The sequence below is a fragment of the Chitinophaga lutea genome (genome assembly GCF_003813775.1).
Classification (GTDB): Bacteria; Bacteroidota; Bacteroidia; order Chitinophagales; family Chitinophagaceae; genus Chitinophaga; species Chitinophaga lutea.
The window spans coordinates 1903160-1959916 of sequence record NZ_RPDH01000002.1; the positions used below are offsets into that span (position 1 = coordinate 1903160).

General features: G+C 52.0%; 53 protein-coding genes and 2 tRNA genes (2 of these 55 only partly in view). 24 read left to right on the plus strand and 31 right to left on the minus strand.

All coding sequences use genetic code 11. The features are described 5' to 3' along the window. The 4 genes from EGT74_RS19885 to EGT74_RS19900 form a co-directional block, all read left to right on the plus strand. On the plus strand, positions 1 to 430 hold the end of the coding sequence (locus tag EGT74_RS19885) for a phytanoyl-CoA dioxygenase family protein (protein WP_123848310.1). 431 nt of this gene lie to the left of the window's left edge; the window shows 430 of its 861 coding nt (coding positions 432–861); its start codon lies off the left edge, out of view; it ends in the stop codon at positions 428 to 430. A gap of 61 nt (positions 431 to 491) precedes the next feature. Next, positions 492 to 1310 (plus strand): SDR family NAD(P)-dependent oxidoreductase, encoded by an 819-nt coding sequence (locus EGT74_RS19890; protein ID WP_158618233.1) that lies wholly within the window; start codon positions 492 to 494, stop codon positions 1308 to 1310. A gap of 85 nt (positions 1311 to 1395) precedes the next feature. After that, positions 1396 to 1590, plus strand: coding sequence for a hypothetical protein (locus tag EGT74_RS19895; RefSeq protein ID WP_123848312.1), 195 nt, complete (start codon positions 1396 to 1398; stop codon positions 1588 to 1590). A gap of 293 nt (positions 1591 to 1883) precedes the next feature. Continuing rightward, positions 1884 to 2849, plus strand: coding sequence for a GlxA family transcriptional regulator (locus EGT74_RS19900; protein ID WP_123848313.1), 966 nt, complete (start codon positions 1884 to 1886; stop codon positions 2847 to 2849). Between the two features lie 197 nt (positions 2850 to 3046). Here EGT74_RS19900 and EGT74_RS19905 read toward each other — a convergent pair whose 3' ends face one another. Continuing rightward, on the minus strand, positions 3047 to 3934 hold the full coding sequence (locus tag EGT74_RS19905; protein ID WP_123848314.1) for a 3-hydroxyacyl-CoA dehydrogenase family protein: 888 nt from the start codon (positions 3932 to 3934) through the stop codon (positions 3047 to 3049). A 73-nt stretch (positions 3935 to 4007) separates the two neighbouring features. Then, positions 4008 to 4646: a carboxypeptidase-like regulatory domain-containing protein gene (locus EGT74_RS19910; RefSeq protein ID WP_123848315.1), complete on the minus strand. Its 639-nt coding sequence runs from the start codon at positions 4644 to 4646 to the stop codon at positions 4008 to 4010. A 109-nt stretch (positions 4647 to 4755) separates the two neighbouring features. Here EGT74_RS19910 and EGT74_RS19915 point away from each other — a divergent pair, with 109 nt between their 5' ends. Together EGT74_RS19915 and EGT74_RS19920 are read left to right on the plus strand one after the other, a co-directional pair. Further along, positions 4756 to 5853, plus strand: coding sequence for an Mrp/NBP35 family ATP-binding protein (locus EGT74_RS19915; RefSeq protein ID WP_123848316.1), 1098 nt, complete (start codon positions 4756 to 4758; stop codon positions 5851 to 5853). Positions 5854 to 5906: 53 nt separating this feature from the next. Beyond that, complete coding sequence (locus EGT74_RS19920) at positions 5907 to 6530, plus strand: FMN-binding negative transcriptional regulator (protein WP_123848317.1); 624 nt, start codon at positions 5907 to 5909, stop codon at positions 6528 to 6530. A gap of 348 nt (positions 6531 to 6878) precedes the next feature. On the opposite strand, the gene EGT74_RS19925 is transcribed toward EGT74_RS19920, so the two are convergent. Continuing rightward, the gene (locus tag EGT74_RS19925) at positions 6879 to 8249 is read right to left on the minus strand and encodes a Gfo/Idh/MocA family protein (protein WP_123848318.1); all 1371 of its coding nucleotides are present in this window, start codon (positions 8247 to 8249) and stop codon (positions 6879 to 6881) included. Between the two features lie 31 nt (positions 8250 to 8280). Continuing rightward, positions 8281 to 9147, minus strand: coding sequence for a sugar phosphate isomerase/epimerase family protein (locus EGT74_RS19930; protein WP_123848319.1), 867 nt, complete (start codon positions 9145 to 9147; stop codon positions 8281 to 8283). 117 nt (positions 9148 to 9264) lie between these two features. Here EGT74_RS19930 and pyrF point away from each other — a divergent pair, with 117 nt between their 5' ends. Further along, positions 9265 to 10068, plus strand: a complete 804-nt coding sequence (gene pyrF, locus EGT74_RS19935; RefSeq protein WP_123848320.1) for an orotidine-5'-phosphate decarboxylase — start codon at positions 9265 to 9267, stop codon at positions 10066 to 10068. A 377-nt stretch (positions 10069 to 10445) separates the two neighbouring features. Here pyrF and EGT74_RS19940 read toward each other — a convergent pair whose 3' ends face one another. Continuing rightward, positions 10446 to 10874: a YciI family protein gene (locus EGT74_RS19940; RefSeq protein ID WP_123848321.1), complete on the minus strand. Its 429-nt coding sequence runs from the start codon at positions 10872 to 10874 to the stop codon at positions 10446 to 10448. Between the two features lie 75 nt (positions 10875 to 10949). Here EGT74_RS19940 and EGT74_RS19945 point away from each other — a divergent pair, with 75 nt between their 5' ends. Both EGT74_RS19945 and EGT74_RS19950 read left to right on the plus strand, forming a co-directional pair. Beyond that, complete coding sequence (locus EGT74_RS19945) at positions 10950 to 12128, plus strand: acyl-CoA dehydrogenase family protein (RefSeq protein WP_123848322.1); 1179 nt, start codon at positions 10950 to 10952, stop codon at positions 12126 to 12128. A 21-nt stretch (positions 12129 to 12149) separates the two neighbouring features. Further along, on the plus strand, positions 12150 to 13139 hold the full coding sequence (locus tag EGT74_RS19950; RefSeq protein WP_123848323.1) for an FAD:protein FMN transferase: 990 nt from the start codon (positions 12150 to 12152) through the stop codon (positions 13137 to 13139). 59 nt (positions 13140 to 13198) lie between these two features. Here the strand turns inward: EGT74_RS19950 and EGT74_RS19955 are convergent, their stop codons facing one another. The 4 genes from EGT74_RS19955 to EGT74_RS19970 all read right to left on the minus strand — a co-directional run bounded on the left by EGT74_RS19955 (position 13199) and on the right by EGT74_RS19970 (position 16850). Further along, positions 13199 to 13822: an outer membrane beta-barrel protein gene (locus EGT74_RS19955; protein WP_123848324.1), complete on the minus strand. Its 624-nt coding sequence runs from the start codon at positions 13820 to 13822 to the stop codon at positions 13199 to 13201. Positions 13823 to 13851: 29 nt separating this feature from the next. Next, on the minus strand, positions 13852 to 14493 hold the full coding sequence (locus tag EGT74_RS19960; RefSeq protein WP_158618234.1) for a DUF4136 domain-containing protein: 642 nt from the start codon (positions 14491 to 14493) through the stop codon (positions 13852 to 13854). A 382-nt stretch (positions 14494 to 14875) separates the two neighbouring features. Further along, entirely contained in the window at positions 14876 to 15496 is a 621-nt protein-coding gene (locus EGT74_RS19965; RefSeq protein ID WP_246008260.1) for an HAD family hydrolase, read from the minus strand. A gap of 58 nt (positions 15497 to 15554) precedes the next feature. Beyond that, the gene (locus EGT74_RS19970) at positions 15555 to 16850 is read right to left on the minus strand and encodes a DUF2130 domain-containing protein (protein ID WP_123848326.1); all 1296 of its coding nucleotides are present in this window, start codon (positions 16848 to 16850) and stop codon (positions 15555 to 15557) included. A gap of 537 nt (positions 16851 to 17387) precedes the next feature. Between EGT74_RS19970 and EGT74_RS19975 the strand changes: the two genes are divergently transcribed. Further along, positions 17388 to 17705, plus strand: a complete 318-nt coding sequence (locus EGT74_RS19975) for a type II toxin-antitoxin system HigB family toxin (protein WP_123848327.1) — start codon at positions 17388 to 17390, stop codon at positions 17703 to 17705. Continuing rightward, the gene (locus EGT74_RS19980; protein ID WP_123848328.1) at positions 17683 to 18042 is read left to right on the plus strand and encodes a helix-turn-helix domain-containing protein; all 360 of its coding nucleotides are present in this window, start codon (positions 17683 to 17685) and stop codon (positions 18040 to 18042) included. Before EGT74_RS19975 ends, EGT74_RS19980 begins: the two co-directional genes overlap by 23 nt. A 62-nt stretch (positions 18043 to 18104) precedes the next feature. On the opposite strand, the gene EGT74_RS19985 is transcribed toward EGT74_RS19980, so the two are convergent. Together EGT74_RS19985 and EGT74_RS19990 are read right to left on the minus strand one after the other, a co-directional pair. Further along, positions 18105 to 18695 carry a hypothetical protein gene (locus tag EGT74_RS19985; protein WP_220392913.1) on the minus strand — a complete coding sequence of 197 codons (591 nt, stop codon included), beginning with the start codon at positions 18693 to 18695 and terminating at the stop codon, positions 18105 to 18107. Positions 18696 to 18780: 85 nt separating this feature from the next. Then, a complete protein-coding gene (locus EGT74_RS19990; protein ID WP_158618235.1) occupies positions 18781 to 19326 on the minus strand; it encodes a DUF4352 domain-containing protein in 546 nt (181 codons plus the stop codon). A 171-nt stretch (positions 19327 to 19497) separates the two neighbouring features. Here EGT74_RS19990 and EGT74_RS19995 point away from each other — a divergent pair, with 171 nt between their 5' ends. Further along, positions 19498 to 20286 (plus strand): DUF3050 domain-containing protein, encoded by a 789-nt coding sequence (locus EGT74_RS19995; RefSeq protein ID WP_123848330.1) that lies wholly within the window; start codon positions 19498 to 19500, stop codon positions 20284 to 20286. Positions 20287 to 20703: 417 nt separating this feature from the next. Here the strand turns inward: EGT74_RS19995 and EGT74_RS20000 are convergent, their stop codons facing one another. The 6 genes from EGT74_RS20000 to EGT74_RS20025 all read right to left on the minus strand — a co-directional run bounded on the left by EGT74_RS20000 (position 20704) and on the right by EGT74_RS20025 (position 27419). Further along, on the minus strand, positions 20704 to 22296 hold the full coding sequence (locus tag EGT74_RS20000; protein WP_123848331.1) for a hypothetical protein: 1593 nt from the start codon (positions 22294 to 22296) through the stop codon (positions 20704 to 20706). A 41-nt stretch (positions 22297 to 22337) separates the two neighbouring features. Continuing rightward, positions 22338 to 23888 carry an O-antigen ligase family protein gene (locus tag EGT74_RS20005; RefSeq protein WP_158618236.1) on the minus strand — a complete coding sequence of 517 codons (1551 nt, stop codon included), beginning with the start codon at positions 23886 to 23888 and terminating at the stop codon, positions 22338 to 22340. Positions 23889 to 23925: 37 nt separating this feature from the next. Continuing rightward, on the minus strand, positions 23926 to 24522 hold the full coding sequence (locus EGT74_RS20010) for a hypothetical protein (protein ID WP_123848333.1): 597 nt from the start codon (positions 24520 to 24522) through the stop codon (positions 23926 to 23928). A 73-nt stretch (positions 24523 to 24595) separates the two neighbouring features. Beyond that, entirely contained in the window at positions 24596 to 25699 is a 1104-nt protein-coding gene (locus tag EGT74_RS20015) for a hypothetical protein (protein WP_123848334.1), read from the minus strand. Positions 25700 to 26141: 442 nt separating this feature from the next. Further along, a tRNA-Leu gene (locus tag EGT74_RS20020) sits at positions 26142 to 26225 on the minus strand. Positions 26226 to 26276: 51 nt separating this feature from the next. Continuing rightward, positions 26277 to 27419, minus strand: a complete 1143-nt coding sequence (locus EGT74_RS20025) for a sensor histidine kinase (RefSeq protein ID WP_123848335.1) — start codon at positions 27417 to 27419, stop codon at positions 26277 to 26279. Between the two features lie 129 nt (positions 27420 to 27548). Here EGT74_RS20025 and EGT74_RS20030 point away from each other — a divergent pair, with 129 nt between their 5' ends. Then, a complete protein-coding gene (locus EGT74_RS20030; RefSeq protein ID WP_123848336.1) occupies positions 27549 to 28589 on the plus strand; it encodes a glycosyltransferase family 2 protein in 1041 nt (346 codons plus the stop codon). Positions 28590 to 29429: 840 nt separating this feature from the next. Here the strand turns inward: EGT74_RS20030 and EGT74_RS20040 are convergent. After that, a complete protein-coding gene (locus EGT74_RS20040; RefSeq protein WP_123848338.1) occupies positions 29430 to 30935 on the minus strand; it encodes a PepSY-associated TM helix domain-containing protein in 1506 nt (501 codons plus the stop codon). A 473-nt stretch (positions 30936 to 31408) separates the two neighbouring features. Further along, positions 31409 to 31481, minus strand: a tRNA-Gly gene (locus EGT74_RS20045). A 174-nt stretch (positions 31482 to 31655) separates the two neighbouring features. On the opposite strand from EGT74_RS20045, the gene EGT74_RS20050 reads away from it, so the two are divergent. Further along, positions 31656 to 32912, plus strand: coding sequence for a DUF6786 family protein (locus EGT74_RS20050; protein ID WP_123848339.1), 1257 nt, complete (start codon positions 31656 to 31658; stop codon positions 32910 to 32912). A 123-nt stretch (positions 32913 to 33035) separates the two neighbouring features. Here the strand turns inward: EGT74_RS20050 and EGT74_RS20055 are convergent, their stop codons facing one another. Both EGT74_RS20055 and ribD read right to left on the minus strand, forming a co-directional pair. Further along, positions 33036 to 33632, minus strand: coding sequence for an IMPACT family protein (locus EGT74_RS20055; protein WP_123848340.1), 597 nt, complete (start codon positions 33630 to 33632; stop codon positions 33036 to 33038). A gap of 3 nt (positions 33633 to 33635) precedes the next feature. Beyond that, a complete protein-coding gene (ribD, locus tag EGT74_RS20060) occupies positions 33636 to 34679 on the minus strand; it encodes a bifunctional diaminohydroxyphosphoribosylaminopyrimidine deaminase/5-amino-6-(5-phosphoribosylamino)uracil reductase RibD (protein WP_123848341.1) in 1044 nt (347 codons plus the stop codon). A gap of 73 nt (positions 34680 to 34752) precedes the next feature. Here ribD and prmC point away from each other — a divergent pair, with 73 nt between their 5' ends. After that, on the plus strand, positions 34753 to 35607 hold the full coding sequence (prmC, locus tag EGT74_RS20065) for a peptide chain release factor N(5)-glutamine methyltransferase (RefSeq protein ID WP_158618237.1): 855 nt from the start codon (positions 34753 to 34755) through the stop codon (positions 35605 to 35607). 50 nt (positions 35608 to 35657) lie between these two features. On the opposite strand, the gene EGT74_RS20070 is transcribed toward prmC, so the two are convergent. The 4 genes from EGT74_RS20070 to EGT74_RS20085 form a co-directional block, all read right to left on the minus strand. Further along, positions 35658 to 36047, minus strand: coding sequence for an ExbD/TolR family protein (locus EGT74_RS20070; RefSeq protein ID WP_246008261.1), 390 nt, complete (start codon positions 36045 to 36047; stop codon positions 35658 to 35660). A 60-nt stretch (positions 36048 to 36107) separates the two neighbouring features. Further along, positions 36108 to 36830, minus strand: a complete 723-nt coding sequence (locus EGT74_RS20075; protein ID WP_123848344.1) for a MotA/TolQ/ExbB proton channel family protein — start codon at positions 36828 to 36830, stop codon at positions 36108 to 36110. A 78-nt stretch (positions 36831 to 36908) separates the two neighbouring features. After that, positions 36909 to 38144: a peptidase T gene (gene pepT / locus EGT74_RS20080; RefSeq protein WP_123848345.1), complete on the minus strand. Its 1236-nt coding sequence runs from the start codon at positions 38142 to 38144 to the stop codon at positions 36909 to 36911. 74 nt (positions 38145 to 38218) lie between these two features. After that, positions 38219 to 38647: an FKBP-type peptidyl-prolyl cis-trans isomerase gene (locus EGT74_RS20085; RefSeq protein WP_123848346.1), complete on the minus strand. Its 429-nt coding sequence runs from the start codon at positions 38645 to 38647 to the stop codon at positions 38219 to 38221. 91 nt (positions 38648 to 38738) lie between these two features. On the opposite strand from EGT74_RS20085, the gene EGT74_RS20090 reads away from it, so the two are divergent. The 4 genes from EGT74_RS20090 (at position 38739) to EGT74_RS20105 (ending at position 44954) form a co-directional block, all read left to right on the plus strand. After that, entirely contained in the window at positions 38739 to 39899 is a 1161-nt protein-coding gene (locus EGT74_RS20090; protein ID WP_123848347.1) for an exo-beta-N-acetylmuramidase NamZ family protein, read from the plus strand. A gap of 38 nt (positions 39900 to 39937) precedes the next feature. Then, positions 39938 to 40189 carry a hypothetical protein gene (locus EGT74_RS20095; protein WP_123848348.1) on the plus strand — a complete coding sequence of 84 codons (252 nt, stop codon included), beginning with the start codon at positions 39938 to 39940 and terminating at the stop codon, positions 40187 to 40189. 111 nt (positions 40190 to 40300) lie between these two features. Continuing rightward, the gene (gene fmt, locus EGT74_RS20100; protein WP_123848349.1) at positions 40301 to 41224 is read left to right on the plus strand and encodes a methionyl-tRNA formyltransferase; all 924 of its coding nucleotides are present in this window, start codon (positions 40301 to 40303) and stop codon (positions 41222 to 41224) included. Between the two features lie 637 nt (positions 41225 to 41861). Beyond that, on the plus strand, positions 41862 to 44954 hold the full coding sequence (locus tag EGT74_RS20105; protein WP_123848350.1) for an RHS repeat domain-containing protein: 3093 nt from the start codon (positions 41862 to 41864) through the stop codon (positions 44952 to 44954). A gap of 207 nt (positions 44955 to 45161) precedes the next feature. Here the strand turns inward: EGT74_RS20105 and EGT74_RS20110 are convergent, their stop codons facing one another. From EGT74_RS20110 to hemH, 6 genes are all read right to left on the minus strand, one after another. Beyond that, the gene (locus EGT74_RS20110) at positions 45162 to 46205 is read right to left on the minus strand and encodes a LysM peptidoglycan-binding domain-containing protein (RefSeq protein WP_123848351.1); all 1044 of its coding nucleotides are present in this window, start codon (positions 46203 to 46205) and stop codon (positions 45162 to 45164) included. A gap of 112 nt (positions 46206 to 46317) precedes the next feature. Continuing rightward, complete coding sequence (locus tag EGT74_RS20115; protein ID WP_123848352.1) at positions 46318 to 47700, minus strand: methyltransferase RsmF C-terminal domain-like protein; 1383 nt, start codon at positions 47698 to 47700, stop codon at positions 46318 to 46320. A 60-nt stretch (positions 47701 to 47760) separates the two neighbouring features. Continuing rightward, positions 47761 to 49284: an NAD(P)(+) transhydrogenase (Re/Si-specific) subunit beta gene (locus tag EGT74_RS20120; RefSeq protein WP_123848353.1), complete on the minus strand. Its 1524-nt coding sequence runs from the start codon at positions 49282 to 49284 to the stop codon at positions 47761 to 47763. Then, positions 49284 to 49592, minus strand: a complete 309-nt coding sequence (locus EGT74_RS20125; RefSeq protein ID WP_123848354.1) for an NAD(P) transhydrogenase subunit alpha — start codon at positions 49590 to 49592, stop codon at positions 49284 to 49286. The genes EGT74_RS20120 and EGT74_RS20125 overlap by 1 nt, the downstream gene beginning before the upstream one ends. Positions 49593 to 49621: 29 nt before the next feature. Continuing rightward, positions 49622 to 50755 carry a Re/Si-specific NAD(P)(+) transhydrogenase subunit alpha gene (locus EGT74_RS20130; protein ID WP_123848355.1) on the minus strand — a complete coding sequence of 378 codons (1134 nt, stop codon included), beginning with the start codon at positions 50753 to 50755 and terminating at the stop codon, positions 49622 to 49624. A gap of 114 nt (positions 50756 to 50869) precedes the next feature. Beyond that, positions 50870 to 51913 (minus strand): ferrochelatase, encoded by a 1044-nt coding sequence (gene hemH, locus EGT74_RS20135; RefSeq protein WP_123848356.1) that lies wholly within the window; start codon positions 51911 to 51913, stop codon positions 50870 to 50872. 317 nt (positions 51914 to 52230) lie between these two features. Between hemH and hemA the strand changes: the two genes are divergently transcribed. The 5 genes in view from hemA to hemF are tightly spaced (at most 13 nt apart) and all read left to right on the plus strand, a layout consistent with a single transcriptional unit that may run on beyond the window. Next, positions 52231 to 53484: a glutamyl-tRNA reductase gene (hemA, locus tag EGT74_RS20140; protein ID WP_246008262.1), complete on the plus strand. Its 1254-nt coding sequence runs from the start codon at positions 52231 to 52233 to the stop codon at positions 53482 to 53484. 3 nt (positions 53485 to 53487) lie between these two features. Then, entirely contained in the window at positions 53488 to 54411 is a 924-nt protein-coding gene (hemC, locus tag EGT74_RS20145; protein WP_123848358.1) for a hydroxymethylbilane synthase, read from the plus strand. Next, entirely contained in the window at positions 54398 to 55159 is a 762-nt protein-coding gene (locus EGT74_RS20150) for a uroporphyrinogen-III synthase (protein ID WP_123848359.1), read from the plus strand. Before hemC ends, EGT74_RS20150 begins: the two co-directional genes overlap by 14 nt. Then, the gene (hemE, locus tag EGT74_RS20155; protein WP_123848360.1) at positions 55156 to 56184 is read left to right on the plus strand and encodes a uroporphyrinogen decarboxylase; all 1029 of its coding nucleotides are present in this window, start codon (positions 55156 to 55158) and stop codon (positions 56182 to 56184) included. The genes EGT74_RS20150 and hemE overlap by 4 nt, the downstream gene beginning before the upstream one ends. A gap of 13 nt (positions 56185 to 56197) precedes the next feature. Continuing rightward, a protein-coding gene (gene hemF / locus EGT74_RS20160; RefSeq protein ID WP_123848361.1) for an oxygen-dependent coproporphyrinogen oxidase crosses the window boundary here: on the plus strand, positions 56198 to 56757 show its 5' portion. The gene runs 358 nt beyond the window's last position; 560 of the gene's 918 nt are visible here — the first part of the coding sequence; the start codon lies at positions 56198 to 56200; its stop codon lies beyond the right edge, outside the window.

Sequence of the window (56757 nt, forward strand, 5' to 3'; positions counted from 1 at the left end):
CAGTCCGCGTGACCTTTTCCTTGGCAGCCGCATCATGCCGATGCTCAACGTGGGTTTGCACCTCGACGACTGCCCCTATGCACATGGCGGCCTGCGGGTGCTCCCGGGCACACACCACCAGGGGCTGTTCCGTCTCTTATTCAGAAAGAAGTATTTCATCGATCATCAACCAGATAAAAAGGAAGTGGGTTTCGATATTGAAGCCGGCGACCTCACGATCCACGACGGGCGGTTATGGCATCGTGTACAACAGTCGCCGTTCACAGGAGAAAAAAGCCGGCGTCGGGTAATGTACATCCCCGTGATCACGGGGGCGTACCAGCCCAAGCACGCCGGCAGCCCCACTCCTTTCTACCACCGCCTCGCCCAGTTGAAACTGCGCCCGGCGACAGCAAAAAACACACCGGTACCGGAACTGCACGTACGGTAGGATTTTTCATCAACAGCACAGCCGCATGGCCCGGATTATTTCATTATTCAAACACAACATCATGTCATACGCACTCGTCACCGGCGCTGCCAAAGGAATCGGCAGGGCCATCGCGGCGGAGCTCGCCGCAAAAAAATATTCCCTGCTACTCGCCGATATCGACGGGCCGGGGGTACGGGAAGTAGCCGGAACGCTCAGCAAACAATACGGCATCGACGCACAATACCTGCAAACGGACCTGTCGCAGCCCGGTGCGGCCGATCAGCTGAAACTATGGACGGGCGGGTATCACCAGCTGCTGAACGTAGTGGTGAACAACGCGGGATACGGATTGAACGGAAGGTTCGAAGAACTGTCGCTTTCCTCGCAGCTCAACATCATCGACCTGAACATTAAGACGCAGGTGGCCGTATCGCACGCCTTCATTCCCATCCTGCGCAGCTTCCCGCAGTCGTACCTGCTCAATGTAGGCAGCACCACCGCTTTCCAGTCAGTGCCCTACCTCAACGTATACGCCGCCACCAAGGCGTTCGTACTGTCGTTCACACGCAGCCTCCGCCACGAGCTCAGGCAGTCCCCCATTTCCGTGAGCTGCCTCATTCCGGGCAGTACCGACACGGATTTTGTGAACCGTGCGGGCATGGGCGCCGGTACGCTCAGAATCGCCAGCCGTTTCAACATGACGCCGGAAAGTGTGGGTAAAACCGCCGTGCAGGGGCTCTTTGCCGGTAAAGCCGAAATCATCCCCGGTTTTACCAACCGGCTCAACGCCTTCTTGCCGAAGTTTTTCCCGAAAGCATTCGTGGAAAAAATCGCAGCCGGTATTTACCGCCCCAGGCCGGAAGAACCGCTGCTCAAACCGGTTACCGGACATGTATAATTAATTTTCATTTTAATTTAAATTATTATATTTAGCTCAGCGACAGACCTTATAGAAAGAAGCAACACAAGGAAACATTAGAGCTATGAACGAAGACACAAACAAGCCGCTGAGTATTATCGACAAATTAAAGTTACACCCACCTCCCGAACAGGAAGAAGCGACGCAGCAGCGAAAAGGCAAAGACTGTCCTGCCTGCGGCGCCCGGAGCGCCAAACAGGCCGGCCTTACGCACTGTGCCTACTGCGGGTACGAATTTGCAAATTCAAACAATACTTAAAAAAGAGCCGGCCAGATGACCGGCTCTTTTTATATCGTGTAATGCCGGTGAGGGAAGCCGACATCAAACGGTACCCTTCCATGTAATCCCGGTTCATCATACCAGGCAAAAAAATAAGGTATCCGCGCCCAAGCGGATACCTCCTGTCCATCTTATTCGAACGGCGAAAGGCAGTCTTTCTGATACAAAACTACCCCTCTTGCAACAAATCGCCGATGTCAAACCAGTCAATAAAAGGGGGCATTTGTGCCAAAAAATTATCCTATCTTAGTAATTGCCAATTCAACCTGACAATGAAAAAAGTAACCGTTTTACTAAGCCGAAAGTACCGTCACATCAGCATTGCGGCCATCCTGGACGTATTTCAGACGGTCAATTCCTTTTATAAAGACAATACCGGCGAGGCTTTTTTCGAGCTCACCCTGGTGAGCCTCGATCCGCACCTGTCTGACCAGCTGTTGTACGATCAGTACCGGCCGGTGCCCATCCAGCAGGCCGGCCAGGCTGATCTGGTGCTGGTGCCAGCTTTCCAGCCCGGAGATACGGAGTCGCATCTGCAGGACAATCACCCCTTCTTTCCCTGGCTGCAACAGCAGTTCCGGGGCGGGGCGGAGGTAGCCAGTTTTTGCACCGGGGTGTTCATGCTGGCCGCCAGCGGCCTGTTGCGGAATAAAAATGCCACTACCCATGTAACGGCGGCCGGGGAACTGGCGAGAAAGTTTCCAGATATCAATGTATTGTCCAAAGCCGTCGTAACAGACGATGGCGGTGTGTACACCAGCGGAGGCGCCACTTCCACTTTTCACCTGCTGCTCCACATCCTTGAAAAATATTGCGGACGGCGTGTGGCCATCTACGTAGCCAAGCTCTTCGCCATCGATATGGACCGGGAGCAGCAATCATATTTCGCGGTATGGTCGCCCTCCCACCGCCACCAGGACGAACTGGTGTCTGAAGCGCAGCTCCGCATGGAAAACCGCTTCAAAGACCGCGTGACGGTGGAAGAAGTAATCCGGGACCTGCCCGTAAGCCGCCGGAATTTTATACGCCGCTTCAAGCTGGCCACCGGCATCACACCCATCGAATATCTCCAGCGCATCCGCATAGAAGCCGCCAAAAAACTGCTGGAACAAAAGCAGGAAAACATCACCGGCGTGATGATGCATGCAGGTTATGAAGATGCAAAAGCCTTCCGCCAGGTGTTCAGAAAAATAGTGGGCCTCTCTCCGAAGGAATACAGGGCCAAGTATGCGGGATAACGTTTATGCTATCATATTTTTATAAAAAAAGATGCACCATATTCCGGTGCATCTTTTTTGTTTGGAGTGAATATTCTTCGGGCTGATCATCTGCCGGTTCCCGCGAGCAATGGAAAAAGATCCGCCCATTCAACTTATTTTCGAACAACCGCGTCCGGTTCCGCCGCAGGGCAAGCACCATCCGCACAGCATGCTTTTTAACGGAATTGCTCACTCACCACCAGCTCTTTACCACCGGCCGCATAGTTATAAAAACCCGCCCCGCTTTTCACACCGAGGTGGCCGGCCGTTACCATATTCACCAGCAACGGGCAGGGCGCGTATTTCTGGTTGCCGAAACCGTTGTACAGCACGTGCAGGATCGACAGGCAAACATCGAGACCGATGAAATCCGCCAGCTGCAGGGGGCCCATGGGATGCGCCATGCCCAGCTTCATCACGGTGTCTATTTCATGCACGCCGGCCACACCTTCATACAGCGAATAAATCGCCTCATTGATCATCGGCATCAGAATGCGGTTGGCGATGAACCCGGGGTAATCGTTCACCACACAGGGCACTTTCCCCAGTTGCAGCGACAGTTCCGTGATCTGCTCCGTGATTGCTTTTTCGGTAGCATAGCCGTTGATGATCTCCACCAGTTTCATCACCGGTACGGGATTCATGAAGTGCATGCCGATCACCTTGCCCGGTTTGCGGGTTACGGCGGCGATTTTCGTAATGGAGATGGAAGAGGTATTGGTGGCCAGCACCGTGTCGGGGCCGGTATGTTCATCCAGTTCGCGGAATATTTTCAGTTTGAGGTCCACGTTTTCCGTGGCCGCTTCCACCACCAGGTGCACGCCCTGTACGCCGGAAGCAAGGCTGGTAAAAGTTTGCAGGTTAGCGAGGGTTTGCTGTTTGTTTTCTGCGGTGATGATTTCTTTTGCGATCTGCCGGTCGAGGTTTTTGGTGATGGTCGCCAGGGCTTTGTCGAGCGCGGGCTGCGACACATCAACGAGGTGAACCGAAAAACCGTGTTGGGCAAATACGTGCGCGATACCGTTGCCCATTGTTCCGGCGCCGATCACAGCTACTTTCTGCATAAGGAGTTATTTTGGTGAATGGTCCTGATTTAAAGCGGCAATTTAAGGAAAAACCATTCACACCCGGCAAGGCTTAATCTTTCCGTTTAAAATCGCCCCGCTTCCACGATTCAATGAACTGCGCCCAGGCAAGCGGGTTGAAAATGTTTTGTGGAGGTGTTTGCCCCGCGTAATACAGGGACTGCTGCTGTTTCTGCATGAATACATTATAGGCGCCGCCGGCGTCGATGGGCATCGACTTGGCAAGGGCCCGGAGTTTGGCGGATTCGTTGTTTTTACGGGCCACCTCGTACATGTCGTTCGGGATGTCCATGCTCACGAACAGTTTTTCAAATTCGCGGCGGGAGGGGAAAGGTTTGATGATGGTTTCGGCCAGGTACACCGTGTCTTCCGTCATCAGCTGGATCATGGAATAACTGTTCCCGACCAGGTCCGCGGGGATTTTATAGTTTTTGCGGCGGAAACCTACCGCGCTGAACATCAGCGTATCTCCCTTAAATGCGACGATGGAAAATACCCCCTGGCTGTTTGAGATCGTACCGCGGTTTTGCCCCTTCACGAGGATGCTCACCGCCGGTATGGCACGCAGGCTGTCCGCCGTCATGGTAATACCGGAAATCTGTATAATGCTGTCTCTGAATCCTTTGAGCTGTGCTTTTAACAAAAACGGCAGGAACAGCAGGGAAAAAAGTATGATCAGTTTTTTGTGCATGTAGGTACTAAGATAATTTGTTCCTCCCGGAAACACGAATATAAAACCAACAAATTAAACCTCATTTTAGGTTAACTTTGCTGATCGGAAACAATTTTAACAACAATTTATGATCACAAAAGAGAAGGTACTTGAGGCCCTGTCAAATGTGGAAGAACCCGATCTGGGCAAGGATCTGGTGACACTGAACATGGTGAAGGACATTGAGATCGATGGTAATAAAGTTAAGTTCACGGTAGTACTGACCACTCCCGCCTGCCCGCTGAAAGAGATGATCAAAAACGCCTGTGTAAATGCGATTGTGCACCTGGTGAGCAAGGACGCGGAAGTGGAGGTAAAAATGACCGCCAACGTAAGTTCGAACCGTAAAGACGGGAAGGCGCTGCTGCCCAACGTTAAAAATATCATCATGGTCGCCTCCGGCAAAGGCGGGGTGGGTAAATCCACGGTGGCTGCCAACCTGGCACTGGCATTGGGCCGGGATGGCGCGAAGGTAGGCCTGATGGACGCCGACATTTACGGCCCATCCGTTCCCATTATGTTCGGCGTTCGCGGCGAACGCCCGATGATGGTGAATGTGGAAGGTAAGGGCATGATCGCTCCCATGGAAAAATACGGCATCAAATTTATGTCGATCGGCCTGCTGGTAGACGAAAAACAGGCCATCGTATGGCGCGGGCCCATGGCCAGCAGCGCGCTGAAACAGTTTGTGTCCGACGTGTACTGGGATGAACTGGATTACCTGATCATCGACATGCCCCCCGGCACCGGCGATATTCACCTCACCCTGGTGCAGACCGTACCGGTAACCGGCGCCATTATCGTGACCACTCCGCAGGACGTGGCCCTCGCCGACGCCAAAAAAGGCATCGGCATGTTCAGCAGCCCGCAAATCCGCGTGCCGATCATCGGCCTGGTGGAAAACATGGCTTATTTCACGCCGGCAGAGCTGCCCAACAACAAATATTACATCTTCGGGAAAGAAGGCGGCAAACGCCTCGCCGAAGAACTGGAAATCCCCTTCCTGGGCCAGATACCGCTGGTGCAGAGCATCCGCGAAGGCGGCGACGACGGCGTACCCGCGGTTGCCGGCAACGATGCCATCAGCAGGCAGGCCTTCGCCGATTTTGCCGGCGCCGCCGCCCGCAGCATCGCCATGCGGAACGCCAACCTGGAACCGACCAGCGTAGTGGAAATCACCGTATAAAAAATTCACTTTCCCGGCGCCGCACCACGGCGCCGGGAGTTTATACCGCTATTATGTACGCCCCCAAGTATAACCAGGAAAAAGACTGGGACACCGTGGCCGCTTTTATCCGCCAGAACAGCTTCGGCCTGCTCGTCAGCATCGACGACGGCCTGCCCACCGGCACGCATCTGCCCATTGAACTGGCGGAAAAAAAGCCGGGGGAATTTGTGCTCCGCGGGCACATTGCCAACGCCAACCCGCAGTCGAAAACATTCACCACCGGGCAGACCTTTATGGCCGTGTTCATGGATCCCCACAGCTACATTTCTTCATCGTGGTACGCGAAGGAAAAAATTCCCACCTGGAACTATATCGCCGTGCACATTTACGGCACACTGCGCATCCAGACGGCGGGCGAACTGGTGGAGTCCCTCTCCCACCTGATGGAACGCTACGAGGCAGGCTCCGCGCAGCCCGTGAAGATGAGCGATATCAGTGAAAAGGAACTGCACAATAATCTGAAAGCCATTACCGGCTTCGAGCTGAGCATCGACCGGGTAGACACCCGTTTCAAACTCAGCCAGAACCGCAACGACCATGATTATTTCAGCGTGGTAGACCATCTGAAGGAATCCGGCGACGACCATTCCATGCGCATTGCCATGGAAATGGAGAAGCGGCGGGAAAGGAAGTAGGCGGTTTGCATTGCAATAAAGCCGGTTCCTCCGTATCCGAAAAATTCCCACGGCGTTCATCGGCATAAAAATGGCCGCGCTACAGCAATGTTGCTGTCAGGCATAGAGAATTCCGGTGATGAACACACCTAGCTTCCCTCCAAAAAATACAAGCGCCGCCCCACGGCGTTCATCGGCATACAAAGGGCCACGCTACAGCAATGTCGCTGCCAGGCATGGCGAATTCCGGTGATGAACACACCTCGCTTCCCTCCCGAAAATACAAGCGTCGCCACGCGGCGTTCATCGGCATAAAAAAGGGCTGCACCCACTTGGACGCAGCCCTTTTGTTATCAGAAAACCTGTCGTTTACAAAGTAAATACCTTCCCTCCCACGATCACATCCTGCTTCGCCTCGTCGAAGGTAGCCTTGAGCCCCGTGCGGTACGCCGCCGTGCCCATGATCAGGGCGATGGAATGCGAATAGGCCGCTTCTATCGGCGCATTTGTTTTGATATCCTGTTTGCGCACGCATTGCATCCAGTTATGCACGTGCGCCAGCGTGGTATCGTCGCCGCCCGTGTTGGCGCTCGTTTCCACGGCCGCAGCGGCGGCAGAGAGGTCCATTTCCGGCAGCAGGTTCGCTTTCATACCCATTTCTTTCGCTTCTCTTTCACGCAGGCCGCCGGTGGGGCTGATCTTGTTGGTGCTCATATCGATCATGCCGCCGTTGGAATAATACAGTTCTTTGGTGCCGCCCGCGGAGTTGTGGAAGCGGGAGCTGTATACCACCTGGAAGCCTGTTGACGGGTCGTTCTGCGGACCGTAGTCGAACACGGCGGTGAGCGTATCAGGATTGCTGCGCCCGTCTTTCCACTGGTAGATGCCCCCGTTGGCCACCGCGCTGCGCGGGTGTTTGAGGCCGCTGAACCAGTGTACGGTGTCGATCTGGTGCGTCATCCACTGGCCGAAAATGCCGGAGGAATACGGCCAGAAAAGACGGTATTCGAGATACTTGCGCGGATCCCAGCTGTCTTTCGGGCGGCTGCAGAGGAAACGGTTCCAGTCCACGTCCGACTCCTTGATGCTTTTCGTCAGGTCGGGGCGGCGCCAGCGGCCCGGCTGGTTCACGTTCCAGGTCATTTCCACCATGGTGATGGGGCCGAACTTTCCATCCTGGATGAATTTGGCGGCCGCGTGGTAGGAGGGGCCGCTACGGCGCTGCGTACCTACCTGGAACACCCGGTTGGAGGCCTTTACCGCCTTGAGGGCGTTGCGGGCGTCTTCCATCGTTTCCGCGAAAGGTTTTTCGCAGTACACGTCTTTTTTGTTTTTCACCGCCTCGATGGTGTGAAAGGCATGCTGGAAGTCGGCCGTGGCGATCATCACGGCATCGAGGTCTTTTATTCGGTACAGCTCATCATTGTTCACACAGGCCTGTACGGAATGGCCCAGTTTTTCCGACAACATGGCCTTTCCTTCTTCCCGGCGGCGGTTCCAGATGTCGGAAACGGCCACGATATCAAAGTTCAGTTCTTTGTGATACTTCAGGAAGCTCGGCATCAGCGCCTGGCGGAAACGGTCTGAAAACCCCACCACGCCCACATTCACGCGGTCGTTGGCACCCAGGATGCGGGCGTAGCTGCTGGCGGGCATGCCCATGGCGCTCAGCGCGATACCGGCGCCACCCATCATGGACAGTTTCAGGAATTCCCGGCGGTTCTTATTGGTGTCAGTCATTGTAAAAGCGTTTTATTGTTGATATGTCGGTTTATTTGCGGTACGCTGTTTCCAGCTGGCTGCGCAGGTAGGCCAGCGCGGGACGGCATTCTTCGGACATGTTTTTCCAGCCGCACTCGATGGTGATATTGCCCTTGTAGTTGGCCTTTTTTAACTCCGCCAGGTAGGGCACAAAATCATCTTTCGCCGTGCCCGGCGCGCGGCGGCCTTCTTTTTCGGCAATGTGGCAATGCACCAGGTACGGCGCTGCTGCGGCAATGGCGGCCGGCGCCTCTCCTTCCCGCTTCATGTGATAGATATCCGCCGTGATTCTGAAATTGGGATGGTTCACGGCTTTCACGATATCGGTGACGATGGCGAGACTGTTGATGAAATTATCCTCCGATTTGTTGAGGTTCTCGATGGCAATGATGCGGCCGTATTTTTCCGCCACCTGCGCCATTTTCCGGGAAATGGCGATCAGCTGCTGCTTCGCCTGCTCCGGATCGAGGCCCGGCTCCAGCTGGCGCGCACCGGCGCTGCCGAACACGATGATGCGCACACCGGCTTCACGGGCCCGCTGCATCAGCGTATCCACATACCCCAGTATCACCTCCTCGTTGGCCGTGGGGCCCACCAGACGCACCGTCGCCGGCAGGAAAAGATTGCAGCTCGGCACTTTCAGGTGCATCTTTTTGAAGCGCCCCAGCGTACGCTGATAGGTGCTGTCGGGAATGGAAGGAGCAAACAGTTTGCGGGCGCCTTCCTCGATGTAATTGAACCCGGCCGCACTCAACAGGCTGTCGTTTTCGTAAGAAGTCGCCACACCGATCTGCGGCATGTGCCCGGACTGTGCATTCGATTGCAGGAATATTGCAAGGGAAAGGAGGGAAATAGTAACAAAAACGAGCCTTTTCATGGAATTTGTGCTTTTTCGATAACGGTGGATGCAGAAAAATTAATAACTAAAATCGGAAAATCAAAATAAGGTTTTGGCAAAAATGCCTGAAATTCGCTGCTAATTGCAAATTACACTATGAACAGACAGGACTTGGTGCAGCTTATCAGGGAGCGGAAATCTTACCTTTGTATTGGACTGGATACGGACATTCAAAAGATTCCCAAACACCTGTTATCCCACGCAGACCCCATCTTTGCCTTCAACAAGGCGATTATCGACGCCACAAAAGATCTTTGTGTGTCGTACAAGATCAACACGGCATTTTACGAATGCCAGGGCATCCGCGGCTGGGAAAGCTTACAGCGGACGGTGGAATACATTCCGGACGACATCTTTACCATCGCCGACGCCAAACGCGGCGACATCGGCAACACATCGACCTACTACGCAAAAACTTTCTTTGAAACCTACGGTTTCGACTCCGTGACGGTAGCGCCTTACATGGGCCGCGACAGCGTGGAACCTTTCCTCGCTTTCCCCGGCAAATGGGCCATTGTGCTGGGCCTCACTTCCAATGAAGGCAGCAAGGACTTCCAGCAGACCAAAATAGGCGAGCGCTTTTTATATGAGCAGGTAATGCAGACCACTGCATCCTGGGGCAGCGCGGACAATACGATGTTCGTGGTAGGCGCCACCCAGTCCGCCGCAGTGGCCGATATCAGGAAACTCCTGCCCGACCACTTCTTCCTGGTGCCCGGCGTGGGCGCGCAGGGCGGCAGCCTGAAAGAAATCTCCGAAAAGGGGCTGAATAAAGACGTGGGATTGCTGGTCAACGCCAGCCGTGCCGTGATTTATGCCGGCAACGGGGAAGATTTCGCGGACGATGCCCGCAAGGCCGCGCAGGCCTACCAACGGGAAATGTCACAATACCTGGTATAAACTTTTTTTACACTGGATAGAGAAGGGAAATGCGATGCGTTTCCCTTTTTTGTTGGTCTCAGCCGCTAGTGAAAACGATGCCTGCTGGTACAAGGCGCTTTAATGATGTGAGAAATCCTGATTTCAGGACCAGGTTCATCACCGATGAAGTGTCTGTTTACCTGAGTTGGGGAATAGAACCAAAGCAGGACTTTAGTCCCGCATCCCAACCGCTGCACTTTCAGTGCATGGGATGCTAGTTGAACGGGCGTTGTTACATCCGGAGGATGCGCTTTAAACCTGGGAAAGCGTATGCTGGCTTTTGTTTCGGGCAGGCGGTTGTTACCGCCCCCGGGATTTACCGCGCAGAGGAATACAGGAAAAGAAAGCGCTCCCGTCTATTTGAACACACAGTTCTTCACCGTCCACCAGGGTTTCACCTCGAACCGGAGATACTGCGTAATCACGGCAGTATCGCTTTCCATCAATCGCACCGCCTCGAGGCTGTCTTTACAGTCCAGGATGAACATGCTGCGCATGCGGCCGCTGTCTCCGAAAGAGCCGGCCACCATCAGTTTGCCTGCATCCGCCAGCCGGCGGATGTGGCTCATGTGTTTTTCCTGGATCAAAGCGGCCGTAACGGCATCCTGCTCCGGGGCCGGGCCTTTGGTAAGAAAAACGGTCCAGTATTTTTTAACTTCCGTCTGCTGCGTGGTATCGCTCTGCTCCGCCACCGCCGGTTTGAATTTGATGCTCCTCGGTAAAAAAGCGGCCACCACAACGGTGAGGAAAACCGCCAGTAAAAACACAGGCAACAGTTTAGCCATACACTCAGATTTGCCGGGCTAAGGTAGCAAATCTCCGTAATTCCGTAAATTGAGGCATCGCTAAAAAAATGACCCATGCATCAGGACCTGTTTCAATCCCCGGATTATTTCCAGATCGACGAATTACTGGCCGAAGAGCACAAGCTGGTGCGCGAAGCAGTGCGGCAATGGGTCAAACAGGAGATCACGCCGGTGATCGACGGTTTCTGCCAGCGCGCGGAATTTCCCGCGCACATCCTGCCGGGCCTCGGGCAACTGGGCTGTTTCGGCCCAACCATTCCCGCCGAATACGGCGGAGGCGGCCTGGATTACATTGCCTACGGCCTGATGATGCAGGAGCTGGAGCGCGGCGACAGCGGCATCCGCTCCACCGCGTCCGTACAGGGCTCGCTGGTGATGCACCCGATCCACACCTTCGGCAGCGAGGAACAGAAACGCCGTTTTCTGCCCAAACTGGCCACCGGCGAACTGATGGGCTGCTTCGGGCTCACCGAGCCGGATTTCGGCTCCAATCCCGCCGGCATGCTCACCTATTTTGACGACGATGGCGATCACATCCTGCTTAACGGGGCCAAAATGTGGATCTCCAACGCCCCCTTCGCCGGCATCGCGCTCGTGTGGGCCAAAGACCCCGAAGGGAAAATACGGGGCGTGATCGTGGAGCGCGGCATGGAAGGATTTTCCACCCCCGAAACAAAGAACAAATGGAGCCTGCGCGCGAGCGCTACGGGCGAGCTGGTGCTCGACAACGTACGGGTGCCGAAGGCCAACATACTGCCCGAAGCCCGCGGACTCAAGGCGCCCCTCTCCTGCCTTTCTTCCGCCCGTTACGGCATCGCCTGGGGCGCCATCGGTGCGGCGATGGACTGTTACGACACAGCCCTTCGCTACGCCAAAGAACGCGTGCAATTCGACCGGCCCATCGGCGGCTTTCAGCTGATACAGAAGAAACTCGCGGAAATGATCACCGAAATCACCAAGGCCCAGCTGATGAACTGGCGGCTCGGCGTGTTGCGCAACGAGGGCAAGGCTACGCCAGAACAGATTTCCATGGCCAAGCGCAATTCCTGCGAAACCGCCATGCACATCGCCCGCGAAGCGCGCCAGATTCTCGGGGCCATGGGCATCTCCGGCGAATATCCCATCATGCGCCACATGATGAACCTCGAAAGTGTGATCACCTACGAAGGCACCCACGAAGTGCACCTGCTCATCACCGGCATGGACATCACCGGTTTCAATGCATTTTCCTGAAGCTTTTATTATTTTACAGGCATGAAAATGTTGCTTCTACTTGTCGGTATATGCATCACGGCGAGCGCCGCCGCGCAGCGCCTGGTCACCATCCAGGGCAAAGCGCAGGGCACTTATTATATCATCAAATACCTGGGCAGCGATTCCGTATCGCTGCAACCCGATGTGGAAAGCATTTTCAGGGAAATAGACCGTTCCATGTCGCTGTACCTGCCGGGCTCCCTCATCAACCGGTTTAACAAAGGGGAACAGGTGGTGATGGACGATTATATGCGCACCGTGGTGAGGAAAGCACAGGAAGTAAGCCGCGTCACCAACGGCCTGTTCGATATTACCGTGAAACCGCTCGTAGACCTGTGGGGCTTCGGTGTGGTGCGGCACAGCAAAGGCAGACCCTCCGCCGCAGACATCCGCAAAACGCTGGCGCTGGTCGATTACCGCCTGCTCACCCTCCGCTCCCGGTACCTCATCAAAAAGAAAGCCGGCGTGGAGATCGACTGCAACGGCATCGCGCAGGGATTCACGTCGGATGTGCTGGGCCGCTTCCTCGCGGCGCGCGGCATCCGCAATTACCTGGTGGATGTGGGCGGCGAACTCGTGGCGGCCGGGGTGAACGCGCAGGGCAAACCCTGGAGCGTGGGTATTGAAAGGCCGGCGGGCGACAGTGCACAACAACCTGTGCAGGCCATCCTGCAGCTGAACGACCGCGCAGTGGCCACCAGCGGCAATTACCGCCGCTTCTTCGACGAAGGCGGCACCCGCTTCGCCCACACCATTCACCCGCGCACCGGCGAGGCGCTGCACAATAACATCATCACCGTCACCGTAACGGCTCCCGACGCCATTACGGCCGACGCGTACGATAATGCGCTGATACTGCTCGGTGTGGAAGCCGGCCTGCAATTCGTACGCGATCATCCCAAGCTGGGGCTTGGCGCCTATTACGTGTACAAAGACGCAGACGGCGCCATAAAGGAAAAATATTCACCGGGGTTCTTTCCCGCCGAATAAAAAAAATGGGGCCGCCATCAGGCAGCCCCTCTCTCTCACATGTTCCGTTATTAATTGGTCTACTGGATATGGAACTTCAATCCAATGTTCGCTTGTACCGAGTTAAAATTCGTGATCTCCTGCACTTTGTACGGTGCATAATTGTACTGCACGTTCGCGTTGAGCATCAGCGGTGAATATTTACCGAAAGGCACGTTGATGCCGATTTCGGGGCTCACCTGGAAGGCCCATTTATTTTCTCTTTCGACGAACTCACCCCAGAACTTCTCATAGTTCATGTTCGCCGTACCGATGCCGATGCCGCCGTAAGGGATCACTTTCGCATCCGGGCCGGCAAAGTTGTAGTGCACGGTAGCGAGGATGGGAATGGTTTGCAGCGTGTGCGTCTGTACGGCAGACACATCTTCGCCTTTACCGGGATACACCGCGCGGGGGAACCTTTCATAAAAATCGGAGAATCCCACCTTGGCGCCGAGGCTCAGCCGGTCGTTCAGCGCATACTGGAAACCTGCGTTCCATCCGCGGAAGCTGGTTTTGCTGGCGTAGTCGCTCAGCGAGCCCAGCGGCTGCGCCACGGAATAGTTAAGATGGAATGAAAACGGCGGACGGCTGCTTTGCGCAAAAGCGCTGCTGACGCCGAGGGTGCCGACAAAAATCAATATCAATGCTTTAATACGTTTCATGTTTTTACTTTTTAGCTTCACCAATCAATCTAGTTACCGGACGCCTTCAGATAGGCGCTCTGATCAAAAATCGCCTTGATCATGGCATCGAGGTTGCCGCTGTTCCATACGCCCGTCCCACGCAGCATGGCGTTCCAAACGGCCGTCAGCTGGTTATTGTCTTTCGGCGCATTTTTCAGGTCCACCATATCAATGGCCACCGATCTTTCGTTGTAGCGGAACACCGTGTAATAAGACGGGAACCAGTAATCCCAGCCGGGGTAGCCCCAGTAACCCGTGTCCCAGTAGCCCGGCCAGCCCGTCCAGTAACCCGGGTTGTAGCTGATGGAGCTTTGGGTGGTATTGATGCGGCTGACGTTCAAAGCCAGGTCCGGCTTGGCGCTTTTATCCACCAGCGTGTACCCTCTCGCCTGCATGGAGGCTTTCAGGTTACCCAGCAGTTTCACGTCGTAATCCGTCAGTTCTTTTTTAGAATCCCGGTTGCTGATCACCGCAACTGAATCCACTATGCTAAACGTTTTGTAAGTGGTAAAATCCGCTTTCTCATCATAATTCGTTACATAAATACGGGATTCTTCTTCCGTCATGTCGTTGAGCGGTTCTTTTCTGCAACTGCTGATTAACAGGGCGCTTACGGCAATTGCACTTAAAATCATTCCTGTTCTTTTCATATGTGTTAATTTTATACCCATTGTTGTTTTTGGCCGGAAGATGCGGCCCGTTTTATCCACCTCACTGCATTACTACGTTAATCTGCACAACGGGACCGGCATCGTCACTTTCACTTTCCCCACAGTTTACATTCATTGTTATCAACCGCATCTCTACACAGGTCACTCACACATCGTCATCACTTCCGACCTACATGTATGGAACGCTATAGACGCAAGAATGTTACTACCCGTTTACAGCAGAAAAGTTAAAATCGACTTAATGAAATGTTAAATCAAAAACCGCACCGGGCGCGGTGCATGGGGCATTTTTAATATATAAGGAAGGAGAAAGCGTAACAGGATATGTTATGCAGGGATTGCGCCTGCATAACATATTACATTAGTTGAGTATGCCGCGTTGGGATAATTCAGTGGAGAGTTGCGCAGGCGATTCGAACAGGATGCTTTCAATACCGAAAGCTTCCGCAGCCTGCACGTTGCGGAGGTTGTCGTCGATAAAAATAGTGCTGGATTTGTTGACGCTGTAGCGGTCGAGCAGCAGCTGGTAGAAATCCGGCTGCGGTTTGCGGATCTTTTCTTTGCCCGATACAACAATTCCATCGAACCATTGCAGGAATTCATATTCCATTAAAGCGATGGGAAATGTTTCGTTCGACCAGTTGGTGAGCGCGTAGAGTTTGAACTGGCCACTGTCTTTCAGCTGCCGCAATATCTGTACCGTACCGGGGATGGGCCCCGCGAGCATTTCGCGCCAGCGCCCGTAAAAGGCGCGGATCTGCGCTTCGTACTGCGGATGCTGGGTCACGAGCCACTCCGTACCGTCCTGCAGACTGCGCCCCGCGTCCTGCGCTTCGTTCCAGTCCGACGTGCAGATGTTTTCGAGAAAATATTCCGTTTCTTCCGGTGTGGCAAATATCTTATGATAGAGATAACGCGGATTCCAGTCTACCAGCACGGCCCCCAGATCGAATATAACAGATTGATATGCGTGGTTTTTCATGGCCATAAATGTAAACTGCCGAAAATTAGTTTCCAAGCATTTATATAGAAATATTTTATCAACTATCTAGCAGTGCTTCCGCTGCATCATCGAGCAGCTGGAGGTCTACCGAATCGCTGCCCGCGATGCCTTCGATGGAACCTTTGATGTGGGCGGCGTTGAGCAGCACTTTTTCCAGTTGTTTCTCCCGCGCTTTCCAGAGTTTTTCCATGGCTTCGCGTTCTTTCTGGATAGACATTTTCATGGAGCGGAAACCCTCGCGGATGGCGCTCCACTGTTCCGCGAACTCGCCACTGGTAAGGTAGTGGTACAGCAACTGCATTTTGTCGCCTTTGTTATCCTGCGAGCGGGTGATGTTGTACACTTTAAGGATGGCGTCGCGTAATACGTACGTAAGGCTTTTCACTTCATGGAAAGAGCAGATCCAGACGCCGTCTTTTTCCCCGAAGCGGTCCATTTCCTTCGGCATGGTCTGCGTCACGAGCACTGCTACATCAGCTCCCTGGCTGCGCATATCGGCCTTGAGTTTTTCTATCCACTCTTTTTCGAACCCTTTGGTCCGTTTGCTTTCATAAATGATTTTGCCGCATTCCTGTCCGAACTGGTTGCGCACCGTCTGGATGCAGTCCGCGCCGCGCACGCCTTTGCCTACTTCGGAAATGGCGTCGAAGGGGAAGTTGCTGCGCAGCATTTCTTCCAGCGCCAGTTCCTGTACTTCACCCTGAAGCTGCATGGAGCCCTGCTCCGCGCGGCGGCGCATTTCTTCCGCGAGGCGGCGCTGGTCTTCCAGCTGCTTTTCCATCTCCTTCAGCTTCATCTGGTACTCCGTGTCTTTGAGGCTGTTGCGCTCCGACTCTTCGCGGCGGATCTGTTCCATCAGTTTGGAGCGTTCTTCCATCAGTTGCTTTTGCAGGCGAAGGTCCAGTTCCTCTTCCTTGTTCTGCAGCTCCTGCGTTTTGCGGAGGAACTCCAGCTGGGCGAGGCGGGCTTCTTTGAGTTTCTCTTCGTTTTCCTGCTGCGCCTCCCGCATCATGCGGATCTGGTTCTCAAAGTCGGCCGTCAGGTCTTTGCGGATATTGTCCGACAGGGATTCCTGCAATTTTATCTTTTCCGCCTGAAGGCGTTTGTTGAGCTCTTCTTCCTGCTGGCGGCGTTCGTCGAGGATGCGTTGCTTTTCGAGGGCAATCTGCTGACGCTGCTGCTCCACTTCGTTTTTTTGCGCCTGGAGGCCATCCTGCTGCTTGCGCCATTCCACCGCCATTTTCGCGCGCATTTCCTTCTGGATATCCGCGGCAATGGCGTCTTCCATCACAAACAGGTGTTTGCAGCTCGGACAAGTGATCGTAGTTCCCATAATTCACATGATTATACGCAAAAAAATAAATTTCTGTCTGCACTACGCATTCTATTTGCGTGCTACAAAGTTACTCCATTTTGATTCTTGCTCAAAAAACGCCCAAAACCTGACATATTCTATGATTCAGCCGATAAATTACCAGGGTAATTTTCAGGTTATTGCGGGCCTTCGTGATAATTTTGAGAACAGGATTTGACTTTTAGATTTTGGTAGAAATTCAATGACACAAAACCAAAAAACCGGCTATTCCTGGCCGGTTCCAACAAGCTCAATCAGTATGGACGGATTCATACTTCAGGGATATCGAATGGTTTTCAACCGGCCTGCTTTTTAAGGCGGGCTTTTTTCTACTCTCAGGCAGCAGGACCGCTGCCGGATTTTGGGGTTATACAAGCTCTTGACGGGCTGCACATGGTAATCATACAGACCTGCCAGTTTTGGCGGGTCTTTTTTTACAAAGGACATTGCAAAAATAAATATTTCAGATGCGTTACCAAAATGGTAACATTTACATATCTTTGAAAACAGAGACCGATGAGGGTAATTAAAGTGAGAACACTTTTGAAATACTACGAGGAATATCCACAGGCAACACAGGCACTGCTATCGTGGTATGAGGAAGCAGAGATGGCTACATGGGACAATCCGCATGAGTTGAAAGAAAAATACAGGAGTGCCTCTATTATTTCGGACAAACGGGTGGTATTTAATATTCACGGAAACAGATACAGGTTGATCGTAGATGTCGAATACCGCCTTAAAATCATTTTTATCGTATGGTTTGGCCCCCACGAACAATACAATAAAATCGATGTTAAAAAAGTACGCTATGTTAAGACCAATAAAGAATAACGCACAGTATGAAGATGCACTCGAGAGAGCGTATACGCTGATGCAAAAAAAACTGAAACCTGATTCAAAGGAATCGGACGAACTGGAAATTTTGTCGATTCTGATCAAAGTTTACGAGAAAGAACATTACCCCATCCCCAAACCAGATCCTATCGAAGCCATCAAATTCAGGATGGAGCAAATGAATATGTCTGAAGGGGAGCTGGCAGGCATTTTAGGCTACCGATCCCGCAAATCTGAAATCCTTTCGGGAAAGAGAAAACTCAGTTTATCGATGATACGGCGGTTAAATGAGGTATTGCATATTCCTGCCGAGATTTTAATCCAGCCTTATTGATATCCCACAGATAGACACTCCCGAATACTGTAAACGAATGCATTCATAGTACTCCGGATGTATCACCGGCCGATGGTTGCATGCCGCCAGATCGCAATGATGTTGGTATCAGCATGATCTTCGCCCGGATTGTTTTCGAAAAGGCGCTTTTGGATATCTTTCGCACTTGTAAAATCGGCTATCAATCCTTTTGCATTCAGATCCGCACGCGAAAATGTTTCTTCGAACCCACCGCAATTTGACAACGCACTGGTTTCAAAATACTGATCAAGCAGATCATAACCCATAAATTCATAGCCATCCAGCGGAATATCGCGGCATTCCCTGCCGGGCTCAATTACAATAGCCAGTAAATTAAAACGGGTACGTGCTTTCATCCTGCGAAACACATATTCCGATGATCTGAAGAAACTGGTTTCGCGGTAGTTCACAGTAAAAACAAATTCCCAGTCTTCGGCATTGTCACGGTCGGGCTCCACCAAGATCTCATTCAGTGAATAGTCCACCGATACCAATTCTGTCAGATGCGTCAGTTTACTCCATTCAACGTATTCTCGCCACGCAAGCCCTTCCGAGTCACAGGTCGGATCATATATGCCACGGGCGGTGTATAGGAATGTCATGGGCCCGGGAGTGTCTTCAATTTGCTGCATCAGTCAAATTTACAGGAAAAACAACATACCGCAGATCTCCGCTAAAACAGGAAAGCCCGGCATTCAACGAGGCCATTTCACCCTTCTATTTTATTTCGCCCAACACGATCTTCTGCTCTTTCTCCGCGCGCCCGGGCATATAATAAGCAATGCCTGTGACTTCTTTAGGCAACAGGTACACCTGATTAAAGGTTTTTGCAGAATCAGGTTTGAGATGTTGCATAAATAAACCATAACCGTCGGCCAATATGGTTTCCGGTCTGTCGAAATTGTAATCCTTGCCATTGTAGCTGATGTGTATCTCTCCGTCTGCGATCAGCCTGCTTTCTGCATCGATGTTTTTATAAGTAACATTAAACACCAGCAGCTTCGAATCATCACCTACCGTTATGTCTGCTACTACACTACCTGTATTCAACGACTGAACCACCTCCACTTTATTGACAGTCACCTCAAAATGGCCGGTTTTCAATATCTGCCCTACAGTGGGATATGCCGGTTTGGAAACGGCGTCTTTATTTCTTCCTATATTGACAATTACGCCGATAACTATAATTATAATGACGGTTACGATCAGGATGACCTTGCCAATTCCGGATTTCTTTCCAGGCCGATTTGCAGTAGTGCTCATGGGGATTTCTAATAATGAGGGACAAATATACACCGGGGATCCTATAAAAGCAGCAAGCCCGCAAAATATGCACATCTCACCTACCAAACAAACTGCCATTTACAGTCAATTTATAGCATTTGATCAAGTGGTTGCAAAGTGATACTTTTGCCATGTTATTTACCATATGATATGTCAATAGAATTACAGAAAATCCAGGAATCTCTGGCTTCCATAAAGGAGAAAATCGTCCAACATAAAGTTTACAGGATCATTAGCACAATAGAAGATCTGAGGATTTTCATGCGCTTCCATGTATATGCGGTCTGGGATTTTATGTCTTTGTTAAAAGCACTTCAGATCAACCTGACCTGCACCACTTTGCCCTGGTTCCCCGTTGGATCAGGTACTACAAGGGCATTGATCAATGAGATTGTCGCTGGCGAGGAATCCGATGTAGATGCCTCGGGCAACAAAAAAAGTCATTTTGAAATGTACCTCGATGCCATGGAACAATGCGGTGCTGACACCTCTGAGATCAGAAATTTTATACGGGCGTTGCAATCGGGCCAGACGCTTGACCAGGCCTTTACCTCGGCGGGTACGCCGATGGAAGCCAGGGAATTTGTAAATTTTACTTTTTCGGTCATCAATAGTGGTAAAACATACAATGCGGCAGCGGCTTTTACGTTTGGCCGCGAAGACCTGATCCCGAATATGTTTCACGCAATGGTGACTGATCTGAACGAACAGTTATCCGGGCAGATATCTTTATTTAAATATTACCTCGACAGGCATATTGAAGTGGATGGCGGGCACCATAGCCACCTTGCACTCGAAATGACAGCAGCGTTATGCAACCAAAGTATTGCCAACTGGCAAGAAGCGGAAGTATGCAGCAAGGAATCCCTGAACCAGCGCCTCAAATTATGGGATGGCGTGTACAATGAGATCATAAAAAGCAAGCATGCTGTAAGCTGACTTCCGGGACTGTAAAATAAACTGTGTGAAAGGTCAAAAATCAGGACCTTAAAAACAATTTATTTTACAGTCTTATCGTAATGATAAATCAATACACAGAAATATCACATGTTCAGCGACTGCACTACCTCCACTTTATTGACCGTCACCTCAAAATGAACCGGTTTTCAATACCTGCCCTACAGTGGGATACGCAGGTTGGGGAACAGCATCTTTATTTCCGCCCAAATTGATAATTAAGCCAATAATTACAATAACTGCAATCGAGATCAGGATAATTTTTGCCAGGTCCGAATTTCTTTTTAGGCTGATTAAAGGCAGTGTTCATGGAATATTTTATAATCGGCAAAATATACACCTGGGGAGCCAACAAAAACAAAAAAACACGAACAATACGCGCATTTTTTCCCGGGTGCGCTATAAAACTCTTAACGTATCACTGTCAACACAAAAGGGGCGCTGAATGAATTCAAAAGAGCCATCATATTTATTTGCCCTCTTTATGATATATACGCTATGCTTAAAGAGGTTCCTAAGCGTTATGAAGTCATCGGTTTTTACCCCGCCCCCGTAAATAAACTCCCAGTGATTGGAATCCCAAACGAACAGTCCGAAACGATCACCCTGTTTAAGTTGAACCAATCCAACCGGCACTTTCAAGCTATCATACCGCTTTTCCCTCCTATTCCCGAATATAATCCTGGATGTATCCGAAAGGCCGATCAATGGCCTTCCCGCCGGCACCAGTTCACCATCTACATAGAGCAGAGGCATATATAGCACACCTGGTCCCATCTTTGAAAATTCGACTTCCGTATTGTTGCTGATGTCACCATAGGCTACCACTTTCCATCCGAATGCAGAAAACACGCCCAGGTAAGCGTATTTTTCATTGGTCGGATTGTTATCCAGCCGTACACGAATATTGACAGTGCGAATATAGAGATCTGTCACATCCAGGATATTGGGGCTATTCAGGAATCCGGGAACAGCCACCCCTTCACGCTCTCTTACAGCCAGTGAATGAGGCTGTTCCTTAAAAGTATGCCGGTATACCTTGGGTAACAAGTCCCTGCCAAAACGAATACTGTCCGGTTGTGGATTGGCATAGGATGGGTTGAAAGGGTAAAAGACCCTATTCTCGTCGAGGTAGCTTAGCCAGCTATGCCCCTGACCTTTATAGTAACCGCTTCCCCATGCAGGTGTAAAATCATTTACCACGGGTATTCCCGCGCTTTTGAGCCAGCAGGATGCGATCATGGTTAAATCTTCACATGTTCCTCCGCCCAGGCTGTCTATTTGTTTTGGCGTCAATTCGAACGGGATGTACTTTAACCGCGCTATATGATAATGAAACCTGTTCCTTAAGCTGTCATTAATCAGAACAAGCCAGTTCCTGCGTTGAGTTATCTTTTTTGTGCTTAACCAGGGCGCCATTTCACCAGATATTCTTTTTCTCCACAAACTCAGGGGCTCGCCATCGCTTCTGTAGGGTAACAGATATTCGCAAAACTCTTCAAAGGTCAACTGACGTGCCCAGGGTTTATCCCATGCCGAAAACGCATAGTCTATATTCTCAACAAGCATTTCCCTTGTGATGGTGGCCAGATCGCACTTCGGTTCATGCCTGCGAAAAGAAAACGCCGGGAATAGGGCCCTCAGTTCTTTTTGCTTCATTCCTAATAAAGAGTCCCTTCTTGCCTCCCTGAAAAAGCTGAAGATATCAAAGGGGCTGTTCTCTTTTCCCCGGTCAAGATCAATCTCAACATTATAGGCATATTTTGTACCCATATTTGTTATCAGGAAATACAAGGCCCTTAGCTTTAACGAATCTTTTTCGTCCCTGTTATAATGCCGGATAGCGGCCATTATCTCGTTTCTGTTCTCACCGCTTTGCGCCAAAGCAGATTCCACATCATCAGGAATATATTCCCGGCAGCCAGGCAATAAGTGGCAGGCAAAATAAAAGTATAGGAGCCACCTCCGGCCTGCATTTTTCATTAAATACATCGTTGCTGGTTTGGCCTGTTGCGAAACATCACCTTTACTTTTCACTTCACGTCAGCTTTGATCAATTCATGCATTTGTTCTTTAATCATGCTAACGGTCTCTGATTGAATTTTGACTTTTTTATGGATGATCTTTGTGGCAACGTTCAATATTTTACTTTCGGGCTGGTTGGTTGCAATATATATCTGTACTATTTCATACAGGGGTATAAACCTTGCAGGGCACATCGCGGAAGCTTTCCAGTAATGGATTTCCGCATCTCGGTAGCGCTGCATCTCCTTATAGTTATCGGCCATCAGCAATTGAATATGGTAGTTCTGCCACAGCTGCTCGCACTTTTTCGCAATGATCAAACTTTCGCCATATTGCTCAGCAACATTCAGTTCTGCAGCATAATTATACAGGAATAACACATTCCCCGATAAGTGATTGTACAACTTTTTATAAGATGGCAGCATTTGTGCTGTTTTCCCGGCCAATGAGTTATTGGCGGCCTCACGCCACTCCATTTCCGCTCTCATCCGTGGATACAAACCCGCACAGGTAATAATCGACAACAGCACCAGCAACCCTTTCAACACATTCATGACGATGGGCGTTCTCCTAACTGATGAAACCGGATGGTATACAATTAATATTATACTCAACAAGCCCATGATCCATACAAAAGGATAGGTCAGAGGATAAGAAAACAAAGCAAACACCGATATAGACAGCAAACATAGTAATGGAATATAAAGCGGTTTCCGTACTCCCTGCTGCTGATAGGCCTTGAATATCAGCCATGCCACAGAAAGAAAAAGCACCAATCCGGTGAAGCCGAAATTGGTTAATAGCAACAGGTACTCATTGAACGGCCTGACAGTATTGTCCGCAAGCATTCCATACGCATCATCACCCGGGTTACGCTCAAAGTACCGGGCCTGATAGTCCATATAACGAGCTTTGAAGCCACCCAGACCATGCCCGGCAAGCGGTTCGTCTTTTATCATTTCCCACGAACAACGCCAGATCAACAATCGTCCCTTAGCGGAGTCCTTTTTAAACAGGCAAAGGACATAACCCAATATGAGCACTGTCAAAAACAGCAGGACGAATTTCAACCCGGCGCTGCCTGCAGAAATTCTGTTAAGCAACATTACCAGACCCACGACCATTAAACTTATGATCCCTGATCGAGAACCAGATAAACAGATGGCAACCGCTATGATTGCCATGGCAACAATGACTGAAATTCTCACCCACCACTTTTTGTCATATAGGAAATACAACAGACAGGGAAGCCCCGCAGACAAGCTGGCAGCAAAACCCGCAGGATTATCAAAACTGCCGGCATGCCATTTCTCTCCATTGCATGGATACAAATTTGTGAAGTACAAAATGCCGTAAATGGCCTGCAATACGCATGCGATTGCTATTATCGGGAATGATGCACCGATGATAGCATCAACCGAGGGTGCGGCTGTAAAAAATGAAAATACAACATACGTGATCATCAAACCGCAGGCACAAAAAGCCACAGCATACCATTTGGGCACCACATAATTATCCACAAACAATGAAGACGTCAAAAACATGCCGGCAGCTATCATGGCTATAAAAAAGGCACATAATAACAAGTTCCTTATGCTACTGTTCGACATTTGGGGTTTGTTGCGCCTTAACGCCATAAAAGAGCTTGTCAAAAACAACTTTGTTCATTCCCGGTCTGCAAAAGACATAGTTAGTATATTCCTTACCACCTGATTGGATCGTGATGGCATATACTTTGTCTCCAGGCACAACGATGGTTGTGAAAATTTCTTCTATCGTTCTATAATATACCTTCATATGTGCCACCTCTCCGGTTGCTCCAAAAACATTGATGTTCTGGCGAAGCATGGGCGCATCCTTTCCAGGCAGGATATTGACATAAGTGTTCTTTATGTTAATATCCTTTTTTTGATTTGGCGAAGCATATGAAGTTTCCTGCCTAACGCGGGTGCTGCTACCCATACAAACGAGCGATTCAGGATCAACAAGCAAAGGAATATAATGCGCTTTGGTGGAGCTATCCTTTAACGTTTCAACATATTTATAGGAAACCAGCGCTATTTGTTGATGATTTGTTGCCGATTTTGGCCAGTTCCGGAATAGGTTTATGAAATTGGATTCGCACGAGTCTAAGGATTGCCCGTATTCGTATACTGACACCTGATTGGATTGTCCTAAAACATTCAGGTGCATATACAAAATAAATAGCAGTAAAACTGAGGATTTATACATTTTAACCATTTGCTTATTTTTTACAGTTACTCTTTTACTGAAGCATTCCCGTTGTTACGTACCGCTCTCCTTTAGCGCCAGTAGCACCAGTTCCCGTAATAGTAAATGAAAACCCGTCCCATTCAAGTCCTACAGTAACACTATTGCTCCAGGCCCAGGCAAACGCAAAATCTAAATGCCCCGAAGTTCCCGTAACAAAACTCTTTGTTTCTACATCTGCTATACAGGAATATCCAAAGCCAGCATCATAACTGGAATTTAAATCTTTGAAGGATATAGATTTCTTTCCATTATCGCACCTGCCAGATACTACAACACTAATTGAGTAATAATATATTCTGTCACCCATAAAGTCGTATTCAGCGTCTGAAAGATTAAAAGTATAGCTCGGAAAATAATTCTCCGAGCAATTTAGACTCCCACCACCTTCCCCACCTTCAGACAAAGTCAGTAAGCGAGGAAGATTCTTCTTTTTACGTGCCATATTCTTAGATTGATCAGCAGGTTTATAATGTATAGAATACAGCAGATTATCATAGATAAGTCCTCTTTTGTTTGAAACAAAGCATCTCGTATTCTTAGTTTCACCTTTATACTTCCACACAAGATTAACAACGCCTAAGTCGTTCTCCTCAAAAAGATATGCCTTTTCTTTTTTAAGCCCGGTTAATGATGCGATATATGCCCTATCCTTCGTATCCGGCAGCATACTGTCTAAATAGGGTTTAAATCTGTACTTTAAGCTATTGCTCTCAACAATCGTGAAGTTGCTCGGACTGGTATATTGAGGGAACAAATTGCTGACGTTATTCTTAGCTTCCCGTAGCTCCTGCAATGTATTAATGCTTTCAATATGTTTATAACCAATCAATTCAAGGTCATTTTCTTTCAATAAAGTATTGTACTCAACAATTATTTTGTCCAGTTGAGCTTGCCAGGGAAGTTTCCCCTCGGGAAGGACATATGTTTTGTTTAAAACTTTGAACTGCCAGACCTGGGTTTCAGGTGTACTGGAAATTAAGTTGGCAGGCTCATTCTCAAGATCTGCACTTGTCTGTTTGGAACAGCTATAAATTCCTAATGCGCTCCCGCCAAGAACAATAGCGATAAATAGCGGTCGTAAGGATCTAAATTTCATGGAACTACTTTTATGGTAAGAGATTTTGCGCAAAAAATGTTTCGACAGTAACGATGTCGGTCAGGGTCATTTCACCTTGCATGTGAATCGGGGTTTAATAAATTTCATACGTAGCCGGCGTTCCATATCTGCTTAGGGGTCCACCTAATTTATCGATAACCAGATTCACGGGTTAACCGGGGTCATCTGTGAGGGGCTTGGTTATCACACTTTACATTCCAGGATACGCACTATGTCCGGGTCATCGGCAAACAATCAGCACGAATCAAAATTCGACATTGAGGGAGATCTCAACAAATGCTTTCCTGCGCTTTTTTGCAACAATATTTGCACCGGTTGTACAGTCCGGGCTACACTGAACCCCGGCTCTTGAATACTTCGGGCTTCACAAGGGTTGACAAAAACAAAAAAGCCCCGGCAATCGCCGGGGCCATTAAGCTTGTGCGGAGGAGGAGATTCGAACTCCCAAGCCCTTTCAGGCACTACCACCTCAAAGTAGCGCGTCTACCAATTTCGCCACCTCCGCGGGTGATAAGGTGTGCAAAAATAAAGCCTTTTTGCAAACAAGCAAATATTTTTATTTCCGGAGCCAGATTCTGAACGTGGTACCCTTGTTCGGCTCCGACCATTTTACCGATAAACGGCCTTTGTGATAGTCCTGGATGATACGTCTGGCAAGGGAAAGCCCCAATCCCCAGCCTCTTTTTTTCGTGCTGAAACCGGGATTGAAAATTTTATCCTGCAACACCTTCGGCACGCCTTTCCCTGTATCCGTCACGTCGATGGTGATGTGCGTGGTATGGTTTTCAATCAGAACGGAAATCGCCCCGGTGCCTTCCATTGCGTCGAGGGCGTTTTTCAGCAGGTTCTCCAGCACCCAGTCAAACAGCGGCGGCGAAATCATCGCCATTACCTCCGGGTCGGCGCTCTGGAGCGAAAAGGACACTTTCTGCGGCGCCCGCTTCCGGATGTAGGTCATCATGTTTTCGACCTGCACCACCAGGTTCCGCTCTTCAAGGTTGGGCACGCTGCCGATTTTGGAAAAACGGTCGGTGATCAGTTTCAGGCGGTCCACATCCTTGGCCAGCTCCGTCACGAACGGGATGTTCTCTTCCTTTTCCCGCAGGATCTCCAGCCAGGCTTCCATCGACGACAGCGGGGTGCCCAGCTGGTGCGCGGTTTCCTTGGCCATGCCTACCCACACCTGGTTCTGGGTGGCGCGGTTGGTGGTAGACAGGGCGAAGAGCACCACCCCGATGAACAGGGCCACCACCAGCAGCTGGATATACGGGTAATAGCGCACCTGCCGCAGCAGCAGCGAGTCGCCATAATAAATGTAGTTGTTGGTCTTGGCGTCGATGGCCATGATAAAAGGCGGGTGCTGCTTTTTGAAGCTGGCCAGTTCCTTTTCGAGGTACCGCGGGTTGCGGAGCACTTCCGCGGAATCGATGTTGCGGGTATCGATGATCTTCCCGTGATCGTCCGTGAGGATGAGGGGAATGGACGTGTTGGTGGTCACGATCGTAACGGCCAGGTTGATATTGGCGTCTTCCGGGGCCTGCAGCAGCTCCTGGTTGGCTTCCACCCAGGTGGCCACATTCTTGGTTTCTTCGTGCTGAATTTTCTCCGACAGGTTGTTCACAAACCATATGGTGGCCACAATGATCACCACTGCCACCGCTACCAGTGTAAACCTCCAGCCTATATACTGTTTAAACATCTGCTCTTGAATAAAGCCACATCCGGGTGCCCCGGGTGTTAACTATGAACTAAATTACTAATATTCGGAGGCTTTGTTGCATATTTGCAACGCTAAAAAATATTTTGTCACGGATTAAACGAATGTCTTTTGACGGTATTGCCTTCGGTAGCGGTAGTTATTTTAAACTGGAACGGAAAAGCTTTCCTGGAGCGCTTTCTCCCCTCTGTGTGCGCTTCCGTGTACGGCAACCTCAGCATTTACGTGGCGGATAATGCGTCTACCGACGACAGCCTCGACTATGTAGCCAGCGTCTTCCCGCAGGTAAAAATCATCCGCAACGCCACCAACAGCGGCTTTGCGGGCGGGTATAACGAAGCGCTGCGACATGTGGAGGCGGATATCTTCGTGTTACTGAACCAGGACGTGGAAGTGGAGCCCAACTGGATTGCCCCGGTGATCGAACAGATGCAGCAGGACCCCTCCATTGCGGCCTGCCAGCCGAAAATGAGGGCTTACCACCAGCGCGACAGCTTCGAATACGCCGGCGCGGCGGGCGGCTGGATGGACATCCTCGGTTATACCTTCTGCCGCGGCCGCATCCTCTACCTCACGGAAGTGGATAAAGGGCAGTACGACAATCCGCAGGATATCTTCTGGGCCACCGGCGCCGCCCTGTTCATCCGCTCCAGATGTTTTTTCGAAGTCGGCGGCTTCGACCCTTACTTTTTTGCCCATATGGAGGAAGTGGACCTCTGCTGGCGCCTGCAAAGGGCCGGCTACCGGATCTGCTACTGCCCTGGCTCTACCGTGTACCATGTAGGCGGCGGCAGCCTGCCGCAGGGCAACCCGCGCAAGCTGTATCTCAACTTCCGCAACAACCTCATCATGCTGTGCAAGAACCTGCACTTCCAGGAGCAGTGGATCATCCTGTCGCAGCGCCATTTTTTAGACCTGCTGGCCGCATTTAAAAGCCTCGTGTCCGGCAAACCGAAAGACATGCTGGCCATCTTCAGGGCGTACCGCGACTATTACAAATGGCGCCGCCACGAGGAGAAAAAAGTCCGCGACGTTTTTCCCCGGAAACGCCTGTACGACCTTCAGGGCGTGTTTCACGGCATCATGATCTGGCGGTATTATTTCCTGCATAAAAAGACTTTCACGGAGCTGTGGAAGCCAAAGAAGAAATAAATCACATATTTGGACTTTGCAGATTTACTTTGTAAGTTTGCGGAGCGAAAAAAATCAATATGGATCATACAGTTGAAAATAAGAATGATTTTACCCGTGACTGGGTTTCTTCCTCCCGTTTCCTGTTCTATTTAAAGCTGGCGTGCGTGCTCGCTTTTGTGCTGGGTGGTTGTTATAAATTGTACGAACACCGTTACAAAAAACCTAAAGTGAGTGTTCCGGAGAGCAGCCTGTATGAACCGAAATACAAATAATTATCTGTAACTATATTTCGACGGCCGCAACCACCAGGTTGCGGCTTTTTTGTGCCCGGCGGGGAAAGTGCATTTGGGGCGGTTTGCCCAAACGGGCATTAAACATAGGTGATGCGAACTGTTCCCCCCAAGCGGATATGCTACCCTGCAGAACGGCTCAAGGCCTGGCAACCGACAGCCGGATCGGCGACAAGGGCAACTAACTGTTAATCAATCAAATAACATTCCCCTTTAACCATCAGCTTGCCGTCAGCAGTGCCGAATGTTGTGAAATCATTTACCGAATAGGCCTCAATCCTATGCTGACATTGTATTTCAAGGGGGTTGAGCCCTTGTTCCGCCCTTATTCCGCCCTATTTCATTCCTTGTTGATTCCTTCTTATAAAGGAAGGGCGTTAATAGGGTTAAACAACGGTGTTAAAAGAGGTTTATATCCTTGAAAGAATCTGTACCGACTATACTGACAGCGTATTCCGTACAATTAAGAGGCTGTTTGGCCAATATTCGAAGAACATCAGCCGCATACAAACGGGGTATGCCGGAATGAAACCGATATACCCGAGGAAGAATTATAAACAATTGATAATCAAAACTGAAGAAGCCCCGTCTGCATCAGCAGCAGGTAAGCCGCCATGAATACGAGCAGAAAGGCGAGCGAAAGGGCGAAATACCGCACTGCACCGCGGCCGCCCCGGCGAACGAACAGGAATTTCAGCAGATGGAGGCCGAACACGGGCAAAGCCACCACAAAGTTGAGGATCACAAAAAAGGCGGTAAAGGTGATAGTGAACACCGCCGGCTGCCAGATAATGCCCGAAATGAGCCCGTACAACGCTCCCATCACCCCCGAAAGGAGCAATACCCACCCCGCGTAGCGGAAACCGGCCAGGGTGTTCTGTGCAAAATACTGCCAGCCGCCGGAGGCGGACAACGCTACCCTGACGGGCACATCGTCCCATTTGCCTTTGCCGTTCTGCTTCCGGTAGCGGGGCCACCAGATGATAAAACCGGTGATGAAGAGCAACAGGGGCATCAGGCCGCCCAGTACGGCCAGTATGCGCGTGGGCCAGCCCCCGAACGTGCCGAAATGCAAAGGCTGCAGCCAGGCGAGGTAAGCCCGGCCGGAAGTGGGGAAGTCTTTCCGGCTGTTGAGCAGCACTTTGCCGGTATACTGGTCGAGGATGATCATTTCGCGTTTGCCGCCCCTGGGCAGGCCCGCACCCAGTACGTCGAGGCGGTAGCTGCCGGTGCTGTCTGCCGGGAAAGCCACCCCTACTACCCGGATGCCGGGCATGGCCTGTTCGGCGGCATAAATAACGCCTCCGGGACTGAGGGGCTGGGCACCGGCGGTATGGGCCGATTTAGGGCTCAACAATTGCCCTACCCCCTGCGGGGGCATGCCGTTGAGCAAAAAAATGAGGGCGATCACCAGCGGCGAGAACGTGAAGGTGATACCGGTGAGGGCCAGCACGGCCACTACCGGCGAGGAATAAAACCCCAGCACGTTGTGCCAGTCGTAGTTCTGGCGCTTGAAACCGGCGCTGAACTTTACCGTGAGCACGGATTTCAGCTGCGCCCATTTGACGGGTATCCACAGGCGGAGGCCGCTGATCGTCAGGATGAGCAGGCACAGCGTGGCCAGTCCAACGATGTATTGGCCTGCCGCGGGCACCAGCAACCGGCGGTGCAGCTCCGTCACCACATGGATGAACGAGCTTTCATGAATGCGTTTGCCGCTGAGCTCGGCGGTATAGGGGTTGACGAAAAACTCTTCTTCCGTTTTAAAGTTAAACAGGCGGTAGGCGCGGTTGGGTTTGTTGTCCTGGTCGCCCATGATATAATCGAAGCGCAGGCCGGGGTGTTTGGCTTTGACCAGCGGGATGATTTCCCCGATCTCCAGCCGGTGCTGCTGCTCCATGGTCTCGAACAGTTCACGGTTGAGCGCGCGGTCTATTTCATCCTGGAATACGAGGATACTGCCGGTCAGGCCGGTAAAAGCGACGATGGCACCGGCGATAATACCGAGGTAAAGATGCCATTTGCCGAACCAGCGGCGCTGGTGGGATGCCCAGTTGGGTTTGGTAGCTTTCATAGCGGCTGATCTTCGGCGGGATGCGAAAAAAGGTTTTGGGCGGTCTGTTTGTGCATGGCGGCTTCCTGTTTAGCTGACAAGCCGTAAAGTTCGTATACCGCCGGACGTTAGGTTTTCGCGATGCGGAATTAGATTTACCGATTCGGGAAAAATTGAGAGGCTCTTAGGTTAATGCTGCTATCCCGCGACAAACCGGGAAACATAAAATTGAAGGTTGGAGAAGGCAACGCTGCCATCCTTCGAAAGACAGGAACAGGGAAGCATAAAATTGAAAGCGCAGGGAGGGCAAAGCAACAATCTCCGAAAAACCGAGCTGCCTGAAATGCGGGACAACAGCACAGCTATCCTCCGAAAACCGGAACAAGGCGAAGTATACATTCCGGAGCAGCAAACCCTACCAAATCCCGCTCTTTACCTCGTGTACCGCCATAAAAAAAAGCCCGGTTGAATCAACCAGGCTTTTTTGTTTTTTGAGCGGAAGACCGGGCTCGAACCGGCCACCCCGACCTTGGCAAGGTCGTGCTCTACCAAATGAGCTACTTCCGCGCTTCCCGTTTTGGGATTGCAAAAATAGGAAACAGTTTGAATTCAGCAAATATTTTTTCAATTCACGCAAAAAAAATTGCGGAAGCATATGCAGATCGTCGCGGAAGGCCAGCTACGGCCCTTTTTATATGCTTGTTAATGAATTAAAGTTTTATACTTGTAAATTATTCAAACATGGAACTATTCCGCCATATCATGAAAAATTACCTGATCTGCAGCGCCATGCTGCTGGCTGCCTGCGGCCCCGGGTCGAAGCAGCGGCAGAAAACGCAGCAGGGCGATTCAACGGTCGCTTCCATTTCCCGCCCGGAGAATTTTGGCGCCGACGTGGCCTTCCTGCAAACCCATGTGGAAACGATCGTGTTGAAAGACAGCACCAGCAAAGCAGCCATCGCCGTTGTGCCCGCCTGGCAGGGCCGGGTGATGACCAGCACGGCGGAAGGCGACGACGGCCGCAGCCTCGGATGGCTCAACCATTCCCTCATCGCAGACGGTAAAATACAACCGCACATCAACGCTTATGGCGGGGAAGACCGCTTCTGGCTGGGCCCGGAAGGCAGCCAGAACAGTTTCTATTTTGCGCCCGGCGATACTTTCAACCTCTCCCGCTGGCAGGTACCGGCGCCTATCGATACGGAACCTTTCAACGTGGTGCAAAAAAGCAAGGCTTCCGTGAGCTTCGAAAAAGACATGCAGCTCACCAATTACAAAGGCCACGTATTCCATATCAGAGCCCGTCGTACCATTACGCTCATCGCCCGCCGGGATATCCGTAACTACCTGGGGGTAGACCTCCATAAAAGCGTGCATGCGGTAGCCTTTCATTCGGCCAATACCATCATCAACAGCGGCAAACAGAAATGGGACACGGCTTCCGGTATGCCTTCCATCTGGATACTGGGCATGTTCCCCGCCTCTGCGAAAAACATGGTGGTGGTGCCGCTCCGCAATGGCAGCAACGTAAATGATGCATACTTCGGAAAAGTGCCGGCGGAAAGGCTGGCGGTGGAGAACAAGGTGGCGTTTTTCAAGGCGGATGCCAACCACCGCAGCAAAATAGGCGTACCGCAGGCGGATTGTTATAACTACCTCGGCAGTTACGACGCAGAACACAAAGTGCTTACCATCGTACAATTCACACTGCCCCGCAGCCCGCAGCGATATGTGAACGCGGTTTGGGGCGTACAGCCGAACCCATTCGGCGGCGATGTTTTAAATGCATACAACGACGGTCCTCCTGCCGGCAACCAGCCGCAGCTGGGCCGCTTCTTCGAACTGGAAAGCTCCTCTCCCGCCGCGGGCCTGAAACCAGGCGGCGCGCTGGAACATTATCACCGCACCATTCATTTACAGGGGGAAGAAAAACGCCTGGGACCGATCGTTGAAAAATTGTTCGGGGTTACGCTGGCCGAGATCAGGAAACGGGTGTAAACACCTGCGCAAATCGGTGCATGCCCCTGGCGGCGACAAAATTATTCGGGGGTATGCTGGCCGAGATCAGGAAACGGGGTAAACACATGGCAAATCAGTCAATGTTCCCCTGGCGGCGCTTACTCAGGCCGGCGCCACTTCCAGGTTGTAGATATCTTTCAGTCGCAGCAAACACAAATCAAGACTGGCTTTGGGGATACCGATCTCCATGCTGCAGAAAAGCTGTAAATCCTGCCGCAGCACCGTGCAGTTATTCTGTTTCACCACCATCATCACTTCGTTCAGGATGGTATAGTCGAACGACAGTTTATACTTTGCTTCCACATTTTTCTGTACCGCGGGGATCAGCTGCAACACCAGGGCACACGACATTTTATAGGCATTGATCAGGCCCGGTACGCCCAGCAGCGTGCCCCCGAAATACCGCACTACCACTACCAGCACGTCCGTCAGCTGTTTGCTGTCGATTTGCCCGAGGATGGGCTTACCGGCCGAACCGGAGGGCTCGCCATCGTCTACCGCGCGGAACTGCAGCCCATCGGTGCCGAGGCGGTATGCGTAACAATGATGGGTGGCTTTGGGATGTTCTTTTTTAACTTCCTGCAAACATTCTTTCACCTCATCGGTGTTCTTAACGGGGTATGCATATGCCAGGAATTTACTCCCTCTGTCTTTAAACTCTGCTACTGCCTTTTTCTCTATCGTGTAATAAACTTCCATGTGTTAAGTTGATGAAGGGGCAGGTATATACACGGCGATGTGATCGCCCTGCAGCTCCTGTTCTTCCTGTAATTGCGCCTGCCGGACGGCCGGTGCGCGGAGGCCGCTGCCCAATAACGCCTCGCCGGTGATGACCCTCATTTCGTCCCACAAACCGGCGCGGATAAAACTTTCCAGCAATTTCGCCCCGCCTTCCACCATCACGCTCTGGATGCCGGCGGCATGCAGCTCGGCCATCAACGGGGGCAAGATATCCTTATTAAAATCAAGTACGATCGTTTTTTTACGGCCGGTTACCGCGGTGATAAAAACTGACGGCGCTTCGTCGTTGTACAGGTGATGATCCGCCGGTACTTTCAGGTCGCGGTCAATGACCAGCCGGATAGGGCTTTTACCGGGCCAGAGCCTTGTGGTGAGCTGCGGATTGTCTGTAAGCGCGGTTTGCGTACCTACCATGATGGCCATTTCATGGCTGCGCCACTGATGCACCAACCTGTTGGTGTATTTGTTCGAAATAGCGACCGGCAGGCCGCTATCAGGCGCTATATAGCCGTCTTTCGACTGCGCCCATTTCAGCACGATGTACGGCCGTTGCTGTTCGTGATAAGTGAAGAAGCGGCGGTTGATGTGGCGGCAGGCCGTTTCCAGCACGCCCGTAGTCACTTCCACGCCCGCGGCTTCCAGCTTTTGAATGCCGCGGCCGGCCACTTCGGAAAACGTATCCACGCAACCGATCACCACGCGGGGGATGTTCACCGACACGATCAGATCCGCGCAGGGCGGCGTTTTGCCGTGATGCGCGCAGGGCTCGAGCGTAACGTACATGGTCGACTTGGGGATCAGCTCCTGCAGCGACGGCGGTACGCTGTTGATGCAGTTCACTTCCGCGTGCGCCTGGCCGTATACCCGGTGGTACCCTTCGCCGATGATCTGCCCTTCATGCACGAGCACCGCCCCCACGACGGGGTTAGGCGCTACCTTGCCCTCGCCCAGGCGGGCCAGTTGCAAACATCGTTGCATGAAAAATTCGTGCAGATTCCGCTCCATGAATGCGTTTGAAATAATTATGTTTGCAAAAATATTGTTTCGGCGGCTATTTTCCGCTGATGATCTGAAGAACATGACCATTCAATCTGCATTTGCCAGCCTCGTAACAGCCATCAGGCCCGTCTACGATGCCCGCGAAGCCGCGAATATCGCACACCTGGTAATGGAACATATTACCGGGCTGGGAAAACTGGACCGTGTTGTGCATAAGGACGCCGACCTGTCGCCCGCGCAGGAAACCCAATATCAGCAGGCACTGAACGACCTCCTCGAACACCGCCCCGTTCAGCACATCACTGGTAAAAGCTGGTTTTACGGGCTCGAACTGGTGGTGAACGACCAGGTACTGATCCCCCGCCCCGAAACAGAGGAGCTGGTGGAATGGATACTGCTCGACCATCCTTCCAAACCCGCGCTGCGCCTGCTCGACATCGGCACCGGCAGCGGCAGCATTCCCATTGCATTGAAAAATCAGTGGCCTGTGGCGGACGTATGGGCGATGGACGTCAGCGCCGGCGCCATTGCCATCGCCACCCGCAATGCGGGCATCCAGCACACACCCATCCGCTTCCTGCACCACGACGTGCTATCGGCCGACACCTACAAAGTGCTCCCCACGTTCAACATCATCGTGAGCAACCCGCCGTACATCCCCGAACAGGAAAAGCGCGGCATGCAAAAGCAGGTGGAAGCCTTCGAACCTTCCATCGCGCTGTTTGTGCCAGACAAGGATCCGTTGCTCTTTTACCGCACTATCGCCATGCTGGCCAAAGAGAAGCTGGAGCCCAAAGGCAGGCTGTATTTCGAAATACATGAATCCTATGGAGCAGCAGTAACGGAGATGCTGAAGAAAAAAGGGTTTACGGATGTGCAGCTGAAGCAGGACATGTTTGGAAAAGACAGAATGGTACGCGGTACCCGCCCATAAAAAAAGCCCCGGCACAGCGCCGGGGCTTTCTATTTTTACAAACCATCTTACTACTTGTTAGCCGGCGCCGCCGCGGCGCTCTGCGGGTTGGCGGTGCCCAGCACCGTTTTGGCCCCCAATTCGCGCGCGATCTGCATCACGCTTACCACCGCGCTGATGGGAACGGATTCTTCCGCATTGATCACGATGGTGGGGTCCACCTCCCCTACCGGGATTTTCGGCACCAGCGTTGCGCGCAGCTGTTCAAAACTCACCTTCTGCGTGCCCACATAAAACTGCTGGCCCGCATCGATGCTGACTACCACGGTCTGTTTTGCTTTGGTATTGCTTTTGGCCTTCGGCAACATCAGCTTGATGACGTTGGGATTGGCCAGGGAAGACACGATGAGGAAGAATAACAGCAGGATGAACAGAATGTCGTTCAGTGCGCCGTTATGCATTTCCGCATGTCCTTTTTTTCGCCTCCGCAAATTCATATCTTATCAATTACGAATGAATAATTATTTGGTCGGTTCCTGCAGCACGTCGATGAACTCTGAAGAGGAACCTTCCATTTTATTGATCACCTTGTCGATCTGCGCCTGCAGGTAGCTGTAGCCGATGTACGCCACCAGGCCGATGATCAGGCCGGCCGCAGATGTCACCATCTTCACGTAGATACCGCCGGCAATGGTGCTGAGGGTGATATCGGAGGTCTGGGAAATGTTGAAGAAAGTCTGGATCATACCGGCAATGGTGCCGAGGAAGCCGAACATCGGCGCAATACCGGCGATGATGGCCAGTATCACGAGGTTCTTTTCCATTTTGTAGATTTCCAGCTTGCCTACATTCTCCATGGATTTTTCGATGTTTTCGATGGGTTTGCCGATGCGCTGGATACCCTTGTCGATCATCCGCGCAATGGGGCTGTTCGTGTTTTTGGACAGCGAGCGGGCGGCGTTGATGTTACCGGAAGTAATATGATCGCGGATCATGGGCATGAAGTTGCTTTCCAGTTTGCCCGCTTTTGAAATGGTAATGAATCTTTCCACAAAAACATATACGGCGATCACGGAAAGTATACCCAGCGGGATCATCAGCGGTCCGCCTTTCAGAATCATATCCCACAACCTGATCTCCTGTGCCGTAGCGGCCGCAGCATTGGCGCCGGCGGCCAGTGAATCGGCCTTGGCCAGCTGCAGCGAATCCTGCATAACCTGCATGAACGTAACGAGTCCTGACATGAATTAAATTTTAACCTTTTTCATGAAATTATAAGGGGTCAAAGTAATAATAAAAACGCAATGCTGTATAATTTATTATCAACTCTTCTCTTCCCATACCTGAACGAGGTGGATAATCGTATCCACCGCCTTCTCCATATCCTGCACGCTGATGTACTCATGTTTGCTGTGCAGGGCCATTTCGCCGGTAAAAATATTCGGGCAGGGCAGGCCCATAAATGATAGCCTGGAACCGTCCGTTCCGCCGCGGATGCTCATTTTGAGCGGCTCCACGCCGGCGCGGCGGATGGCTTCTTCGGCGAAGGCCACCACCTGCGGATGTTTGTCGAGCACCTCTTTCATATTGCGGTACTGCTCCGTTACCTTGAACGTTGCGGTAGCGCCGGGGTGCTTTTGCACGATGGTGTCCATGATCTTGCGGAGATAAAACTCGTGCCCCTGCAGCTCCGGTACGGTGAAATCGCGGATGATAAAATCGATGGCCGCTTTTTCCACCGTGCCCTGTATGCGTACGGGATGAATAAAACCCTGGCGGTCTTCGGTGGTTTCCGGCGAAAGAATGTCTTTCGGCAGTTCCGCCACGATTTCCGCCGCAACCTTGATGGCGCTGACGAGTTTGCCCTTTGCGGCGCCGGGATGAACGCTGATGCCCTGTATGGTGATCTGCACGCCGTCGGCGGAAAAGGTTTCGTCTTCCAGCGAGCCCAGCTCACCGCCGTCCATCGTGTACCCGAACTGCGCCCCCAGCTTCTCCATGTTCACGTGCTCCACCCCGCGGCCCACTTCCTCGTCGGGCGTGAACAGGATGCGGATGGCGCCATGTTTGATCTCCGGGTGCTGCACCAGGTACCGGGCGGCGTCCATGATCTCGGCCACGCCGGCTTTGTTGTCGGCCCCCAGCAGGGTGGCGCCGCTGGCGGTGATGATGTCGTGCCCCTTTTTATCCGCGAGGTACGGATGGTCTTTGACGCTGATCACCTGCGAACTGTCGTCCGGCAATACAATGTCTTTTCCGTCCCAGGCCGCATGCACGATGGGTTTCACATTCGTGCCGCTGCAATCGGAGGCCGTGTCCATATGTGCGCAGAGGCAGATGACGGGCACCTGTTTGGCGGTGGTGGCGGGAATGGTGGCATATACATACCCGTGCTCATCCATTTCGGCATCCTTGATGCCGGCTTCCTGCAATTCCTGTACCAGCAGGCGCGCCAGGTCTTTTTGCTTTTCGGTGGAAGGGAAAGTGGTGCTGAGCGGGTCCGACTGCGTATCGATCTGCACATAACGCAGGAAGCGCTCTTTTACGGTATATTCCATGGGCTGTCTTAAAAAAGAAAAAGTAAAAAAGGGAGGCCCCGATTTTACTTTTCCTGTTAAAATTATAGAATCAGTTAAACGATTTCTACCAGTTCGATATCGAAGATCAACGGTTCACCGGCGAGGGGGTGGTTGGCATCGAGGGTGATGAACTCTGAACCGATGGCGGCTACTTTCACCTGGAATACCTGGCCCTGGGGGTTGCTCATCTGCAAATCCATGCCCACGGAAATGTTCAGGTCTGCCGGGATGTTCGCTTTCGGGTAGTCCATGATCATTTCGTCGCTTTTCGGACCGTAAGCTTCCTCTACGGGAATATTCAGGGTCTTTTTGTCGCCCGGCTTCATATCCAGCACGCCGCTGTCAAACCCCTTGATCACCATACCGGCGCCTACAGTAAACTCCAACGGATCCCTGCCTTCTGAAGAATCAAAGGTCTGACCATTCTGTAAACGTCCGTGATAATGTACCCGTACGGTATCTCCGGTCTTTACCTGTTGCATATAAAAAATTTAAAATGAGATAATGAAAGGTGAAGGTACATTTTGTTTTTGATTTCTGGCCACAGCTCGTTAATTTGTTACATTCAACGCTATGATTATGAAACATCTCGCCTGCCTGCTGCTGCTTTGCTGCTGTTTGCCCGCCCTGGCCCAGCAGCCCGTTAAAACCGGCGCCGACCGTACCGCCGCCTATCTCCCGTTGCTGGAAGGCAAACGGGTGGGCATGCTCGTAAACCAGACGTCCATCATCGGCGCGTCGCACCTGGTAGACTCCCTGCTGAAAAGGAACGTGCGCATCGTCAAGATATTCAGTCCCGAGCACGGCTTCCGCGGCCAGGCCGACGCCGGCGAAAAACTCGGCAATACGACGGATTCCGCCACCGGCCTGCCCATCGTATCGCTCTACGGCAAACACCGCAAGGCAGACAGTGCGGACCTCGCGGATGTGGACGTGCTGGTGTTCGACCTCCAGGACGTGGGCACCCGCTTTTACACTTACATCTCCTCTTTACAGGAACTGATGGAATCCGCTGCCGAGCAAAACAAACCGCTCATCGTGCTCGACCGGCCCAATCCCAACGGGCATTACGTAGACGGGCCCATTCTCGATACCGCCTTCCGCTCCTTCGTGGGCATGCAGCCCATCCCCACCGTGCATGGCATGACGGTGGGCGAATATGCGAAACTGCTCAACGGCGAAGGCTGGCTGAAAGGCGGCGTCAAATGCGATCTCACGGTGATCCCCTGTGAAAACTATACCCACCGCACGATGTACAGCCTGCCGGTCAAACCCTCGCCCAACCTGCCGAACATGCGGTCGATCTACCTTTACGCGTCCACCTGCCTTTTCGAAGGCACGGCATTCAGCCTGGGCCGCGGCACCGACAAGCCCTTCCAGGTGTACGGGCACCCGTCGCTGCCCAAACACCTGTTTGCATTCACGCCCCGCAGCGTGCCCGGCGCCAAAAATCCCGTACTGAAAGACCAGACCTGTTACGGCTATGATCTTTCCGCACCCGCTAAAGCGCCGGTGAACGCCATCGAGCTGGAATACATTCTGAACGCCTATAAACTGTTCCCTGAGAAGAGCAGGTTCTTCAACGCGTTTTTCAACAAACTCGCCGGCAACAGCATTTTACAGTCACAGATCAAAGCCGGCAAATCCGCAGCGGCCATCCGTGCCACATGGCAGCCGGGTTTGAAGAAGTTCAAAGCCATCAGGAAGAAATACCTGTTGTATGAGGATTTTTGATGGGGTAGAGCGTTTAGCTTTAAACGGAAAATGTCAGTATGAAGGTTTCCTATCGGCAGGACATTGAATTTAAAGCGGAAAGATGGCATCTGAAATATGAAGGTTTCCTACGGGCACAGGACATTGAATTTAAAGCGGGGAGATGGCATCTGAAATATGAAGGTTTCCTACCGGCACAGGACATTGAATTTAAAGCGGGGAGATGGCATCTGAAATATGAAGGTTTCCTACCGGCACAGGACATTGAATTTAAAGCGGAAAGATGGCATCTGAAATATGAAGGCTGCTGACGCGGACGGGATATCGAATCTGAACGGGAAAAAGCATCTCAACCGGTCACCTTTTTCCCATTCTTCCCGAATACCGTTTTCGAACGAACGCTAATTTGATACATTTGCAGGATGAGAATCATTTTTATGGGCACGCCCGATTTTGCCGTGGCCTCTCTGGATGCGCTGGTGCAGCATGGTTATGATGTAGTGGCCGTTATTACAGCGCCTGATAAACCTGCGGGCAGGGGTTTGCAGTTACAGCAGAGCGCGGTGAAACAATATGCCGTGAGCCGCGATATTCCTGTAATGCAGCCGGAAAAACTCAAGAACCCCGCATTTCTCGAAGAATTGCGCTCCTATAAAGCAGACCTCCAGGTGGTGGTGGCATTCCGCATGCTGCCGGAACTGGTGTGGGATATGCCGCCCCTGGGCACCATCAACGTGCATGCTTCACTGCTGCCGCAATACCGCGGTGCGGCGCCGATCAACTGGGCCATCATCAACGGTGAAAAAGAATCCGGCGTTACGACCTTCAAACTGCAACACGAAATCGATACCGGCAACATTCTCTTTTCCGCCAAAGTACCTATCCGGGACGATGAAACGGCCGGCGAACTGCACGACGCACTGATGCAGGCCGGCGCGGACGTTTTGATCAAAACCGTGGCAGCCCTCGCCGGAGGCGGCATCGAAGGCACCGTGCAGAACAACATTCCCGCAGACCAGCTCAAACACGCGCCTAAAATATTCAAGGACGATTGCCGGATCAACTGGGAGAAACCCGTGGAAGAAATCTACAATCTCATCCGCGGCCTCAGCCCCTACCCTACGGCGTTTACCACCCTCCAGGGCAAAACCCTCAAAATATTCAAAGCCGTGAAAGAACCGGGCGTACATGCACATGCCGCCGGCTCCGCGCACAGCGATCACAAGACATACCTGAAATTCGCGACGGAAGGCGGATACATCCGTGTGGAAGAACTGCAGCTGGAAGGCAAGAAGAAAATGGGCGTGGAAGAGTTTTTGCGGGGCTTCCGGTTTGAGGTGAAGTAATAAGGAAAGGTTGTCACCCTGTGGAAGGATTCAGGTTTGGAGAACAGTAACCAGGGAAAGATTGTCATCATCCTGTGTTGTTTTGAAAACCTGTGTAACATGCCCACGCAAACGCGCCCAAAGGCATGGCCGTCCTATTTTTACCACCGCTTTCCTGGCTTTGGTATTTTGCGGTAATTTCTTTTGCCGCACCAAACTCTTTTTCGGGCATTCACGCACAGATCAAAATAGTATCGAAAAATATCAAAATAGCAATTGTTAATCGTCCCCCGCAACAAGAACTTCGTTCCAAGATCAGGCATTTCCACCAGAAATTGACCGCTCCGGACTTATCCCGAAATTCAATCAGTTTTCCATGAATCCTTATACCAGGTTGTTACCCAACTTAACTGAAGTTACCTGCGCAATCAATTCTGTCAGCTTAACGTATGAACATCCCAGGGGAAAGCATCGCGGCCTTTTACTGGGGTTCACTCGTTTACTGGTTCCATCCACGAAATATTATCTTGTTTCAGGTAAGTTTTCCTGCATTTTGCTGGTAATCTGCCGGATGGTCCTGGTATACCGCTGCCCGGCATCAGTCAACCTGGCTCCCTTCCATGCTGAAACAGTTCTCAGTTTATAATCGAAAAATTATATGAGTGTAAAAAAAACGACAGCCACCGTCATATTGTTATTGGCGCTTGTGAATATTGTCCCGGCGCAGCAGAAAATCAATATCGAGTCTTTGATCCCACCTTCTCCGAATGCAGCCGAACTAGGCAAATATGGTCAAATTCCCGTTGGTTTGAATACAGGGGTACCTGATATAAGTTTCCCATTGTATGAAGTTAAATCCGGCAATCTCAGCTTCCCGATCACCTTATCCTACCACGCCTCCGGCAACCAGGTAAACCAAAGGGTGTCGGATGTAGGGATGGGCTGGATTATTAATGCGGGCGGTCAAATTAGCAGGAGCGTCAACGGAATTGCAGACGATGCAACCGGCCAGGGCGCCTGGGGATATTTCAACTATGTGCCTCCCGGCGCTAATACGATAGACGGCATCAATCACCACGATTCGCTGATGCAATACATCCAGGACTATTTCATTCCCATTTCCACGACCGTTCAAGGAACTACTGTGTGGGGGCGCGATCTGGAGCCGGACATGTTTCATTATAACATACCAGGCAAAAGTGGGAAGTTCATCTATACGAAGGCGCGCTCTTTCATGACCATCCCTTTTGAGCCCATCGAGATTGAAAAATTCCTTGACAATTCCAATAAAGTGTGTTTCCGGCTTACGAGCGACAACGGGGCGATTTTTAATTTTTCCCAATACACCGTTAGCAAGTTCCTGTCAGGATACCCTTCCACGTGTACAAATCTGACTTCGTATATCAGTACCTGGCAACTGAGCTCTATTATATCCGCAAATTTGACAGACACGATCACGTTTGAATATGAGGTGGCAAAGATCCACGATGAAATCGAACAGCATGTAAAAACCATTGGTTTGAGGCTATTCGAGTCCCCAAACACGTCAGTCTATTGCCTGGATGGCATACAGATCCTGGATACAGAACTGGATCCATGCAGTGGATATGGAAAAATCAAGAAAACGAACGTGGATTATGATGAATTGCGGATAAAAAGAATCAATTTCAAAAACGGCTATGTATTATTTAACAGGAATAGCGGCAGAAATGACGTACCTGCTGTAGAATTATCCACCAACCGTGCATTGGATAATATCGAGATATATGACGCCAACAACGTATTGACTAAAAAGTTTCTGTTCGGTACGGAGTACGCGGCGGCTTCGCCCACTACCACCGACTCATGGAAAAATAACCGGCTTCGGCTCAAAAAATTTTCTGAAGTAAATATTGCCTCTCCTACCGATAAAAAGGAATACACGTTTGAGTATGAAACTACTCCTTTGCCCCACTATGGTTCGTATAACATCGACTACTGGGGGTACAGTAACGGGCAGAGCAATACGGAATTGATTCCCTATGCATCATACAGCAACACCACTTTTCAATCACTTTACCTAGGTTATTTAACCGGCAGCTCTTCTATTACCGTTGAAAACAGGTACAGTTTCACCAGTCCGAATAATTATACAGTAGGCACCGCAAACAGGGAGCCTTCCGCCAGCCATATGATGGCGGGCATGCTGAAAAAGATTATTTTCCCGACCGGTGGGTATACGCAATTTGAGTTTGAACCGCATAAATACTGGTCCTTTTACACTTCTCAACAGGCAATGGGAGGCGGCCTCAGGGTTAAATCCATCAAAACCTATACTTCTCCGGACGCGATGGCCACGCAGGAATTTTACAAGTATGGAGAGAATGACAACGGCTTGGGCATACTAGTGCTGGATGAGGGTATCTTCTACAAGAATTATGACGACTATGTTGGTTACTACCCTACGAGTTTTAGAGCGCAGTGCATGTACAATGAAAGTGAGGGCAATTTGTTTGCCTGGAAAAGGAATTTTCAGGGCATTTCAAAATACAGCTCGCCGAGCTTTAATGGAAGCCCCGTAGTCTATCAAACTGCCAGCCTGTATAAGGACGGCAGTGGCACCAATGGAAAATCCGTGTACAAGTTTGATGTAAATTTATCTTACCATGAACTGATCCCCAGCATGTTTGCCAGCAGCGGAAACTACGGGTCCATCAATAACGCCTGGCATCAGGGGGAGCTACTGGAAGAAAAGCATTACAAATTTGAGAATAATCAGTACTACCCTGTTTCACGAACCAAGCATGAATACATTACTTACAATGCGAAAGTGGAAACAGCTGTTATTTTCAAACAGGTGATCACGCCGGTTACCTTTGGCTCTTTATTGCTAAGCTACCCCGGGTACCAGACGCTGACCCCCGATCAAGTAGCCCCGGTTTATCCTAATTTAGTCCGGAGTTATGGTTTGTTCGGCATTTATCCTTACAGCATTACAACCGGCGCGTACAGGAAATTCCGGGATAGCGTAACCACATATGATGCTACAGATACCAGCAGGAAAATTGATGTCGTTACCCAATATGCGTATGAGAATGCGGAGAATCGTTATTTAACCAAAACCGAAAGAAATTCCGGCAGCGGTGAGTTTAAAATAAGCCGGTTCAAATATCCGCAAGATCATTCAGACGTTGTTTCGCAATCAATGGTAGCGAGGAATATACTAACGCCGGTATTGGAAGAAAAGGAATTCATTCTCCGGAATGGCAACGAAGAGCTGCTGTCTACCATTCAAACCAACTTCAGGCAAACGGGAAATTTAATTGTAAAAGACCGGGTAAACGCATCTACACTTTCCAATACGCCTGAAACCAGGATATTATTCAATCAGTACGATTCGCACGGCAATATTGTAGAGCAGCAGAAGGCAAATGATGTCAAAGAGGTTTATTTATGGGGATACAACTCGCAGTACCCGGTGGCAAAGATCACAAACACCACTTATGATGTTGCGAAAACCTATATCAACCAGAGTGTACTTGATAATCCTGCAGATGACACCACACTTCGCAGTCATCTGGGCAACCTGCGCAATATTCCCGGCGCTTTTGTTACCATATTTACTTACAAGCCGTTAATCGGAGTAACGAGTGAAACTGATACTAATGGCCGAACCGTCTACTATTCATACGATAATTTTGGAAGGCTTTCGTTTATAAAAGATCACGAAGGCAAAATCCTGAAAATGTACAGCTATAAGTTCAGTGAATAGTAGCTTGAGGGCGAAGGAAATACTCAAATGTTGAATAATTTTTATACCATACTGAATACCGGCTAAAAGAAGGTCTTCAGCGGCTCAATACCAACTAAAACGAAACAACCCACACGGAGCGTGTGGGTTGTTTCGTTTATGCAGTTCATTAATTGCTTCATTCAGGATTCTGCCGCTATTTCAGCCCGGGTGCACTGCGACCCTTCTTTATTTCTCATCATAACTTAGCTCACAATAAAATCGCCCTTCATTAATCCCGAGCGCATCCTGCGCGGCGTCGCTCAGCTTGATAATGAGGTTGGCGTTGGATTTCAGCTGCGGAATGGCGTCCAGCACCTTGGCGTAAATGGAACGGCCGGTCAGGGGGTTCGTTACTTTTACGATCGTGCCGCGCGGGGCGGTGTTGTGCAGGGCGTAATATTTACCTGAACCTACCACGGCATTGCTCCTGAACCAGGTGCCGGGGCCTTTCTCCGTAACGACGCTCCTGCCGTTGTTGGTCTGTTGCTGGTAGATCTGCTCGAATCCTCCTTCAGGGATGGAGGGCGTGCGGCCGACGCTGGTTTCGCGGGGCGCTTCGGCTACGGGTTTCGTTTCGGGCTCGGCAGTCTGCGAACGCGGTACAGGTTTGGTTTCCGGTTCGGCGGGTTGTGATTTGACTACAACAGGTTTTGTTGTTTCCGGTTCGGCAGGCTGTGTTTTCGCAACAGGTTTTGCTGCGGGCTCGATGGCTGGTTCCGTGCGCGCCGCGGGCGGTGCAGGTACGGGAGCCGGCGCTGATGCCAGTACGGCGGATTGGCCATTACCCTTCACGAAACCTACGATCAGGTAAGCGTCTTTCTGCACGCCGTCTCCGGTGAAACGGTTCCACTGGCGCACATTATCGAGCGGCACTTTATCGTAACGCACGTGAATACGGTACAGCGTTTCTTTCTCGGCTACCTTGTGGTAAACGGGACGAAGGCCTGCTCCGTTCTGCGCATCTTTCGACTGTATGAAATTGTTTTTACTTAAAGGAATACTGATCTGTTTACCTAAACTCAAACCCTGATCCATCTGCATTTTATTCTTCGCCGCAATGTCTTTCGGGCTTAAACCATAGGAACGGCCGAGGCTGTACCAGTTTTCCCCTTTCTTCACCGTATGCGTCAAATACAGATCAGGCGCGCTGCCGTGTACAAGAAGTGTGTCCTGCGCGGTTACCCCTATTGTACTGGTCAACAAAACTCCCAACAAAACTGACTTTAACATAATTTCTAATACTTTAAGGGAACGAATATATGTGTTAAAAACGAATTTTCATTTATATCGAAACGACAAAAGAGCAAATTTGTTGTTGCCCCGCAACCGTTGCGGGCCGGGATTATTCCGGCGTACCTGCTTTTAAAATGCGCAGCTCTTTCGGATAATAATTATTCACCCTGTTTGGCAGCACTTTGGCCCAGCCGAGATTCATCCCGTTGTACCGCATGAGCGTCCATCCTTTCGCGATGTCCGGCAGCTGCAATTCGTCTTTGCGAAGATAACGCAGCGCATCTTCCAATGCAAGGTCGGTGGCCGGCAAATCCGCCGCTATGCAGGTACTGAGCGCGAGCTGATGGTCGGGTATCAGGTCTTTGGCGCTGAGCTGCCCTGCTTTGACGCCGGCTTTACGGATGTACAGGTTTTTCTGGAGCAGCGGCAGCTCTTCGGCCATGTGCGGGGTGAGGATGATCACCTCGTCCTGGTGCAGCATCAGCATATGTTCGTCTGAAACATTGAGCCACGGCTGAATACGGGCCACCTCGCGCGGCGGCAGCAGGCTGAGCTGGCCGCGGTGTTTTTTATGCGGCGCGGCCTCTCCATACTTCCGGAAGCAGGCAATAAAAAACCCTTCACCCTTCACCTGGTCGGGGTAAAAACGGTAACCGGCGGCCTGGCGCTGCGGCGACAGCGTTTCCACGATATGCCACCCCGGGTTGAGTTGCAGCGGAATATTTTCCAGCGGAAAATTCTCCAGCAGCCAGTCCATGATGAGCTCATCTTCTTCCCTGGCGTACGAGCAGGTGGAGTAAATGAGCACGCCGCCGGCTTTCAGGGCGGGCAGCGCGTCTGCCAGGATCCTTTGCTGGCGCTGGCTGCAGAGCATCACATTGTCGTACGACCATTCGTCGATCGCTTCCGGGTCGCGACGGAAAAGCCCCGAACCGGAGCAGGGCGCGTCGGCCACGATAAGATCGAAATATTCGCCGATGCGCGAGAAATCGCGGGGGTCGTTATTGGTCACCACCACGTTATCGGCGCCCCAGCGCGAGATATTATCGGAGAGCAGCGCGGCGCGCGACTTGATCACTTCATTGGCCACCAGCAGGCTCTGCGGGTGCAGGGTGGCCTGTATCAGGGTGGATTTGCCGCCGGGCGCAGCGCAGAGATCGAGCGCTTTCAGCGGTTCGTCCAAATCCATGGTCTGCCGGATCGCTTCTTCGAGGAACATGGAAGATGCTTCCTGCACGTAATACGCACCGGCATGGAACTGCGGATCAAAAGTAAAGGAAGGGCGGCTGGACAAATAGTAGCCGTAACGGCTCCAGGGCACCGGCGTTACATCGAGCTGCGGGAAAAGCCCGGCGATGCCGGTTGTTTTCTGCGGTTGCAGTCGTACGGAGGTGATACGCTCGCCGGATGCATGCACGGCTGAAAACGCTTCGGGATCGTAGCCCGGCAAGCCTTTCAGTGTGTCTGTAAAAGAAGGCGGTAAAGGTGGCAATGTGTTTCCTTTTTCCGCAAATTTAATGATTTATGCCGTTGCAGCACGATCACTGCAACACTATAACATTTTCACCTCCGCCACCAGCTGTTGCAGCACGGCTTTTGCGTCGCCGAACAGCATGGAGGTTTTCGGCTGGAAGAACAGTTCATTTTCGATGCCGGCATAACCGGGTTTCATACTGCGTTTGTTCACGATCACCATTTTGGCGTTTTCCACTTCGAGGATGGGCATGCCGTAAATGGGGCTGGCGGGATCGTTTTTCGCGGCGGGGTTCACCACATCGTTGGCGCCAAGCACCAGCACGGCGTCGGTGGTATTCATGCCGGCGTTGGCCTGATCCATTTCTTCGAGTTTCTCATACGGCACATCGGCTTCCGCGAGCAATACGTTCATATGGCCGGGCATACGGCCCGCGACGGGATGGATGGCGTAGTTGACTTCCACGCCTTTTTCTTCGAGCAGTTTTTCAAGCTCGTGGCAAACGTGCTGGGCCTGCGCTACGGCGAGGCCATAGCCGGGCACGATCATCACTTTGTTGGCGTAACGCATTACCACGGCGGCATCGGCGAGACTGATCTCCTTGTAACTGCCATATTCCTTGGCAGCGCCGGCAGTCTGCGTGCCGCCGAAAGAGCCGATCAGTACGTTTTTGAGCGAGCGGTTCATGGCTTTGCACATGAGGATGGTGAGGATGGTACCTGCAGAACCGACGAGGATACCGCCGGTGAGCATCACCGGGTTGTTGTACAGGAAACCGCCGCAGGCCGCTGCCACGCCGGTGAAGGAGTTCAGCAGCGAAATCACCACGGGCATGTCGGCGCCACCGATGGGCATCACGAAGAGGATGCCGTACAGGAGCGATAATGCCAGCACGGCATAAAATATCCATCCGATACCCGCCGGCATATGCGTTTCACCCACGACGAGCTCGCTCCTGCCCAGCTTCATGGTCAGTACTTCTTCCGTAGCCTGACCTGTTGCATATATCACATATGCGGAAGCTATCAATATCACGCCCAACACTACCAGGTTAACGATATGCTGGCCGTTGAATGCGAAATCCTTTATTTTTCCGTTCAGTTTTCCCCAGGCAATTACACTACCTGCAAAAGACACGCTGCCGATGATCATACCCAGCAAAATGACCAGCAATGTGCCGGTCGTGTTCTGCGAAACAGAAATGTTCACGTTCAGCAGTTCCATATTCACGGTGGGCGATGATGGCGGGGCCCCGTGAATCAGATGATTAAACTCCACAATAGAAATCAGCATCGCGCAGGCGCCGCCCATCCCGTTGAACATGCTCACCATTTCGGGCATGGCCGTCATTTTCACCTTGCGTGCCGCCACCACACCGATCACGGTGCCGATCAGCAGCCCGCCGAATATCCAGCCGTAGTTACGCAGCCGCTCGCCGCCTTCTTCATACAGGAAAATGGTGCCCACGATGGCGATGAACATGCCCGCTGCGGCCACCAGGTTGCCTTTGCGGGCGGAAGCGGGATTACTGAGCATTTTCAGCCCCACAATGAACGTAACTGAGCCGATCAGGTAGGCGATGGACAAAAGACTTGATCCCATTATTTCTTCTTTTTAAACATTTCCAGCATTCTGTCTGTCACCACAAAACCGCCCACCACGTTCAGCGTACCGAGTATCACCGCCAAAAAGCCCAGTACCAGCGCCAGGTAATTGTCGGTTTCCGCTTTGCCCATCACGATGATGGCGCCGATGATCACCACGCCGTGAATGGCGTTGGCGCCGCTCATCAGCGGGGTATGCAATACCGAAGGCACGCGCGAAATCACTTCTATACCCAGGAAAATGGACAGTATCACGATGTATACCATCTCGATATGCAGTTGTAAAAAATCCAGTACTGCGCTCATATGCAGGGAATTATAATGTTGCTGAAAGATTATACTGTAGCGGTTTGCAGCTGCTTCACGCGGTCGTTCACGATTTCGCCGTGGTGGGTAATGCAGGTGCCTTTCACGAGGTCGTCGGCAAAGTTGAGATCCAGGGCGCCTTCCTTACCGATGATGAGTTTCAGGAAATTCAGCACGTTCCGGGCATACAGCTTGCTCGCATCTGCGGGCGCGGTGCCCGCCAGGTCCGAATTCCCGATCACGGTGACGCCGTTGTGCAGGATGGTTTCCCCGTTTTTGGTCACCTCCGTGTTCCCCCCGGTGGCGGCGGCCAGGTCGATGATCACGGATCCGGTTTTCATGTTTTCCACCATCGCCCTCGAAATGAGGATGGGCGCTGGTTTTCCGGGTATCTGGGCCGTCGTGATCACAATGTCTGCCTTCGCGGTGCTTTCGGCTATTTTCTGCTCCTGCTTCTGTTTGTATTCGGCGGACTGCTCCACGGCGTAACCGCCTGCTTTCGAGGCGTCGGCGGCGCCTTCCACTTCCACGAACTTCGCCCCGAGGCTCATCACCTCTTCCTTTACGGCGGGGCGGGTGTCGAACACCTCCACCACGGCCCCCAGCCTGCGGGCGGTGGCAATGGCCTGCAATCCTGCCACCCCGGCGCCGAGAATAAGCACCTTGGCCGGCGGAATGCTGCCGGCGGCGGTCATCAACATCGGGAAATAGCGGGAATAGGTATAAGCGGCCAGCAGCACGGCTTTGTAACCGGCAATGTTGGCCTGGGAACTGAGCACGTCCATACTTTGCGCACGGGTGGTGCGGGGAATCGTGTCCAGGCTGAAAACGGTGAATTGTTTGTCCGCCCACTCCTGCATGAGCGTGGCGTTGTAGAGGGGTTGATATACACCCATCCAGATCTTGCCGGGGGATGCGTTTTTCCAGTCTTCCGCCGCGGGATGGCGGATGCTCAGCAATATATCTGCCTGCTGAAGCAGTTCGGCCCGCGGCCTGATTTCCGCGCCAGCCTGCCGGTATGCTTCGTCCGGGTAAAATGCCTGCATGCCGGCGCCTTCTTCCACCCACACGTTTACCTGCTGCTGCACAATCTGTTTAACGACTTCCGGAACGAGCGATACCCTGTTTTCTCCTGCTTTTTCTTTAAGAACGGCCAAGATCATCAGTGATGGAATTTTGCTGATGGAATTTACCGAAAAAAAGCGGAAAAACGGGGCGGTGTGCACAAAAAAAGGGCGCAATGCATAACCATCGCGCCCTTCCGGAGAATTATTTTTTTATGCCGATACGGGCTCCATCACCTCGCGGCAGAGCGTACTGATGGTTTTTACCCAGAGGGGATGCGTATTCAGGCAGGGAATCATCGTAAAACTGTCGCCCCCGCTGCTGATGAAGGAATGTTTGCCTTCCACGCCGATTTCCTCCAGCGTTTCGAGACAGTCGGACACAAAAGCGGGACAGGCCACCAGGAGTTTCTTCACCCCTTCCTTCGGCAGGGACTCAAAACGTTCGGCGGTGTAAGGTTTGATCCACTCCTCTTTCCCGAGCCGCGACTGGAACGACACGCCCCATTTGTGTTTGGGGATGCCGAGCTGTTGCGCTACCAGCTCCGAGGTGATGATCACCTGGTGGCGGTAACACTGCGTGTGGGCTTTGGAGTCCACATGGCAGCAATCGTTCACTTTCAGGCAATGCCCGCCGGTGATGTCGCCTTTTCGTATGTGCCTCACCGGTACGCCGTGGTAACTGAAGAGCAGGTAGTCATAGTCCTGCTCCACGTACGGGCGCATGCTTTCGGCAAGGGCGTTGATATATTCCCGCCGTTTATAATACGGTTCCACAATTTTCAGTTCGAAGGGATAGCGTTTGCGCTGGTGGATCTGTTTAGCGTATTCCACGGCGGTTTCGTAGCTGCTCATGGCGTAGTGCGGGTAGAGCGGCAGCAGGATCACTTCCTTCAGCCCCGGGTGTTCTTTGGCCAGTTTGTCGAACGTAGCGGCCGGTGAAGGGTTGCCGTAGCGCATGGTGATTTCCACGGGCATCTCCAGGTCGTGCTGCAGCGCTTTCTGCAATTGTCTGGTCAGTACGATGAGGGGGGAGCCTTCCGGCCACCAGATACTTTTATAGGCTTCCGCGCTTTTTTCGGCCCGGCGCGGCACGATCACACCGCCTACCAGCAGCTTGCGCACCAGCCAGGGATAGTCGATCACCCGTTTATCCATCAGAAATTCAAGCAAATACTTCTTTACATCAGGCACCTCCGTTGAATCCGGCGAGCCCAGGTTCATCAATACGATAGCTGTATCAGATTTTGCGACCATAGACCTTTAAAATTGTTGCAAAAGTAAGCGCTTTTCATCCTATATACGACAGGTTCTGTCATTAAATTGTTAGAATAGACGCCCCGGAGCGGCCATCGGGCGTTGATTGCGGTCATCGTTCATCCGGCGGATTATCGCTAACTTTGTGATCGAATCCGCGCAAACACCTACGCATGCCGCATATGATCAAACATGATGAAAATCATTTTTTGGGAGCCTTTGTGAACAGGGGTAGAAATGACACACTAGTGACAGCACCAGGCGTGGTTTTGAAGTGTATGCCAGTATTTTTGCACCCGGAAGCTTTTAAGAAAAACATGCAGGTCAATCAGCCCAAAGACATATCACACTTTCATATCGTTGGAATCAACTATAAGAAAACTGACGCTGCGATCCGGGGACTATATGCCATTAGCCAGGACCAATATCAGCAACTTTTACAGACCGCCCGCGAGGCCGGCCTGAACGACCTGTTCGTACTCTCCACCTGCAACCGCACCGAGATTTATGGATTTGCCGCAGAGGCCTCAGTACTGAGGGATTTATTGTGCAATGCCGCCAGCGGGGATCCGCAGGTGTTTGCCGAACTGGCGTATGCCAAATCCGGCGAAGAGGCGGTGCGCCATCTCTACCATGTGGGCACCGGGCTTGATTCCCAGATCCTCGGCGACTATGAAATCGTGGGCCAGATCAAGAACGCCGCCAAATTCGCCAAAGCGAACGGCGCGATCGGCACTTTCCTGGAGCGCCTGGTAAACAGCGTGCTGCAGGTTTCCAAACTCATCAAAAATGAAACCGGCCTGAGCTCCGGCACCGTATCGGTGGCATTTGCCGCGGTGCGCATGCTGGAAAAGAAGGTGCAGGACATCAAGGATAAAAACATCGTGCTGTTGGGCGTCGGCAAAATAGGCCGCAATACCTGCAAAAACATGATGGAATACCTGGGCGTACGCAACATCACGCTCATCAACCGCACCGCCGCGGTGGCCGAAGAATTCGCCGGCCAGCACGGCCTGCAGTTCACTCCTTTCGACCAGATGAACGGCACGCTGAAACATGCGGACGTCATCCTGGTAGCTACCAACGCACCGCAGCCCACCATTCTTCCCGCTCACATGGAAGGCGGCTGCTGCAAACTGATCATCGACCTGTCTATCCCCTTCAACGTGGCCCCCGAAGTACGGGAACTTGGGCATGTGGAAGTGGTGAACGTAGACGACCTGAGCAAAGTGCAGGACGAAACGCTGCAGATGCGCCTCAGTGAAGTGCCCAAAGCCGTAGCCATCATCGATGAGCATATGGAAGAGTTCCTTTACTGGTTCAAAATGCGCAAACATGCCGTAGTGCTGAAAGCCGTGAAAGAAAAACTCACGGAGATACATGCCAGGGAAATCAAGGAACAGAAAAACGGCGCACACTATAACCTGGAAGACCTCGAGGAAGTTTCTTCCCGCATCATCCAGAAAATGATCAATCTTATGGCCGGCAAAGTGCGCAGGGAATCAGACAAGGGCGATGACTACATCGCGATGATCAGTGATATTTTCGAGACCGGCGTTAATCAGGAATAAGCAATGGAAAAAATCATCAGGATAGGCACCAGGGACAGCCAGCTCGCCATGTGGCAGGCCACCCTGGTAAGGGATCTTTTAACCGCAAACGGGCATACGGTAGAACTGGTGCCCATTAAAAGCGAAGGCGACATAGACCTCGTGACCCCCTTGTATGAAATCGGCGTGCAGGGGATTTTCACCAAAAGCCTCGACCTGGCCCTCCTGAATGACCGCATCGATGTGGCCGTTCATTCTTTCAAAGACGTGCCCACCCAATTGCCGCAGGGCCTTCTCAATGCCGCCGTGCTGGAACGCGGGCCGGTGAAAGACCTGCTGGTATACAAACAAGACACCGCATTTTTAGACGATCCTGCGTATACCGCCCACATCGGCACCAGCAGCATCCGCCGCAAGGCGCAGTGGCTGCGGCGTTATCCTCATCACCAGCTGCACAACCTGCGCGGCAACGTGATCAAACGCCTGGAAAAACTGGCCGCCGAAAACTGGGATGCCGCTATTTTCGCAGCGGCCGGTCTGGAACGCATCAACGTGCGCCCCGCCAACTCCGTGATACTCGACTGGATGCTGCCCGCACCCGCACAAGGCGCCATTGTGGCGGCCTGCCGCGAAAATGACGCCTTTATCAGGGAAGCCCTGGCGCCCCTCCACCATGCCGAAACCGCCTTGTGCACCGGCGTAGAGAGGGAATTCCTGCGCACCCTGCTGGGCGGCTGCACCACTCCCATCAGCGCCTACGCCTACATCCGCGACGGGCAACTGCACTTTGAAGGGAACCTCTGCAGCCTCAACGGCGATGCCTCTTTCACCGTCACCCGCCAGTCCGCCGCCGGCAATACCGCGGGAATGGGCAAGGATGCCGCGGAAGAAGTACTGGCGCAGGGCGGCCGCGAAGTGATCGAAGTAATCAGAAATGTCCAACATTAAATATAGCATACTCAGCACCAAACTGTTGTCGCCCGAGCTCGTGAGAGAGGCGGCGGAGCAGGGCATTGCCGTTACCTCGCAGCTTTTCATCGATATTCAGCCCTCCGTGACGGATGAAGCGACGGATGACTGCAAAAACTTATTGTTCCATGGCGGGGTGATGGTTTTCACCAGCCCCAATGCCGTGAAAGCGCTGGCAAGCGAAGAGGGAGGCCTATACGAGTACCTGCAGGACCGCAGTTTTGGATTCCATACCGCCGGGCCGACCCCCTGCCATGTTTATTGCCTGCAAGGCGCCACGCTGGCCGCCGTGGAAGAGCATATGCCCTATCTGCTGGTGGCCGCCACGGCAGCCAACTCCGCGGAGCTGGCCCAAAAGATGCTGGCGCATGAGGTGAGTGTCGTCACGTTCTTCTGCGGCAACATCCGCCGCCAGGAACTGCCGGACATGCTCAGGGCCAACGGCGTTGGCGTAACGGAGCATGTGGTGTACCGCACCACCGAAACCCCAGCGACGCTGGAGGAAACCTTCAACGGCATCCTCTTTTTAAGTCCCAGCAGCGTGCGGAGCTTTTTCTCCGCCAACCGCCTGCCCGGGCACACCGTTTGTTTCGCTATCGGGGAAACTACGGCCGAGGCACTCCGGGAAGTGACGGACAACAAAGTGATCGTTAGTCCTACACCCTCCATGAGCGCCCTTCTTGAAACAGCTATTTATTATTTTAACAATATCAATTGCTACGAATGAGCGGATTAAAGAACGATTTGTTGTTAAAAGCGCTGGCGGGAACACCCGTTCCCCGCCCCCCGGTATGGATGATGCGCCAGGCCGGACGCTTTCTGCCTGATTATATCAAACTGCGCGATAAATATTCTTTTTTCGAGCGCTGCCAGACGCCTGAACTGGCCACCGAAATCACGGTGATGCCGGTAGACCAGGTGGGCGTAGACGCCGCCATCATCTTTTCAGACATACTGGTGGTGCCGCAGGCCATGGGCATGGAAGTACAGCTTGTGGAGAAACTGGGCCCCCTGTTGCCGCAGCCGGTGAAATCCGCCGCCGACCTCGACAGGATAACCATCCCCGACGTGGACGACCGCCTGCATTACGTTATGGACGCCCTGCGCCTCACCAAACAGACCCTCGCGGGCCGTGTGCCTCTCATCGGGTTTGCCGGCGCGCCCTGGACGCTGCTTTGCTACATGGTACAGGGCAAAGGCTCCAAAACCTTCGACGAGGCCAAGATGTTCTGCTATACCCAGCCCGACGTGGCGCACGAACTGCTGCACCGCGTTACCGAAACCACCATCGCCTACCTGAAAGCACAGGTGGCCGCCGGTGCGGACGTGGTACAGATATTCGATTCGTGGGGCGGACTGCTGAGCCCGCAGGATTTCGAAGAATTCTCTTTACAATACATCCGCCGCATCGTGGCCGCATTACAGGGCGTTTGTCCCGTGATCGTATTTGCCAAAGGCGCGTGGTTCGCGCTGGAGGAAATGGCCGCTACCGGTGCGCAGGGCCTGGGCCTCGACTGGGCCATCAAACCCGAACTGGCCCGCCAGTGGGCCGGACCGGCCGTCACCCTGCAGGGCAACTTCGACCCGGCGCAGCTGATGAAACCCATCCCCGCCATCCAGAAAGCCGTGAAAGAAATGATCGACGCTTTCGGTCCGCAGCGCTACATCGCCAACCTCGGCCACGGCATCCTGCCCAATATCCCGGTAGACCATGCCAAAGCATTTGTGGAAGCAGTGAAGAGTTACGCCTAAACGAATCAACGCCATGAGCATCAAAGATCAGTTCATTCCCTTCATCCATCAGCTGCAGAACGACATCTGCGGCGCCGTGGAAGCGATAGACGGGAAAGCGACGTTCCGGGAAGACAAATGGGAACGCGAAGGCGGCGGCGGCGGTATCACCCGCGTGATCGCCGACGGCAACGTGTTCCAGAAAGGCGGCGTGAACACTTCCGTAGTACACGGCAAACTGCCGCCCGTAATGGCGCAGCAGTTCAAAGTGGCCGACAACAGCAGCTTCCTCGCAGCGGGCATTTCGCTGGTGATACACCCGCAGAACCCGTATGTGCCCACCGTTCATGCCAATTTCCGGTATTTCGAACTGTACGGCGAAAACGGGGAGATCGCGGACAGCTGGTTCGGCGGCGGCGCAGACCTTACGCCTTATTATGTTTTCGAGGAAGACGGCAGCCATTTCCACCGTACGTTCAAAGCCGCCTGCGATCCATTCGGCCAAGAGCTGTACCCGCTGTATAAAAAACATTGCGACGAGTACTTCGTGAATAAACACCGGAACAATGAGGCGCGCGGCATCGGGGGGATTTT

What these genes read in the sequence shown, in the direction of transcription:
- EGT74_RS19890 (WP_158618233.1), top strand. Translation starts at nt 492, where the DNA reads ATGTCATACGCACTCGTCACCGGCGCTGCCAAAGGAATCGGCAGGGCC.
- EGT74_RS19895 (WP_123848312.1), top strand. Translation starts at nt 1,396, where the DNA reads ATGAACGAAGACACAAACAAGCCGCTGAGTATTATCGACAAATTAAAG.
- EGT74_RS19900 (WP_123848313.1), top strand. Translation starts at nt 1,884, where the DNA reads ATGAAAAAAGTAACCGTTTTACTAAGCCGAAAGTACCGTCACATCAGC.
- EGT74_RS19905 (WP_123848314.1), bottom strand. Translation starts at nt 3,934, where the DNA reads ATGCAGAAAGTAGCTGTGATCGGCGCCGGAACAATGGGCAACGGTATC.
- EGT74_RS19910 (WP_123848315.1), bottom strand. Translation starts at nt 4,646, where the DNA reads ATGCACAAAAAACTGATCATACTTTTTTCCCTGCTGTTCCTGCCGTTT.
- EGT74_RS19915 (WP_123848316.1), top strand. Translation starts at nt 4,756, where the DNA reads ATGATCACAAAAGAGAAGGTACTTGAGGCCCTGTCAAATGTGGAAGAA.
- EGT74_RS19920 (WP_123848317.1), top strand. Translation starts at nt 5,907, where the DNA reads ATGTACGCCCCCAAGTATAACCAGGAAAAAGACTGGGACACCGTGGCC.
- EGT74_RS19925 (WP_123848318.1), bottom strand. Translation starts at nt 8,249, where the DNA reads ATGACTGACACCAATAAGAACCGCCGGGAATTCCTGAAACTGTCCATG.
- EGT74_RS19930 (WP_123848319.1), bottom strand. Translation starts at nt 9,147, where the DNA reads ATGAAAAGGCTCGTTTTTGTTACTATTTCCCTCCTTTCCCTTGCAATA.
- pyrF (WP_123848320.1), top strand. Translation starts at nt 9,265, where the DNA reads ATGAACAGACAGGACTTGGTGCAGCTTATCAGGGAGCGGAAATCTTAC.
- EGT74_RS19940 (WP_123848321.1), bottom strand. Translation starts at nt 10,874, where the DNA reads ATGGCTAAACTGTTGCCTGTGTTTTTACTGGCGGTTTTCCTCACCGTT.
- EGT74_RS19945 (WP_123848322.1), top strand. Translation starts at nt 10,950, where the DNA reads ATGCATCAGGACCTGTTTCAATCCCCGGATTATTTCCAGATCGACGAA.
- EGT74_RS19950 (WP_123848323.1), top strand. Translation starts at nt 12,150, where the DNA reads ATGAAAATGTTGCTTCTACTTGTCGGTATATGCATCACGGCGAGCGCC.
- EGT74_RS19955 (WP_123848324.1), bottom strand. Translation starts at nt 13,822, where the DNA reads ATGAAACGTATTAAAGCATTGATATTGATTTTTGTCGGCACCCTCGGC.
- EGT74_RS19960 (WP_158618234.1), bottom strand. Translation starts at nt 14,493, where the DNA reads ATGAAAAGAACAGGAATGATTTTAAGTGCAATTGCCGTAAGCGCCCTG.
- EGT74_RS19965 (WP_246008260.1), bottom strand. Translation starts at nt 15,496, where the DNA reads ATGAAAAACCACGCATATCAATCTGTTATATTCGATCTGGGGGCCGTG.
- EGT74_RS19970 (WP_123848326.1), bottom strand. Translation starts at nt 16,850, where the DNA reads ATGGGAACTACGATCACTTGTCCGAGCTGCAAACACCTGTTTGTGATG.
- EGT74_RS19975 (WP_123848327.1), top strand. Translation starts at nt 17,388, where the DNA reads ATGAGGGTAATTAAAGTGAGAACACTTTTGAAATACTACGAGGAATAT.
- EGT74_RS19980 (WP_123848328.1), top strand. Translation starts at nt 17,683, where the DNA reads ATGTTAAGACCAATAAAGAATAACGCACAGTATGAAGATGCACTCGAG.
- EGT74_RS19985 (WP_220392913.1), bottom strand. Translation starts at nt 18,695, where the DNA reads ATGCAGCAAATTGAAGACACTCCCGGGCCCATGACATTCCTATACACC.
- EGT74_RS19990 (WP_158618235.1), bottom strand. Translation starts at nt 19,326, where the DNA reads ATGAGCACTACTGCAAATCGGCCTGGAAAGAAATCCGGAATTGGCAAG.
- EGT74_RS19995 (WP_123848330.1), top strand. Translation starts at nt 19,498, where the DNA reads ATGTCAATAGAATTACAGAAAATCCAGGAATCTCTGGCTTCCATAAAG.
- EGT74_RS20000 (WP_123848331.1), bottom strand. Translation starts at nt 22,296, where the DNA reads ATGTATTTAATGAAAAATGCAGGCCGGAGGTGGCTCCTATACTTTTAT.
- EGT74_RS20005 (WP_158618236.1), bottom strand. Translation starts at nt 23,888, where the DNA reads ATGATAGCTGCCGGCATGTTTTTGACGTCTTCATTGTTTGTGGATAAT.
- EGT74_RS20010 (WP_123848333.1), bottom strand. Translation starts at nt 24,522, where the DNA reads ATGCACCTGAATGTTTTAGGACAATCCAATCAGGTGTCAGTATACGAA.
- EGT74_RS20015 (WP_123848334.1), bottom strand. Translation starts at nt 25,699, where the DNA reads ATGAAATTTAGATCCTTACGACCGCTATTTATCGCTATTGTTCTTGGC.
- EGT74_RS20025 (WP_123848335.1), bottom strand. Translation starts at nt 27,419, where the DNA reads ATGTTTAAACAGTATATAGGCTGGAGGTTTACACTGGTAGCGGTGGCA.
- EGT74_RS20040 (WP_123848338.1), bottom strand. Translation starts at nt 30,935, where the DNA reads ATGAAAGCTACCAAACCCAACTGGGCATCCCACCAGCGCCGCTGGTTC.
- EGT74_RS20050 (WP_123848339.1), top strand. Translation starts at nt 31,656, where the DNA reads ATGGAACTATTCCGCCATATCATGAAAAATTACCTGATCTGCAGCGCC.
- EGT74_RS20055 (WP_123848340.1), bottom strand. Translation starts at nt 33,632, where the DNA reads ATGGAAGTTTATTACACGATAGAGAAAAAGGCAGTAGCAGAGTTTAAA.
- ribD (WP_123848341.1), bottom strand. Translation starts at nt 34,679, where the DNA reads ATGGAGCGGAATCTGCACGAATTTTTCATGCAACGATGTTTGCAACTG.
- prmC (WP_158618237.1), top strand. Translation starts at nt 34,753, where the DNA reads ATGACCATTCAATCTGCATTTGCCAGCCTCGTAACAGCCATCAGGCCC.
- EGT74_RS20070 (WP_246008261.1), bottom strand. Translation starts at nt 36,047, where the DNA reads ATGCATAACGGCGCACTGAACGACATTCTGTTCATCCTGCTGTTATTC.
- EGT74_RS20075 (WP_123848344.1), bottom strand. Translation starts at nt 36,830, where the DNA reads ATGTCAGGACTCGTTACGTTCATGCAGGTTATGCAGGATTCGCTGCAG.
- pepT (WP_123848345.1), bottom strand. Translation starts at nt 38,144, where the DNA reads ATGGAATATACCGTAAAAGAGCGCTTCCTGCGTTATGTGCAGATCGAT.
- EGT74_RS20085 (WP_123848346.1), bottom strand. Translation starts at nt 38,647, where the DNA reads ATGCAACAGGTAAAGACCGGAGATACCGTACGGGTACATTATCACGGA.
- EGT74_RS20090 (WP_123848347.1), top strand. Translation starts at nt 38,739, where the DNA reads ATGATTATGAAACATCTCGCCTGCCTGCTGCTGCTTTGCTGCTGTTTG.
- EGT74_RS20095 (WP_123848348.1), top strand. Translation starts at nt 39,938, where the DNA reads ATGAAGGTTTCCTATCGGCAGGACATTGAATTTAAAGCGGAAAGATGG.
- fmt (WP_123848349.1), top strand. Translation starts at nt 40,301, where the DNA reads ATGAGAATCATTTTTATGGGCACGCCCGATTTTGCCGTGGCCTCTCTG.
- EGT74_RS20105 (WP_123848350.1), top strand. Translation starts at nt 41,862, where the DNA reads ATGAGTGTAAAAAAAACGACAGCCACCGTCATATTGTTATTGGCGCTT.
- EGT74_RS20110 (WP_123848351.1), bottom strand. Translation starts at nt 46,205, where the DNA reads ATGTTAAAGTCAGTTTTGTTGGGAGTTTTGTTGACCAGTACAATAGGG.
- EGT74_RS20120 (WP_123848353.1), bottom strand. Translation starts at nt 49,284, where the DNA reads ATGGGATCAAGTCTTTTGTCCATCGCCTACCTGATCGGCTCAGTTACG.
- EGT74_RS20125 (WP_123848354.1), bottom strand. Translation starts at nt 49,592, where the DNA reads ATGAGCGCAGTACTGGATTTTTTACAACTGCATATCGAGATGGTATAC.
- EGT74_RS20130 (WP_123848355.1), bottom strand. Translation starts at nt 50,755, where the DNA reads ATGATCTTGGCCGTTCTTAAAGAAAAAGCAGGAGAAAACAGGGTATCG.
- hemH (WP_123848356.1), bottom strand. Translation starts at nt 51,913, where the DNA reads ATGGTCGCAAAATCTGATACAGCTATCGTATTGATGAACCTGGGCTCG.
- hemA (WP_246008262.1), top strand. Translation starts at nt 52,231, where the DNA reads ATGCAGGTCAATCAGCCCAAAGACATATCACACTTTCATATCGTTGGA.
- hemC (WP_123848358.1), top strand. Translation starts at nt 53,488, where the DNA reads ATGGAAAAAATCATCAGGATAGGCACCAGGGACAGCCAGCTCGCCATG.
- EGT74_RS20150 (WP_123848359.1), top strand. Translation starts at nt 54,398, where the DNA reads ATGTCCAACATTAAATATAGCATACTCAGCACCAAACTGTTGTCGCCC.
- hemE (WP_123848360.1), top strand. Translation starts at nt 55,156, where the DNA reads ATGAGCGGATTAAAGAACGATTTGTTGTTAAAAGCGCTGGCGGGAACA.